This is a genomic window from Geodermatophilus sp. SYSU D00696, from assembly GCF_054050235.1.
The window spans coordinates 1-55,201 of sequence record NZ_JBJGYY010000028.1; the positions used below are offsets into that span (position 1 = coordinate 1).

The 55,201-nt window shown below is 73.9% G+C and carries 58 protein-coding genes and 1 pseudogene (1 of these 59 cut by a window edge); 33 read left to right on the forward strand and 26 right to left on the reverse strand.

Annotation, left to right across the window (positions count from 1 at the left end; genetic code table 11):
* The first annotated feature begins 531 nt into the window (after positions 1–531).
* Complete coding sequence (locus ACI79O_RS16970) at positions 532–768, forward strand: ATPase, T2SS/T4P/T4SS family (protein ID WP_456914713.1); 237 nt, start codon at positions 532–534, stop codon at positions 766–768.
* Positions 769–854: 86 nt separating this feature from the next.
* On the opposite strand, the gene ACI79O_RS16975 is transcribed toward ACI79O_RS16970, so the two are convergent.
* Positions 855–1,169 carry a hypothetical protein gene (locus ACI79O_RS16975; protein WP_456914714.1) on the reverse strand — a complete coding sequence of 105 codons (315 nt, stop codon included), beginning with the start codon at positions 1,167–1,169 and terminating at the stop codon, positions 855–857.
* A gap of 907 nt (positions 1,170–2,076) precedes the next feature.
* Here ACI79O_RS16975 and ACI79O_RS16980 point away from each other — a divergent pair.
* Together ACI79O_RS16980 and ACI79O_RS16985 are read left to right on the forward strand one after the other, a co-directional pair.
* Complete coding sequence (locus ACI79O_RS16980) at positions 2,077–2,358, forward strand: ATPase, T2SS/T4P/T4SS family (protein WP_456914715.1); 282 nt, start codon at positions 2,077–2,079, stop codon at positions 2,356–2,358.
* A 36-nt stretch (positions 2,359–2,394) separates the two neighbouring features.
* The gene (locus ACI79O_RS16985; protein ID WP_456914716.1) at positions 2,395–3,135 is read left to right on the forward strand and encodes a DUF4145 domain-containing protein; all 741 of its coding nucleotides are present in this window, start codon (positions 2,395–2,397) and stop codon (positions 3,133–3,135) included.
* Between the two features lie 102 nt (positions 3,136–3,237).
* On the opposite strand, the gene ACI79O_RS16990 is transcribed toward ACI79O_RS16985, so the two are convergent.
* The 10 genes and pseudogenes from ACI79O_RS16990 to ACI79O_RS17035 all read right to left on the reverse strand — a co-directional run bounded on the left by ACI79O_RS16990 (position 3,238) and on the right by ACI79O_RS17035 (position 12,346).
* Positions 3,238–3,519 (reverse strand): hypothetical protein, encoded by a 282-nt coding sequence (locus ACI79O_RS16990; protein ID WP_456914717.1) that lies wholly within the window; start codon positions 3,517–3,519, stop codon positions 3,238–3,240.
* 429 nt (positions 3,520–3,948) lie between these two features.
* Positions 3,949–4,218 carry a hypothetical protein gene (locus tag ACI79O_RS16995; RefSeq protein ID WP_456914718.1) on the reverse strand — a complete coding sequence of 90 codons (270 nt, stop codon included), beginning with the start codon at positions 4,216–4,218 and terminating at the stop codon, positions 3,949–3,951.
* 153 nt (positions 4,219–4,371) lie between these two features.
* Positions 4,372–4,668: a hypothetical protein gene (locus ACI79O_RS17000; protein ID WP_456914719.1), complete on the reverse strand. Its 297-nt coding sequence runs from the start codon at positions 4,666–4,668 to the stop codon at positions 4,372–4,374.
* 124 nt (positions 4,669–4,792) lie between these two features.
* Positions 4,793–5,779 carry a hypothetical protein gene (locus ACI79O_RS17005; RefSeq protein ID WP_456914720.1) on the reverse strand — a complete coding sequence of 329 codons (987 nt, stop codon included), beginning with the start codon at positions 5,777–5,779 and terminating at the stop codon, positions 4,793–4,795.
* Positions 5,780–5,878: 99 nt separating this feature from the next.
* Positions 5,879–6,520 carry a hypothetical protein gene (locus ACI79O_RS17010; protein WP_456914721.1) on the reverse strand — a complete coding sequence of 214 codons (642 nt, stop codon included), beginning with the start codon at positions 6,518–6,520 and terminating at the stop codon, positions 5,879–5,881.
* 59 nt (positions 6,521–6,579) lie between these two features.
* Complete coding sequence (locus ACI79O_RS17015) at positions 6,580–7,416, reverse strand: hypothetical protein (RefSeq protein WP_456914722.1); 837 nt, start codon at positions 7,414–7,416, stop codon at positions 6,580–6,582.
* Positions 7,417–7,552: 136 nt separating this feature from the next.
* Positions 7,553–7,885 carry a hypothetical protein gene (locus ACI79O_RS17020; protein ID WP_456914723.1) on the reverse strand — a complete coding sequence of 111 codons (333 nt, stop codon included), beginning with the start codon at positions 7,883–7,885 and terminating at the stop codon, positions 7,553–7,555.
* A 1,171-nt stretch (positions 7,886–9,056) separates the two neighbouring features.
* A pseudogene (locus ACI79O_RS17025) lies at positions 9,057–9,943 on the reverse strand (IS5 family transposase).
* Positions 9,944–10,071: 128 nt separating this feature from the next.
* Entirely contained in the window at positions 10,072–10,722 is a 651-nt protein-coding gene (locus ACI79O_RS17030) for a hypothetical protein (RefSeq protein WP_456914724.1), read from the reverse strand.
* Positions 10,723–11,266: 544 nt separating this feature from the next.
* Positions 11,267–12,346 carry a hypothetical protein gene (locus ACI79O_RS17035; RefSeq protein WP_456914725.1) on the reverse strand — a complete coding sequence of 360 codons (1,080 nt, stop codon included), beginning with the start codon at positions 12,344–12,346 and terminating at the stop codon, positions 11,267–11,269.
* A gap of 512 nt (positions 12,347–12,858) precedes the next feature.
* Here ACI79O_RS17035 and ACI79O_RS17040 point away from each other — a divergent pair.
* Complete coding sequence (locus ACI79O_RS17040; RefSeq protein WP_456914726.1) at positions 12,859–13,092, forward strand: hypothetical protein; 234 nt, start codon at positions 12,859–12,861, stop codon at positions 13,090–13,092.
* Positions 13,093–13,124: 32 nt separating this feature from the next.
* Here ACI79O_RS17040 and ACI79O_RS17045 read toward each other — a convergent pair whose 3' ends face one another.
* Positions 13,125–14,621 carry an AAA family ATPase gene (locus ACI79O_RS17045; RefSeq protein ID WP_456914727.1) on the reverse strand — a complete coding sequence of 499 codons (1,497 nt, stop codon included), beginning with the start codon at positions 14,619–14,621 and terminating at the stop codon, positions 13,125–13,127.
* Positions 14,622–14,822: 201 nt separating this feature from the next.
* On the opposite strand from ACI79O_RS17045, the gene ACI79O_RS17050 reads away from it, so the two are divergent.
* Positions 14,823–15,245, forward strand: coding sequence for a hypothetical protein (locus ACI79O_RS17050; RefSeq protein WP_456914728.1), 423 nt, complete (start codon positions 14,823–14,825; stop codon positions 15,243–15,245).
* Between the two features lie 65 nt (positions 15,246–15,310).
* Entirely contained in the window at positions 15,311–16,204 is an 894-nt protein-coding gene (locus ACI79O_RS17055; RefSeq protein ID WP_456914729.1) for an alpha/beta fold hydrolase, read from the forward strand.
* Positions 16,205–16,252: 48 nt separating this feature from the next.
* On the opposite strand, the gene ACI79O_RS17060 is transcribed toward ACI79O_RS17055, so the two are convergent.
* Entirely contained in the window at positions 16,253–17,023 is a 771-nt protein-coding gene (locus tag ACI79O_RS17060; protein WP_456890562.1) for an SDR family NAD(P)-dependent oxidoreductase, read from the reverse strand.
* A 107-nt stretch (positions 17,024–17,130) separates the two neighbouring features.
* Here ACI79O_RS17060 and ACI79O_RS17065 point away from each other — a divergent pair, with 107 nt between their 5' ends.
* The 4 genes from ACI79O_RS17065 (at position 17,131) to ACI79O_RS17080 (ending at position 20,073) form a co-directional block, all read left to right on the forward strand.
* Positions 17,131–17,559: a hypothetical protein gene (locus ACI79O_RS17065; protein ID WP_456914730.1), complete on the forward strand. Its 429-nt coding sequence runs from the start codon at positions 17,131–17,133 to the stop codon at positions 17,557–17,559.
* Positions 17,480–18,589, forward strand: coding sequence for an alpha/beta fold hydrolase (locus tag ACI79O_RS17070; RefSeq protein ID WP_456890560.1), 1,110 nt, complete (start codon positions 17,480–17,482; stop codon positions 18,587–18,589). Before ACI79O_RS17065 ends, ACI79O_RS17070 begins: the two co-directional genes overlap by 80 nt.
* Positions 18,586–19,134, forward strand: coding sequence for an N-acetyltransferase family protein (locus tag ACI79O_RS17075; RefSeq protein ID WP_456914731.1), 549 nt, complete (start codon positions 18,586–18,588; stop codon positions 19,132–19,134). The genes ACI79O_RS17070 and ACI79O_RS17075 overlap by 4 nt, the downstream gene beginning before the upstream one ends.
* 225 nt (positions 19,135–19,359) lie before the next feature.
* Positions 19,360–20,073, forward strand: a complete 714-nt coding sequence (locus ACI79O_RS17080) for an alpha/beta fold hydrolase (RefSeq protein ID WP_456890558.1) — start codon at positions 19,360–19,362, stop codon at positions 20,071–20,073.
* A gap of 4 nt (positions 20,074–20,077) precedes the next feature.
* Here ACI79O_RS17080 and ACI79O_RS17085 read toward each other — a convergent pair whose 3' ends face one another.
* Positions 20,078–21,715: an ABC-F family ATP-binding cassette domain-containing protein gene (locus ACI79O_RS17085; RefSeq protein ID WP_456914732.1), complete on the reverse strand. Its 1,638-nt coding sequence runs from the start codon at positions 21,713–21,715 to the stop codon at positions 20,078–20,080.
* Between the two features lie 100 nt (positions 21,716–21,815).
* On the reverse strand, positions 21,816–22,865 hold the full coding sequence (locus ACI79O_RS17090) for an adenylate/guanylate cyclase domain-containing protein (RefSeq protein WP_456890556.1): 1,050 nt from the start codon (positions 22,863–22,865) through the stop codon (positions 21,816–21,818).
* A 274-nt stretch (positions 22,866–23,139) separates the two neighbouring features.
* On the opposite strand from ACI79O_RS17090, the gene ACI79O_RS17095 reads away from it, so the two are divergent.
* The 8 genes from ACI79O_RS17095 (at position 23,140) to ACI79O_RS17130 (ending at position 33,669) form a co-directional block, all read left to right on the forward strand.
* On the forward strand, positions 23,140–24,126 hold the full coding sequence (locus ACI79O_RS17095) for an ABC transporter ATP-binding protein (RefSeq protein WP_456890555.1): 987 nt from the start codon (positions 23,140–23,142) through the stop codon (positions 24,124–24,126).
* A complete protein-coding gene (locus ACI79O_RS17100) occupies positions 24,123–24,890 on the forward strand; it encodes an ABC transporter permease (protein WP_456890554.1) in 768 nt (255 codons plus the stop codon). The genes ACI79O_RS17095 and ACI79O_RS17100 overlap by 4 nt, the downstream gene beginning before the upstream one ends.
* A gap of 45 nt (positions 24,891–24,935) precedes the next feature.
* Positions 24,936–25,745, forward strand: a complete 810-nt coding sequence (locus ACI79O_RS17105; RefSeq protein ID WP_456914733.1) for an ankyrin repeat domain-containing protein — start codon at positions 24,936–24,938, stop codon at positions 25,743–25,745.
* A gap of 181 nt (positions 25,746–25,926) precedes the next feature.
* Complete coding sequence (locus ACI79O_RS17110; RefSeq protein ID WP_456914734.1) at positions 25,927–29,745, forward strand: multifunctional oxoglutarate decarboxylase/oxoglutarate dehydrogenase thiamine pyrophosphate-binding subunit/dihydrolipoyllysine-residue succinyltransferase subunit; 3,819 nt, start codon at positions 25,927–25,929, stop codon at positions 29,743–29,745.
* A gap of 16 nt (positions 29,746–29,761) precedes the next feature.
* The gene (locus tag ACI79O_RS17115; protein ID WP_456914735.1) at positions 29,762–29,953 is read left to right on the forward strand and encodes a DUF6104 family protein; all 192 of its coding nucleotides are present in this window, start codon (positions 29,762–29,764) and stop codon (positions 29,951–29,953) included.
* Between the two features lie 83 nt (positions 29,954–30,036).
* Positions 30,037–30,834, forward strand: a complete 798-nt coding sequence (locus tag ACI79O_RS17120; RefSeq protein ID WP_456914736.1) for a metal-dependent hydrolase — start codon at positions 30,037–30,039, stop codon at positions 30,832–30,834.
* A 43-nt stretch (positions 30,835–30,877) separates the two neighbouring features.
* Positions 30,878–32,218, forward strand: coding sequence for an MFS transporter (locus tag ACI79O_RS17125; protein ID WP_456914737.1), 1,341 nt, complete (start codon positions 30,878–30,880; stop codon positions 32,216–32,218).
* On the forward strand, positions 32,215–33,669 hold the full coding sequence (locus ACI79O_RS17130) for a pyridoxal phosphate-dependent decarboxylase family protein (RefSeq protein ID WP_456914738.1): 1,455 nt from the start codon (positions 32,215–32,217) through the stop codon (positions 33,667–33,669). Before ACI79O_RS17125 ends, ACI79O_RS17130 begins: the two co-directional genes overlap by 4 nt.
* Here the strand turns inward: ACI79O_RS17130 and ACI79O_RS17135 are convergent.
* Positions 33,659–34,852 (reverse strand): NAD(P)-dependent malic enzyme, encoded by a 1,194-nt coding sequence (locus ACI79O_RS17135; RefSeq protein ID WP_456892920.1) that lies wholly within the window; start codon positions 34,850–34,852, stop codon positions 33,659–33,661. The two genes, ACI79O_RS17130 and ACI79O_RS17135, sit on opposite strands and share 11 nt — an antisense overlap.
* Positions 34,853–34,938: 86 nt before the next feature.
* Between ACI79O_RS17135 and ACI79O_RS17140 the strand changes: the two genes are divergently transcribed.
* Positions 34,939–35,544, forward strand: coding sequence for a dTDP-4-dehydrorhamnose 3,5-epimerase family protein (locus ACI79O_RS17140; RefSeq protein ID WP_456914739.1), 606 nt, complete (start codon positions 34,939–34,941; stop codon positions 35,542–35,544).
* On the opposite strand, the gene ACI79O_RS17145 is transcribed toward ACI79O_RS17140, so the two are convergent.
* Positions 35,541–35,909 (reverse strand): S26 family signal peptidase, encoded by a 369-nt coding sequence (locus ACI79O_RS17145; RefSeq protein ID WP_456914740.1) that lies wholly within the window; start codon positions 35,907–35,909, stop codon positions 35,541–35,543. The genes ACI79O_RS17140 and ACI79O_RS17145 overlap by 4 nt on opposite strands.
* Positions 35,910–35,960: 51 nt before the next feature.
* Here ACI79O_RS17145 and sodN point away from each other — a divergent pair, with 51 nt between their 5' ends.
* The 6 genes from sodN (at position 35,961) to ACI79O_RS17175 (ending at position 39,791) form a co-directional block, all read left to right on the forward strand.
* Positions 35,961–36,365, forward strand: a complete 405-nt coding sequence (gene sodN / locus ACI79O_RS17150) for a superoxide dismutase, Ni (RefSeq protein WP_456876506.1) — start codon at positions 35,961–35,963, stop codon at positions 36,363–36,365.
* A gap of 122 nt (positions 36,366–36,487) precedes the next feature.
* Positions 36,488–36,901: a VOC family protein gene (locus tag ACI79O_RS17155; protein WP_456914741.1), complete on the forward strand. Its 414-nt coding sequence runs from the start codon at positions 36,488–36,490 to the stop codon at positions 36,899–36,901.
* Positions 36,902–36,967: 66 nt separating this feature from the next.
* Positions 36,968–37,657 carry a phosphatidylserine decarboxylase gene (locus ACI79O_RS17160; protein ID WP_456892914.1) on the forward strand — a complete coding sequence of 230 codons (690 nt, stop codon included), beginning with the start codon at positions 36,968–36,970 and terminating at the stop codon, positions 37,655–37,657.
* Positions 37,658–37,665: 8 nt separating this feature from the next.
* A complete protein-coding gene (pssA, locus tag ACI79O_RS17165; RefSeq protein WP_456876502.1) occupies positions 37,666–38,493 on the forward strand; it encodes a CDP-diacylglycerol--serine O-phosphatidyltransferase in 828 nt (275 codons plus the stop codon).
* Complete coding sequence (locus ACI79O_RS17170; RefSeq protein WP_456914742.1) at positions 38,490–38,975, forward strand: N-acetyltransferase family protein; 486 nt, start codon at positions 38,490–38,492, stop codon at positions 38,973–38,975. The genes pssA and ACI79O_RS17170 overlap by 4 nt, the downstream gene beginning before the upstream one ends.
* 33 nt (positions 38,976–39,008) lie before the next feature.
* Positions 39,009–39,791, forward strand: coding sequence for an HAD-IIA family hydrolase (locus ACI79O_RS17175; RefSeq protein WP_456876499.1), 783 nt, complete (start codon positions 39,009–39,011; stop codon positions 39,789–39,791).
* A gap of 87 nt (positions 39,792–39,878) precedes the next feature.
* Here the strand turns inward: ACI79O_RS17175 and ACI79O_RS17180 are convergent, their stop codons facing one another.
* Positions 39,879–40,352: a hypothetical protein gene (locus ACI79O_RS17180; protein WP_456914743.1), complete on the reverse strand. Its 474-nt coding sequence runs from the start codon at positions 40,350–40,352 to the stop codon at positions 39,879–39,881.
* An 82-nt stretch (positions 40,353–40,434) separates the two neighbouring features.
* Between ACI79O_RS17180 and ACI79O_RS17185 the strand changes: the two genes are divergently transcribed.
* The gene (locus ACI79O_RS17185) at positions 40,435–41,457 is read left to right on the forward strand and encodes a diacylglycerol/lipid kinase family protein (protein ID WP_456914744.1); all 1,023 of its coding nucleotides are present in this window, start codon (positions 40,435–40,437) and stop codon (positions 41,455–41,457) included.
* A gap of 300 nt (positions 41,458–41,757) precedes the next feature.
* Positions 41,758–42,006, forward strand: a complete 249-nt coding sequence (locus ACI79O_RS17190; protein ID WP_456876495.1) for a WhiB family transcriptional regulator — start codon at positions 41,758–41,760, stop codon at positions 42,004–42,006.
* A 129-nt stretch (positions 42,007–42,135) separates the two neighbouring features.
* Here ACI79O_RS17190 and ACI79O_RS17195 read toward each other — a convergent pair whose 3' ends face one another.
* Entirely contained in the window at positions 42,136–43,635 is a 1,500-nt protein-coding gene (locus tag ACI79O_RS17195) for a sensor histidine kinase (protein WP_456892906.1), read from the reverse strand.
* A gap of 45 nt (positions 43,636–43,680) precedes the next feature.
* Here ACI79O_RS17195 and ACI79O_RS17200 point away from each other — a divergent pair, with 45 nt between their 5' ends.
* Positions 43,681–44,202 (forward strand): GNAT family N-acetyltransferase, encoded by a 522-nt coding sequence (locus ACI79O_RS17200; protein ID WP_456892904.1) that lies wholly within the window; start codon positions 43,681–43,683, stop codon positions 44,200–44,202.
* Here ACI79O_RS17200 and ACI79O_RS17205 read toward each other — a convergent pair.
* Complete coding sequence (locus ACI79O_RS17205; RefSeq protein ID WP_456914745.1) at positions 44,184–45,785, reverse strand: WS/DGAT/MGAT family O-acyltransferase; 1,602 nt, start codon at positions 45,783–45,785, stop codon at positions 44,184–44,186. The genes ACI79O_RS17200 and ACI79O_RS17205 overlap by 19 nt on opposite strands.
* Positions 45,786–45,961: 176 nt before the next feature.
* On the opposite strand from ACI79O_RS17205, the gene ACI79O_RS17210 reads away from it, so the two are divergent.
* A complete protein-coding gene (locus tag ACI79O_RS17210) occupies positions 45,962–46,756 on the forward strand; it encodes an esterase/lipase family protein (RefSeq protein WP_456892900.1) in 795 nt (264 codons plus the stop codon).
* A gap of 15 nt (positions 46,757–46,771) precedes the next feature.
* Here ACI79O_RS17210 and ACI79O_RS17215 read toward each other — a convergent pair whose 3' ends face one another.
* Positions 46,772–46,996 carry a biotin/lipoyl-binding carrier protein gene (locus ACI79O_RS17215; RefSeq protein WP_456876484.1) on the reverse strand — a complete coding sequence of 75 codons (225 nt, stop codon included), beginning with the start codon at positions 46,994–46,996 and terminating at the stop codon, positions 46,772–46,774.
* A 79-nt stretch (positions 46,997–47,075) separates the two neighbouring features.
* Positions 47,076–48,125 (reverse strand): biotin carboxylase N-terminal domain-containing protein, encoded by a 1,050-nt coding sequence (locus ACI79O_RS17220; protein ID WP_456914746.1) that lies wholly within the window; start codon positions 48,123–48,125, stop codon positions 47,076–47,078.
* A gap of 182 nt (positions 48,126–48,307) precedes the next feature.
* Between ACI79O_RS17220 and ACI79O_RS17225 the strand changes: the two genes are divergently transcribed.
* Complete coding sequence (locus ACI79O_RS17225) at positions 48,308–48,382, forward strand: 50S ribosomal protein bL37 (protein ID WP_014377707.1); 75 nt, start codon at positions 48,308–48,310, stop codon at positions 48,380–48,382.
* 62 nt (positions 48,383–48,444) lie between these two features.
* On the opposite strand, the gene rsrA is transcribed toward ACI79O_RS17225, so the two are convergent.
* Entirely contained in the window at positions 48,445–48,768 is a 324-nt protein-coding gene (rsrA, locus tag ACI79O_RS17230) for a mycothiol system anti-sigma-R factor (RefSeq protein ID WP_456892896.1), read from the reverse strand.
* Complete coding sequence (locus tag ACI79O_RS17235; protein WP_456892892.1) at positions 48,765–49,481, reverse strand: sigma-70 family RNA polymerase sigma factor; 717 nt, start codon at positions 49,479–49,481, stop codon at positions 48,765–48,767. Before ACI79O_RS17235 ends, rsrA begins: the two co-directional genes overlap by 4 nt.
* A gap of 218 nt (positions 49,482–49,699) precedes the next feature.
* Between ACI79O_RS17235 and ybaK the strand changes: the two genes are divergently transcribed.
* A complete protein-coding gene (gene ybaK / locus ACI79O_RS17240; protein WP_456914747.1) occupies positions 49,700–50,173 on the forward strand; it encodes a Cys-tRNA(Pro) deacylase in 474 nt (157 codons plus the stop codon).
* On the opposite strand, the gene ACI79O_RS17245 is transcribed toward ybaK, so the two are convergent.
* Positions 50,170–51,651, reverse strand: coding sequence for a fused MFS/spermidine synthase (locus tag ACI79O_RS17245; RefSeq protein ID WP_456914748.1), 1,482 nt, complete (start codon positions 51,649–51,651; stop codon positions 50,170–50,172). The two genes, ybaK and ACI79O_RS17245, sit on opposite strands and share 4 nt — an antisense overlap.
* 95 nt (positions 51,652–51,746) lie before the next feature.
* Positions 51,747–52,493 carry an SOS response-associated peptidase gene (locus tag ACI79O_RS17250; protein ID WP_456914749.1) on the reverse strand — a complete coding sequence of 249 codons (747 nt, stop codon included), beginning with the start codon at positions 52,491–52,493 and terminating at the stop codon, positions 51,747–51,749.
* Between the two features lie 145 nt (positions 52,494–52,638).
* Between ACI79O_RS17250 and ACI79O_RS17255 the strand changes: the two genes are divergently transcribed.
* Positions 52,639–54,102: an NAD-dependent succinate-semialdehyde dehydrogenase gene (locus tag ACI79O_RS17255; RefSeq protein WP_456914750.1), complete on the forward strand. Its 1,464-nt coding sequence runs from the start codon at positions 52,639–52,641 to the stop codon at positions 54,100–54,102.
* Between the two features lie 40 nt (positions 54,103–54,142).
* A protein-coding gene (gene aroA, locus ACI79O_RS17260; protein ID WP_456914751.1) for a 3-phosphoshikimate 1-carboxyvinyltransferase crosses the window boundary here: on the forward strand, positions 54,143–55,201 show its 5' portion. Its footprint extends 249 nt past the window's final position; 1,059 of the gene's 1,308 nt are visible here — the first part of the coding sequence; its start codon is at positions 54,143–54,145; its stop codon lies off the right edge, out of view.

Consider the following 55,201-nt stretch of genomic DNA (forward strand, 5'->3'; position numbering starts at 1 on the left):
AGCGCCCACAGCGCGTCACTGATCAGCCGCGGCGGTGGGGAAGACACCGGCGACGACATGGCCGGCAGCCTGCGCCGATGCCAGGTCGTCAACTAGAGCCCGACGACCTACTTCCGCAACGTCTTCTAAGAGGGACACACCTCATGCATTCGGCGTCCCGGAACTCGTTGTGACGGGTTACCGGAGGCCCGTCGGCAGCGTGCAGGGCAGAGGGACCGGCCACCGGCCCGAGGACCGAGCCTGGCTATCCGCACGCGAGCGCCAACGGCGTCAGCAGGCCGAACGCGCCCCGTCCGGGGGACCAGGCCACGGGCAGTTAGCGGCGATCGGGACGGAACGCACCGCCGAGCCGCCGACCCGATGTGTGGGTGGTGGGCGGACCTCCCAAGCAGGCTGAAGGCCGATCCCCACGTGGTGCTTGGCCACCTGCCGGCACTATGTCTGAGAGCAAACCCGAGCCGCCGCCTACGGCGGCTCGGCGGTCGAGGTCGTCGAGCGACGCGTCAAGGTCCCGACATCACCCGCCGGCACATGGCGGTCAACATCCGCAAGTTCGTGCTGCAGGCGCACTCCCTCGACGTGCTGGTGGCCACCGGCACGCTCACCGTCCAGGCCGCCCGGTTCCTCGAGGCCGCCGTCGCCTCGGGGCTGAACGTGCTGGTCTCCGGCGGCACCCAGGCGGGCAAGACGACGTTGCTCAACTGCCTGGTGGCCGCGGTCCCGGCGCGCGAGCGGGTGATCACCTGCGAGGAGGTCTTCGAGCTGTGAAAGATCCCGCCGGACCCTGAACGTGAGGGCGGAGGGGCAGGAAGCGCGTCCGTTCCGCTTCCTGCCCCTCCGCCCTACTTGTTCGGCTACGGGCGGCGGTACCCCCAACGCAGGAGTGCGCCGCCAGCCGCGCTGGTCGATCCCCATACGGCGAGGACCACCAGGCGCACCTCGCTCGACGGCTCGATCAGGATGGCCGTCAGGCACAGGATGCTGGTGAACACGAGGTAGGAGAGGGCCACCTTGACCCTCCACCTCTCGATCACGATCTGGTCGGTGTGGACCACCCGCAGCTGGGCGTAACCCGGCGCCATGGGCTCGTCCTCCATGAACGGGATGTCGTTCAGGCCCGCTTCCGACTGGTCCTGCCGCTGGACCTTGTCACCCGGAGTGGTGGGCATTTCTTCTCCATTTCGGTGGTGCGGAGACGTAGTCCCCGCAGTCGGGGCTAGTTCAACATGCGCACCGTGTCGCACCGCTGCGTGCGACGAATTGACGTCAGATCGGCCTCAATGCGCATTTAGGTATTCACCTCCCTTCCTCAACTCAACCGGGAGGCAGTGCACGGTTGGGTCCGCTATTCCCCACAAATCCGCGCATCGAGCAATTACGGCCACGGGGTTAACCGGACTCATTAGGTGAGTCCAAATTACCGATTGAGCCCCTCCCCAGGTGTGATCCGTTGCGGACGACTGCTCGACAGTTGCCGATTCGATCGCTGGGCTGGTTGCTCGTACACCTGCGCAGTCAGGCTGCGCTTCCCCGAGACAAGGCCCTGCCGCATCCCAACTAGAGGAATGTGTTGCGGCGACTGCGGGTTGCATGGATACCGCGAACCCGGCGAACGCCGTTGCCATAAATAGCGCGCATATGGCGTAACGGCGTGCGCTCCTTCGCAGATTCAACATCGAACTCCCTTCTTCGTGCAGGGTTAGAGGAAGCGGACCTCAACGAGACTGTTGTCCGCGTTCTTCACAGCCATCGATGCACCCCGCTGCTGCGTCTCGTCCACGTAGCGGAATACGGAAACGGCGCGACGTACCGCTTCCGTGACTGACACTCCTTCCCGATCTGCATATCCCTTGAGGGTGTCCGCGACCTCTGAATTGACGTTCAGGGACAGCCGGACCTGCTCATTGCTTTTGTTGTTCTGAGCAGCATTCCCAGTCGTCTTGTGGACATTTGAGCCATTGCGTGGCATCTGCTTGTCACCTCCCTTCGTGTACCGGTGTGCCACCTCGGCGGGGTGGCTTGCTCTCCAGGTGACGAGTGGAGCTTACGCCCGGGACCACCAGGACGACACATGCGATGCGTAAAAACTACGCATCCTGGGGGGCGGTCGCTGCGGCCGACGTCCTGTGTAGTGAGCAGGTCTTCGAGTTGCGGGTGCCGCTGCCCGACGTGGTGGCGATGCAGACCCGCCAGCCCAACCTCGAGGGTGCGGGGGAGATCCCGCTGCGCCGGCTGGTCAAGGAGGCGCTGCGGATGCGGCCCTCGCGGATCGTGGTCGGCGAGGTGCGGCAGGAGGAGTGCCTGGACCTGCTCATCGCGCTCAACAGCGGTCTACCGGAGATGACTGAAGCGCGGTAGACGGATGAGTTCCGCCCGACTGGGACACTGGGTCGCATGCCGGAGGAGTCGAACCCAGACACGCTGCCGACGCCAAGGGACCCCACCGGCCCGTGTCCGTGGTGCGGCCGAATCTCCAACTTCGATGTCTCGGGCGGAGCCAGCCTGGCGGGTCGGCCTGGTCCGTATCCCGTCGGCTGGATCGACACGCACGCGCTGTCCACGCTGAAGTGCTCCGGCTGCAAGCGGACTGCGGCCGTCATCACCGACGAGACAGGTAGGGGCATTCACTGGTATCCGGCTCCCGGCATGGGCCTCCTGGACCGGCAGGTCAACAAGGGCGTGGCGTCGGCCTACGACGAGGGCATGCGCTGCCTCGGCATCGGTGCCAACCGGGCGGCGGCGGTCATGTTCCGGTCGGCGTTGAGCCTCTTCGTCAAGGACAAGGGCAGCGAGGCGGCCAAGAAAGAGCGCCATCTCAAGAACGCGCTCAAGCACATGAAGGCTGACAACTCCCTGCACCCCTCCCTGTCGGAGTGGGCGGATCACTTGAACCAGTTGGGCAACGAAGGAGCGCATCCCGAGGACTACGACGACGTGACGGCCAAGGAGGCCGAGGAACTGGGCAAGTTCGTGCGTCACCTCATCCATGCTGAGTACGAGTTGCCCGCGCAACTCCGCCGCGCGCGTGGGTTGCTCAAGGACGAGCCAGAGGACAACGGCGGGGCGGCCGAAGAATCCGGCTCAGGCGGCCTTCCTTCCGCATCCGACCTGCTAGGTCGGCCGGGGATCTGGTAGTCCGCTCTACAGACGACTCTCGGCGTGTCGTGGGGGTCCTGGGATCGCTGGTCGCGCTGGGCTCCGGGGAGAGCGACACGCCGCCCATGCCCTCCGGGGGCGTCACCTTCCGGCCATAGCGTCGAAGCCGTGACACAACGGGAAGACCAGCCGGTAGCGGACGAGATCGCGGGATGGATGCGGAACGCCGGATGGAGAGGTGACGTCGCCAGCGGGGCCGTGTCCGGCCTCGTCGTTGCCCTCCTGACAGACCCGGGGCCGATCGTCTTCTCCGTCGTCGGCGTCCTCGTCGTCACCCTCGTCGGCTTCTGGGCCGTTCAGGTACGTCGAGGCCAAGGCCCAGGGCGGCACCGCCGCCTGCGGAGTGACATGGACCGACGCCATGCCCGGTGGCGACGCGGCCGGGCGGTACTCCTTGGCGTCCTGATCGCGTGGGTCGTCTACTTCGGCAGCGTCTTCGGTGCATCAGTGACGTCGTAATGGAGAGCCAACGCGGCTCCGCTGGCTGGGTGATGAAGGCGGAGCCGGTCCCCGTCGAGGTGGCCCGGGACGGCGGCTGGCACCGGGGCCTCCTCTACGGGTGGCGGCTGGACTCGGAACGCGCATGGGTCGCTCACGTCCACTACTCGATGCCGACCGAGTGGGGCCGAGGCCACTTTGTGGACGCCGTCGAGGCCGACCGTATCCGCCGCAAGGTCGTGTAACGCGAGAAGGCCCTCGACCTCCACGAGGGAGGCCGAGGGCCTTGAGGATCGTGCGGATGGGCCAGCGCGAGGGCGGTCCGAGGGCTCCTCAGAGGGCCGCTAGCGACGCCTACGTCCCGGATGGGTCCAGCGAGGTCCAGAGGGCGACGTCGGGAAGTGGGACGTCGGTGTTCACCTCGGGGTCCGCCTCACGGCGGTCGGGGCGCTGGAACCAGTCCGCCATGATCCGGAAGATGCCTCCCGTCACCCGATCCCTCTCGGCCGGGCTGATGCCGGGGTCCATGTAGAAGGCGCGGACGGTTTCTAAGAGATCCTGCGCGCGGTCATCACTGCCGAGATCGGCAGGGACATCGTCAGAGGCCCGGATCGCGGCCTTCATGAGGGCGACCTCGGAGATGGGAAGGACTCTTGCGAGGGCGGCGATTTGGTCACCGGAAGTGCGCCGCGGGCCGTCCTTGGGCCTGACGAGGTAGTGGACGGGCGGCTCAACTCTTGGAGGGCGTCCCGCACGAGGGCGGCGAAGGCGTCCAGTTCAGTCCTCCTTGGGCCGTGTTCGGTACTTCTCCATCGCGTTCGCAACAACCTCGTCGATGACGCCGGAGTCGTAGGCGTGAACGGCGGCACCTCGCCACGGTTCCTCGGCGGGGAGTCCGTCCGGCGTAGTCGCGTGAGGGCGGCCGATGGCGTCGATGAAGGTCCGGACTCGGATGCCGCGTTGCCGGGCGGCCCGGCGGATCTCCACGCGGACCATCTCGGCGTCCGCATCCGCTCGGCCGATCCACCGGCCGAGTTGGCCTAGGGCCTGGAGGGCGGCCTCTACATCATCCACCGGGTCATCGTGGCTGATGGGTGCCGGTTAGAGACTGAGTAGCCGTCGGACGTGCCAGGGTGGGAGACCGGCGTTGCCGAGCGCGACAGGCAGACCGCGCCAGTACCTCGGGGGAAGGCTCTCGTCATAGCCCCATGGCCTGGAGAGCCTGGGTCACGGCAGCGACAACGCCTTGACCGATGACACTGCCGGTGCCAGAGACGGCGACATCCTTGGCGCTCTCCAGCGCCCGGCGGACAACGCCCGGCTCCACGACAGGCTGGTCGGTGACCTGACGCAACTCGGCGACGGCCGCCTCCGCCTGCGCGGTCTGCTCCTCGTCCAGGCCCAGCGCGCCGAGGCGGACGAGGGCCTCGAGTTGGTCCGCCACGGCCGCCACCTGGCGACGGTTGTCCTCGGTCATGGTCACGGTGACCGTCTGCACGGTGCCGGGGCTATTCGCCGCGATGGCCGCGCCGGGCGAGCCGGTCACGTTGAAGTAGTTGTTCACGGTGGAGGCGTCGCTGGGTGCGGTGGGCATGTTGGCAGCGGCGGGGGAGAAGTCATTGACGGACCGGCCGGACTCCAGGACCCGCTCGCCGCGCGTCGTGATGCTCGGCCGTGCCAAGCCGCCGCCGAAGGTGGCCGTTCCCTTGATGTAGCCCTCATCCATGAGCCACCGGGCCGCCGTGTTGATCTCGTCGGAGGTGAACTCGTGTCCGTAGTAGGTGCCGTAGTCACTGGCATAGAAGTCGTTGAACTGCGGGTGGGGGTCGCCGTGCAACGTGCGGTCGTGCAGCCAGGACAAGAAGGCGTCACGGGCGGCCTTGCGCCGGCCGAGGAGGTCGCCGCGCGCAGTCCTCAACTTCTCGATGAGGCCGAGCCCAGCCGGGCGGACGAAGCAGGACCAGCCGCGATAACCCAGGGGCGTGTTGAGGCCGATCAGCCCGTCCTCCCGCAGGAACCTAAGGCTCCCTGCGATGGCCTCTGCATCCTCGGGTTCCTGGTCATTGAACAGGGGGGCGAGGTCCACGAGGACACCCATCGGTCCACCGTTGTCGGCGATCCAGTCCAGGAGTCGGAGCCGGAACAGGACGGAGGGGGAGAGGTTGTAGCCGCGTGCGAGATCCACAGCGCCAACGGTAGGTCGAGGTACTGACACCTCGTGGCGACGCGCTTGCGCATCGTGGAGTTGTCGTTGGTCGTCGGTCCTGTCCTCGGCGCGCACGGCTCAGTCGGCGGCGTACTCCTCCAGGACCGCAAGAACGTCTCGGCCAAGGGGAGTGATCCGGTGGACGAAAATCTCCAGGCCAGACTCGGTCTCCGCCAGCCCTCGGGCGGCAAGCGCAGAGAGGCAGAGCATCGTGAGCCGGGGAGCGAGATCCGACTCCTCGCGCACCAACTCTGACGTCCAGATGAGCGACGTCCCAGACATCCTTGGCGGCTGCCGCGTCAGGAGAAGCAGGATGCGCGCGTGGTGCTCGGTGAGGTCGGCCAAGGCTGTGAGAACCACCTCCGCCTCATCGGCGGTACCCGGGTCGGCCGCCGCGTGGCCAAGGGCGGCCCCCATCGCGCGGAGGGTGCCGTCGTGGCCGTTCATGCCAGCGGCGTGGAGAACGCGGGTGACGAGGGAGAGGAGTTGAGAGTTGTCACCAATCCGCTCACCGATCTCTTCCCGAGTCATCCCGGAGACACGCTCGGCGGCCGTAAGGGCCACCGAGCGGCGGCGTTCGGTCTCCTCGCGGACGCGTCGGACCACGCGCTCGGTGAGCACGCCGACGCCGGGGATAGGAAGGAAGAGGCCAACTCCGGCGGCCAGGACATCCCCGCCGATCTGATCCACGAGGTCTCGACGGTCCTGCTGCTCAGCCACGTCGTGACGGTAGTTCGGGTAGGGGTTGGAGCGGTCTCGGCTGCGATCCGACACGATTGCTAGGGCAGGTCACTAGTTGCAGGCGTTTGGTCGTCGGTTACCGACGCCTCGGCGAGGTGGTACCGCGCTGAGTAGCCGCCCGCGCGGTGCCACGTCACGACGGCGTGGCAGTTGCGGCAGCGCACGGCGCACTTGGCGACCTCGGCCGCCAGTCGCTCTGGCCGCGCTGGCGCGTAAACCAGCGCAGAGACGTTGGCGGCCTTGTCGTCACCGATGTGATCAAACTCCAAGACACGCGGGTCGGTGGCGTTGTAGGGGCATGACCCTTCATGAGTGCCGACGCAGGGGTGGGCCTTCTTGTAATCCCAGACCCACCGACGGTTCCGTTCGCGTCGCACTTCGACTGACCAGACGGCCTTGTAGCCCGGTCCTTGCTCAGCGAGAAGGGCTCGGTCCTCCGCGCGGGATATATCACGGAAGGCGTCCAAGGCTTCCTTGTTGCGCTCGTAGTACCCGGCGTGTTGTGCATTTCGGCACACCTGGCATTTCCGGTGGTAGCCATCCTTGGAATTGCCGGTGGAGCGGCCGAACTCAGCCAGGGACTTCTCCTCCTGGCATCCGGTGCAGACCTGGCATGTGACCGACTCTTCCTCGGCCGATAACCAAAGGGACTCCGTCAACGCCCGGCGGAACGCCTTCCGGCACTCATCATCGCAGAAGTGTGCGTTCGGGTGGCGGCCCGAGAGATCCGCTGAACACGCCTTACAGACCTTGGCTCGGGTCCCGTGTCGCCGGGCGTAGTAGTTGTTGCACCGCTGGGAGCAGAACGCTGCGTGGGTCCGCTTCTCAGAGATGTCCTCGTTGCACCAGTGGCAACGGCGCCTACGGGCGGGCATGCGGCCGACCGTAGGTCCGCCCGCCGACAGGTTCGTCACGCTGGGCTAGGGCGGCGGGCGCCGCCGGAACGTAGGGGAGCCTGTGACGTTGACCGGAACTCGAGGGTGGAGCCGGACAGGTCGGCGAAGGTCGGAGTCAGGCCGGGCTGGCCATGCGACGGCGGGCCTCGGCCCGTCCACGTTCGGCGGCGGTGGAGGGGACATCCTCGGTGCTGGCGAAATTGCTCGTTTCGGTGGCCGCTCCGGTCATGGGGCCGCCCGTGACCTTCGGGTAGCGGCGGCGGGCCTCGGCCCGAACCTCCTCAGCGGCCGAGGCGACATCAGGCTCGTCATCATCACCGGCCGCATGTCCATAGGTCTCCTGGGCGGCCTTGGCCTCCGCGAGGACGGCGGCCAGCCGCTCAGCCTCGGCACGCAGGTGGACGAGGGTCGCCTCGGCGGCGGCGATCTGATCGGCGGTGGTGGTCACGAGGTCTCCTCGGTCGCGGGGGTTCGCTGAAAGGCGGCGGGGGTCCGCCGGAAACGGTCCCGGGCGGACGTCCTGGCCGGGCGGTCGGGACCGCCATGCATTGGGACCAGGACGGCCCGGTCACCGCGTGCCGGGGTCGCGGAGGGCCAGGACCAGCGGTTGCGGGCGGCCCCGGCGACGGTGAGGCCAAGGTTGTCGGCCTGGCGGGCCTTGAGGCCGCCGAGGGCGGCGTTGGAGTAACCGCCAGCGGCGAAGGCCACCGCGGTCCGGACGTGGACGGCGGCGTCGTGGACGAGGCCGAAGCGTTCTCAGAGGGAAGAAGCTGGACGGGTCCAGAGGTCGGACCAGGCGGTGGTCTCCTCCGGGCTCGGCGTGCCAAGGGGCCATGCCGGAGGGGTCTCTGGGGGCTGGGTCATCGGGGTCCAGCCACCGGAGGCCCCGGCGGCGGCGGACCGGAAGGAGGTCGGGTCGGGGGCTGGGCCGGATCGGGAGTGTCCGCCGGAGGGCATCAGAACATCCTTTCGGTTCGAGTGATCGCGACCCCACTGTCCGAACGGCGCGGGGCTCTAATCTAGGGAGATGGAGGACGCGCCGGACGACGCTTCGGGATTTATCGATCTAGCGAGCTTGCTTGTCTCGTTTGTCTCGCTTGCGGTGGCTATTGTCGCTTTGATACTGGCCTACAGGGCATGGAGGCGACCGTTTCCTGCTGACCCCACGCGCGTCCCTAGTTGGGGTTTTCCTCCGAATGAGGATCGACGTGTGATTCGCGGACCCGCGGACGCCCTGGACTTGCTGCAGTTCCTAGAAGACAACGCCGGACGCAAAGTGCGCATTCGGATCACGCTTGACCCGGCGTATTTCGACGCGGGAATTGGAACCTGGCTTGAGCCAGACAACGGAGGATTTACGGTCCCTGTGGACCGGAGCCACTCGCATATGTCCTTGATTGAATTGGCTCGCATCACCCAAAACCCGCCGACATGGGCTCAATTCACGATTCAGGGAGGCCGCTCCAGCCCTGACAGGATGGGAATGGTTCAGATGCACGGAATCTGGCAACTGAACGGCTACTTCGCTTGTCTCGGGTTTGTAGGTGTATGGACGGGAACAAAGAGCTACAACGTCTTCCCGTTGACTCCGGTCGAAGCTGTGACCTAGGGCGCGTCTTCTAATCCCGTAGCCAGATGAGGATCGAGGCGAGGACCAGCGCGCCGTGGAAGACGGTGGCGTGCTTGTCGTAGCGGGGTGGCGATGCCGCGCCAGGACTTGAGCCGGTTGAAGGCCCGCTCGATGACGTTGCGGCGCCGGTAGGCGGTGCGGTCGTAGCCGACCGGACGCCCGCCTCGTGAACCGCGATTGCGGCGGTGGCCGGCCTGGTCGGCCGGCTCAGGGATCACCGCGGTGATCCCTCGGCGGCGCAGGTCGGCGCGGTGGCCGCGGGCGGGGTAGGCCTTGTCGGCGATCACAGCATCCGGACGGGTGCGCGGTCGACCCGGCCCCAGCCGGGGCACCCGGACGGCGGCCAGCAGTGGGCCGAGCATCGGCGAGTCGCCGCCCTGCCCGGGGCCGACCAGCACGGCCAGCGGTCGGCCGCGGCCGTCGACGGCCAGGTGGGTCTTGGTCGACAGCCCGCCGCGGGAGCGGCCCAGGCCGTGGTCAGCCGGCTCGGCGTTGCCGCTGGTCGGCGTCGTCCCCCACACGGCCGCCTGACCGGGCGGCGGTGGCGCCGTGCTGATGCACCCGGCTGATGGAGGAGTCCACGCTCACCGTCCAGTCCAGCTCGCCGGCGGCATCGGCCTGAGCCTGCAGCGCCGTCAGGATCCGGTCCCAGGTGCCGTCGAGGCTGAACCGGTGGTGTCGCTTCCACGCCGTCTGCCAGTGCCCAAACTCCTCGGGCAGATCCCGCCACGCACACCCGGTGCGATAACGGAAGACGATCCCCTCGAGCACCTGACGGTGATCTCGGAACGGCCGTCCGCGCGCCCCATTCGAGCTGGGCAGCAACGGTTCCAGCCGAGCCCAGGCTTCGTCAGACAGCACTCCTGACCGCGCCATCTACGAACAATCGACCCTCACCGCAGGACCGTTTGGGAGACACGCCCTAGCTGGCTGGCTCCAGCACCCCGTTGATTGCTGTCCGCGGATGACGGCCGAGTGGCTGTGCACCGGTCGCTGGCCAGCCTTCACCTTGTCGGCGTCGGATGCGCGAGCAGGAAGCGCTGGGCCGCGCGGATATCCCGGCGCAGGAACGGCCACACGATGGCCAGGAGCACGCCGTAGCCGACGGCGATCACCGCCCGCCACGTCGCCGGGTCGGCGATCCACTGCCCGATGAACAGCACCTCCAGGCCCGAGTTGGCCACCACGCTGGTGCGCGACACCAGCAAGTACTCAGCCAGCAGCCGCGCCAGCGGCAACCGGTCAGGCGCGATCGATCGCCGCCCACGGACCGCGGCGGCCAGCTCCTTGCGCTGCCCAGCGGTGAGCACGGCCAGTGGGCTGTTCCAGGCGCGCACCCGGCGGGTGCTCCGCACCGCGGCGACCACGCCGGTCAGCTGGAGCACCAGCCCGGCGCTCGCGACGCTGAAGCCGGCGATCTGCTGCCAGCGCGGCACCGCCGACACCGGCGAAGAGACGCCGCCCAGCAGCACCGTCACGATGACGATGACGGCGACCGAAGCCAGGAGCAGCGCCAGCAGTGTCCAGATCCGCCGCCGGCGCCAGCGCCGCAGCCGCTGCTCCCCCGCCTCGGTGGGCAGGCGGTCGAGCAGCGCAAGGGCCTGCGCCCAGCGCTGCTCGTCCTCGCTCACCTCACCAGCACTTGCCGTCGTCACGTCGCTAGCTTCGCCGCCGTGAGCGCTCCCCATGGGACGCCCTGCCAGCGTCCCACCGGTCAGGTGAGGACGACGGTCCGCGATGGACGGTCGAGGCGGAGTGCGTCCTGGACAGCCCGAACGGCGACCCAGTCAGCAAGCCGAGCCGTTGACTCACCGCACCTCCGCCACCGAGCAGCGAGTGGTGGAGCACGCCAACCGCCTGCCGGGATCAGGCAACCGCCTGCGCCACCGTCAGCGCCCGGACGGTGTTCGTCCTCGGTCTCGAGCGTCCGTGGTCGACCGGCGGACAGTCCGCAGGGAGTCCGCAGGAGGTCCGCAGAACGTCCGTCTGGGCCCCTCAAGGGCCACCACCTACCAACGGCATTCCTGCTGCTCAGATCGTTAATAGCCGGAGAAGAGCGAGGTCAGCGGAGCTCCCCGATGGCCCTCCGGAGGCGGGTGCGCAGGTTCGAATCCTGCCGGGGGCACACCGGGTCGGAGGCCCCGCAGCGAGTCGCTGCGGGGCCTCCGTCGTGTCCGCGGCGCGGTGCCGCCGGACGGGTCAGGCCAGGAAGGACTCCCAGCCGCCGGCCGGGGCCGTGCCCACCGGCAGGGTCCGCAACCGGTCGAGGACGGCGGGGTCCTGCGCGTCCAGCCAGGCCACCAGTTGACGGAAGGACACCAGCCGCACCTCGGGCCGGCCGGCGATGGCCCGCAGGGTGTCCTCCACGGCGTCCATGTAGATCCCGCCGTTCCACTGCTCGAAGTGGTTGCCGACGAAGAACGGCGCGCGGTTGGTCGTGTACGCGCGCTCGAACCCGGCCAGGTAGGCGTCCCGGGCCTGCTGCCGCCAGGCGTCGTACATCGCCGGGTCACCGGACACGTCGCCCCGGGACTGCCGGTACATGAAGTTGTAGTCCATGGCGAGCGCGCCGCCGCTCGAGCCCGGATCGCTGCTCGGGAAGGGCACCGACGGCAGCGGGAAGTCCCAGAGACCGAGCTTCCTCCCGGGCCAGACCTGCTGCCCGCCGGGTGAGCTGGCGTCGTACCTCCACCCCAGCGCGGCAGCGGCCGGGAGCAGTCCGTCCTGGCCCTCGAGGCACGGGGTACGGCCCCCGATCAGCTCGACGTCGTAGTCGAAGGGGAGCGGCGGCAGGTCGCTGCGGCCGGTGGTGGTCTTCCAGGTCTGCACGAACCGCTTGGCCTGGGTGATCTCGCTGGTCCAGTCCTCCGGGGACCACGACCGGACGCCGGTCTCACCGCAGAAGTGGCCGTTGAAGTGGGTACCGATCTCGTGCCCGTCCAGCCAGGCGAGGCGGACCTCGGCCATGGTGTCGAGCACCTCCTGGGTCGACAGGAACCCGATGTCGGAGGAGCCGACCGGGTGCCGCGGCGGGGCGTACTGCATCCGGTGGTCGACCGGCAGCGCGTACAGCCCGGTGAGGAAGAAGGTCATCGAGGCGTGGATCTCCTGCGCCAGCCGCCGGAACCGGGGGAACTGACCCGTGGACAGGTTGGCCGCGCCGTCCCAGGAGAAGACGACGAACTGGGGCGGACGCTCGCCGGGCAGCAGCCGCCGCGGGACGGGCTGGTGGGGCTGCGGTCCGGTGTCGGCCGTCGACCCGTCGCCGATCAGCCGCACCGCGGGGACCGGAGCCGGCGGGGGTCCGGCAGGCGGTGGAGCCGGGGTGGTGGCGGGCGCGGGCGCGCTCTCCGTCGCCGTCGTGAAGGACCGCACTCCGGCACCGCAGCCGGTGGCGGCGAGCACGGAGGCCCCCGCCCAGCTCAGCAGTGCCCGTCGGCTCACTGCCCGCACGAGTCGTCACCGGTGATGCCCACGAGGTCCCCCACCATGTTGGCCCCCGTGCCCGCGCCACCCCGGTCGCGGTGGCCCGACGGACGGTAACGGCCCCGGGGAGGATCCGGAACTGGTCCGTGCGCCCCGGGACGACGACGCGCCGGAGCCTGGATCAGCGGCAGCGGTCGTCGGTCCCGGACCACGACGCACGAGGCCGCGCCGGCCGCCCGGAGACGGGCACCGACGGGACCCTCCTCGTCCCGGCGGAGCGCTCGCCTCGAGTCGACGGGCCGGCGGCCGATGACGACGGGTGCGCGGTGACCACCGCGGACGTCGTCCATCCCGGGAGGACCGCGATGCCCCGCCCCGACCCCCGCCAGGATCCCTGGCACGCCCCCGACCCGAGCTTCCTCGGCGAGGAGTCCCAGGGCGGGACGGGCAACCACGCCGGACCCGAACTCGCTCTCGCGCGGCTGCTGCGCTGGTTCCTCGGCCGCACGGACGGCCGGGACACCCGCGAGGCGATCGAGACCCGGGCCCGCGAGGCCCGGCTCAAGGCCGAGCGCAGGGCCGCCAGGCGGTCCCGCTGACCCCGTGCCGCCTCGACCGCCCTCGGGCGAGGTCAGTGCGGGCGGTAGGGGACGTACGAGCCCGTCACCACCACCGCGGGCGCCGGGCCGGGCACGCCGTAGCCGTCACCGTCGACGTCGCCGTCCGCGACCTCCGGCCCGCCGCCCACGCCGAGCAGCGTGCGGGTGACCTGCTGGGTGGAGTCGAGCAGGTCGTCGAGCGCGCGGTCGACGTGCGCGGCGGTGACCTCGGCCACCGGGTCCTGCTCGTGCAGCGCCTCCAGGACCGCGCGGCGCAAGAGCTCCTTGAGGAACGAGGCGGTCACGCCCTCGGTGCGCTCGACGGCGCGCGCCACGTCGTCCTCCGCCAGCCGCAGCGGCACGTCGCGGCCGTACAGCTCCAGCAGCCGGCGGCGGGCCGCGGCGTCCGGGAGGTCGACGTCCACCGCGACGTCGATGCGGCCGGGCCGGGCGGCCAGCGCCGGCTCGAGCAGGTCGGCCCGGTTGGTGGTCAGGACGAACAGCAGGTCGGCGTCGGGAGCCGCGCCGTCCATGGCGTCGAGCAGGTCGAAGAGCACGGGGCTGCCGCCGGGGCCGAAGGACCGGTCCATGGCGACGAGGTCGACGTCCTCGAGCACCACCACGGCCGGCTGCAGGTCGCGGGCCAGCTCGGTGACCGAGCCGACCACGCCGAGCGAGCGGCCGGTGAGCAGCAGCCGGGTGTAGTCGTCCATCCGGCCGAGCAGGTAGCGCACGGTGTGCGTCTTGCCGGTGCCCGGCGGCCCGTAGAGCAGCAGGCCGCGCTTGAGGTGCTGGCCGGCGGCCCGCAGGCCCGCGCGGTGCCCGGCGACGCCCAGGGAGTGCCGCTCGACCCGGCCGAGGACGGCGGCGGGCAGCACGACGTCGTCGCGCTGCAGGTCCGGCGGGTCGAGGAAGGTCAGCACGACCTGGCCCATCGGCCCGGGAGTGACCTCGACCAGCCGGCCGCGGTACACGTTCAGCTCCCGGCGCAGCCGGTCGAGCTCGGCGAGCACACCCTGCGCCCGCTGCACCGGCAGCCCGGCGACCTCGACGCGCAGCGTCGGCTGCTCGTGCTCCCTGGGCCCCTGCACCAGCAGCACGTAGCGGCCGGCGTCGTCGCTGACCAGCACCAGGGCCAGCCGCAGGCAGGCGAGGGTGGTGCCCGGACCGTTCGGCAGGTCGACCACCGAGGGGGCGCTCAGCCGGACCGGCGGCAGCCCCTCGCCGGTCATCAGCTGCTGCAGGTCGATCCCCATGAAGTGCGGCGGGAGCACGATGCCGCGCACCTCCACGGTGCGTCCGTCGGCCGCGGCCCAGGCGTCGAGTGCGGTCTGCAGGTTGACGTGCTCGAAGGCCGCCAGCTCCCGCGCGACCACCGACTCCTGCAGACCGGCCGGTCCGAGCGTCTCCTGCACGAGCGCGACGACCTCGTTGCCCGCTCCCTGGCCCGGGACGTGCAGCCACTCGAGCAGCGACCGCAGCCCGGCGGCGAACTCCCTGGCCTCGGTCTCGGATGCCTCGCTCGCCACAGCGCCACCTGCTCCCGGTCGGTCGGACGTAGCGGCGCAGCGTAGCCATCACCGCACTCGCCCGCGGCTCCGCGGCCGGGGGTCCCTGGTCGCCCGGCGCCCGCAAGGGGACGATCCTGGGCGGACTCACCCGGGCCGATCGAGGAGGCCGTCCTGAGCCAGCAGCACGCAGTCGAGCGCCGCCATCCCCCGACCGCGCTCATGAGCCTGGTCAACCCCGTCGTGCGGCGCCTCGTGCGCCGCGGCCGGGCCGGCGGCCAGCTGCTCGTCCTCCACCTCACCGGTCGGCGCACCGGCCGGCGTTACGACGTCCCGGCCGGCTACCACCTCGTGGACGGCGTCCCGACCGTCTTCACCAACAGCGGCTGGCGCCACAACTGCGCGGGGGGCGCCGAGATCGAGGTGACCTTCCGCGGGCGGCGTCGTCCGGCCCACGCGGAGCTCGTGATCGATCCGGCAACGGTGGCCGCCGTCTACCGGCGGCTCATCGAGGAGATGGGCTGGCGGGCCGCGCAGCGCCGGATGGGCATCCGGATCACCGTGGGCCGTACGCCGACGCTCGAGGAGCTGCAGGACGCGATCAGCCGGTCCGGCCTGTCCCTGATCCGGCTCCAGCTGCGCTGACGTCCGCGGCTCACGTCCCGCCCTCCGGGAGGGCCCGCGGACGGCGCCCGGTTAGCGTGCGTGCCATGGAGCACACCGGGGTGCAGACCACCCGCGCCGGCGACGTCGAGCTGGCCTACGAGACCTTCGGCTCACCCGAGGACACACCGCTGCTGCTGGTCATGGGCCTGGCCACGCAGATGATCGGCTGGCCCGACGACTTCTGCCGGATGCTGGCCGACCGAGGCCTGTACGTCGTCCGCTTCGACAACCGCGACATCGGGCTGTCCACCCACCTGGACGCCGCCGGCGCGCCCGACGTGCTCGCCGTCATGGGCGGGGACCACTCGCGCGTCGCCTACCGCCTGGGCGACATGGCCGAGGACACCGCCGCGCTCCTCGACGCCCTCGGGCTGGACAGCGCGCACGTCGTCGGCGCCTCGATGGGCGGGATGATCGCCCAGTCCCTGGCCATCCGGCACCCGGACCGGGTGCGCAGCCTGACCTCGATCATGTCGACGACCGGCGACCCCGCGGTCGGCGCACCGGCTGAGGCCGCGCTCGGCGTGCTGCTCGCTCCGCCGGCGACCGACCGGGAGAGCGCCGTGCAGCGCGCGGTCGACACCTACCGCGTCATCGGCTCCCCCGGCTTTGAGTTCGACGAGTCCGGGCTGCGGGAGCGGGCCGGGCTGTCGTTCGACCGGGCGTACAACCCGGCGGGGGTGGCCCGCCAGCTCGCCGCGATCCTGGCCAGCCCCGACCGCACCGCCGACCTCGCGCGGGTCGCCGTCCCCACCCTCGTGGTGCACGGCGCCGAGGACGCGCTGGTGAACGTGTCCGGCGGCCGGGCGACGGCGGCGGCGATCCCCGGCGCCGAGCTGCTGGTGGTCGAGGGCATGGGCCACGACCTGCCGCGCGAGGTGTGGCCGCAGCTGGTCGACCGGATCGCCGCGCTGGTCGACCGGGTCGAGCGGGGCTGAGCCGCACCCGGGGCCCCGCCGCGACGGCGGGGCCCCGGGATGCCGGGCTCAGCTGGTGAGCATCCCGCCCTCCACCGGGATCGTCGTCCCGGTGACGTAGCCGCCGGCGTCGCTGACGAGGAAGACCAGGGCCGCGGCCAGCTCCATCGGGTCGCCGGCGCGGCCGGCGAGGACCCGGCCCATCTGCTGGTCGAGGTAGCCCTCCGGGTACTGGTCGGTCATCTCCGAGGCGAAGAAGCCCGGCGCCAGCGCGTTGACCCGGATGCCCTTGCGGCCGGTCCACTGCTGGGCGAGGTCGCGCGTCAGGCCGATCAGCCCGGCCTTGCTGGCGGCGTAGGCGGCCTGCGGCAGTCCCGCGGTGGTCAGCCCGAGGACGCTGGAGATGTTCACGATGGAGCTGCCCGGCTTCATCACCCGGCCGCAGGCCTGCGCCATCCAGTAGCAGCCGTTGAGGTTCACGTCGATGACCGCGCGGAACTCCTCGGGCTTCTCCCGGGTGGCCGGCGCGGCGGTGCCGATGCCGGCGTTGTTGACCAGCACGTCGACCCGGCCGAACTCCGCCATGGTGGCGTCGACCAGCGCCTGGCAGTCCTCCACCTCCGCCACGTCGGTGCGCACGGTGATCGCCCGCCGGCCCGCCGCCTCGACCGCCTCCTTCGTGGCGGCCATCCGGTCCTCGCGCCGGGCGCCGAGCGCGACGTCGGCACCGGCCTGGGCCAACGCCCGGGCGAACACCACGCCCAGCCCCGACGAGGCCCCCGTCACGATCGCCACCCGGCCGTCGAGCCGGAACATGTCCAGGATCGTCCTGTCCGCCACGCCGCTCTCCCCTCTCGCTGCTGCTCCCGTCCCCGGGACGGTAGCCGGGGGTGTGGTAGGCCACCCGGCGGGCGGGTAGGGCACCCGCGGACGAGAGGAGGCCGGTCATGACACCAGCCGGGACCTCGGGCGGCCAGCCGGGGCCGCCCCTGTGGCGGCAGGCGTTCGACGCCGCCGAGCGCCGGGTGACCCCGCACGCGGAGAGCCTCGTGCGCACGCCCGGCTTCGCCACCGGCGTGACCCTGCTGCGGCGGGCGCAGAACCTGGCCCGGGGCACCGCGCGTGGCCTGTCCGCCCGCGCCTGGCACCTGGTCAACCTGCCCGCCGGCAGCGACCTCGCCCGGCTGCGGGCCCAGATCGGCGCCCTCGACCGCGAGGTGCGGCGACTGACCGTGCAGCTGGAGACCCAGCGGCGGGCCACCGCCGCGATCCCCGACCCGATCCAGGAGGGACCCGATGGCCACGGTGCCGAGTCCGCAGGCGGTCCTCGACCGCGTCCGGCGCGACGTCGAGCGCAACGCCCTCCGCGCGCGTAACGGCATCAAGCTCGTCACCGGCGTCGACCGCCCCGGTGTCGGGCTGACGCCCAAGGACGTCGTCTGGGAGCGCGGCCGCACCCAGCTGTGGCACTACCGCAGCGACCGGGTGCGGTACTCGCCGCCGCTGCTGGTCGTCTTCAGCCTGGTCAGCCGTAGCTACATCCTCGACCTCACGCCGGGCAACTCGTTCATCGAGCAACTGCTCGACGCCGGCTTCGACGTGTACATGGTCGACTGGGGCGAGCCCGACGAGCGCGACGCGCAGAACCGGCTCGAGGACTACGTCGACGACTACATCCCCGCGGCCGTCGACCGGGTGCTGGAGATCTCCGGCGCCGACGAGGTCAACCTCTTCGGCTACTGCTTCGGCGGCGACCTCTCGCTGCTCTACGCCGCCCACCACCCCGACGCCCCGGTGCGCAGCCTGACGGTGCTCGCCACCCCGGTGGACTTCACCGAGATGGGCCCGATGGCCGACGTCTTCCGCGGCGGGCTGGAGGTCGACGACGTCGTCGACGAGAACGGCAACGTGCCGCCGCGGGTCGTCGTCCAGGGCTTCAAGACCCTCACCCCGACCGCCGAGGTCACCCGCTACGTGACCCTGTGGGAGCGGCTCTGGAGCGACGAGTACGTGTCGGCCTACCAGGCGATGACCGGCTGGTCCGACGACCACATCCCGTTCCCCGGCGCGGCCGCGCGGGAGACGGTGCAGATGCTCGTGCGGGACAACGGCATGGTCACCGACCGGCTGACCGTGGGCGGGGACCGGGTGCACCTGTCCGACATCCGGCTGCCGTTCCTCACGGTCCGCGCCGACCGCGACCACATCGTCCCGCCGGCGGCCACCGCGCCCTTGATCGACCTGGTGGGCTCCGAGGACAAGCACGAGCTGCGGCTGGCCGCCGGCCACATGGGCCTGGTGGTCGGCCGGACGGCGGCGAAGACCACGGTGCCGGAGATCATCGGCTTCCTGCGCACGCGCAGCGAGGAGAGCGCGCCCGCCCGGGCGGCCGGGCAGGAGGGATGAGCGTGGACGTCGTCGACCTGCGCCCCGAGCACGCCGACGCGCTGCTGCGCTTCTTCCGGGACCTGCCCGAGGGCGACCTGACCTTCATCGAGGAGGAGGTCACCGACCCCGCCGTCGTCCGGTCGTGGGCGAACGGCTCCGGCGGCGGGCGGCGCTTCGTCGCCGTCGACGGGGACGAGGTCGCGGGCTACGTCGCCGTGCGCCCGCTGCCGGGCTGGTCGGCGCACGTCGGCGAGGTGCGACTGGTCGTCTCCCCCACCCGGCGCGGCTCCGGCCTGGGCCGGCGGCTGGCCCGGCAGGCCCTGGTGACGGCGGTCGGCGACGGGCTGGCCAAGCTGGTCGTGGAGGTGGTCGCCGAGCAGGGTGCGGCGCTCGCCCTGTTCACCGACCTGGGGTTCACCGGCGAGGCGCTGCTGCGCGACCACGTCCGCGACCGCGAGGGGAACCTGCGCGACCTGATGGTGCTCGCCCACCACGTCGACGAGACCTGGGCCGGCATGGCCACCGTCGGCCTCGACGAGGCGCTCGGCCAGAACCTGAGCTGAGTCCGGTCCCGTCTCCCGGCCTCCCTGCAGGGGCCCGCCACGAACCCGCGAGCGGTGGGGGGCAGGGAGGTCCTCCGACTCAGCTGAGGAGCCCGCCGGCTGTCGGAGGGGGCCGGGACTCCCGGCGGTCAGGACCCGCGAGCACGGGGTCGCGCCACGCCCGGCCTGCGACCGCCCGCGCCCGGACGACCCCCGGTGCCGGAGGGACCGGCGGACCCTCCGGGGATGGCTTCCTTCCTCCTCGTGCACGGTGCCTGGGGCGGCGGCTGGGTGTGGGACGACGTCGCCCGCCACCTGAGGGACCTCGGCCACCGGGTGACCGTGGTCGACCAGCTGCCCAGCGCCGGCACCGATCCGCGGACGCTGGGTGACCTGCGCGCCGACGCCGACCGCGTCCGGCAGGCCCTCGACGGGATCGACGAGCCGGTGGTGCTGGTCGGGCACTCCTACGGCGGCATGGTCATCACCGAGCTGGCCGACGACCCCCGGGTACGCCACAGCGTCTACGTCGCCGCCTTCTGGCCCCAGCGTGGCCAGTCGCTGCTGGACCTCGCGGGCGGGGACGCGCTCCCGGCGTGGGTCGAGCCGCGCGACGACGGCTCGCTGGCCGTGACCCGCGACGTCGACACCGTCCGCGAGGCGCTGTGCGCCGACCTGTCCAGCGAGCAGGCGGCAGCGTTCCGCGACCGGCTCGTCCTGCAGTCGGTCGCGGCGTTCACGGCGCCGAGCACCGCTCCGGAACGCGGTCATCCGACGACCTACGTGGTGTGCGCCCAGGAGTCCGACAACTGCATCCCGGTCCCGGCGCAGGAGGCGATGGGCGCGCAGGCCGGGCGGCTGGTGCGGCTGCCCTCGGCGCACATGGCGGCGCTGTCGGTCCCCGGCGAGCTGGCCCGGGTCCTCGCCGGCGTCGCCGAACCGGCCGGCGTGGGCTCCTGAGGGCTCAGACCTCCGTGACCCGGCCGGCGTCGACGGCGAACCGCCGGGTCACCGCCACCGCCTCGAGCATGCGGCGGTCGTGGGTGACCAGCAGCAGGGTGCCGGGGTAGGCGGCCAGCGCCGACTCCAGCTGCTCGATGGCCGGCAGGTCCAGGTGGTTGGTCGGCTCGTCGAGCACCAGCACGTTGACCCCGCGCGCCTGCAGCAGGGCCAGCGCGGCGCGGGTGCGCTCCCCCGGCGACAGCGTGGTGGCCGGGCGGGTCACGTGCTCGGCGGTGAGGCCGAACTTCGCCAGCAGGGTGCGCACGTCGGCGGTGGGCCAGTCGGGCACCTCGGCGCCGAAAGCCTCCAGCAGCAGCCGCTCGCCGACGAAGAGCCCGCGCGCCTGGTCGACCTCGCCCAGCCGCACCGCCGGCCCGAGGGAGGCGCTGCCCGACGCGAGCGGCACCCGGCCCAGCAGCGCGCCGAGCAGGGTCGTCTTGCCCGAGCCGTTCGGTCCGGTGATCGCCACCCGGTCGCCCCAGTCGACCTGCAGACCCACCGGCCCGAGGGTGAAGTCCCCCCGGTGGACGACGGCGTCGCGCAGCGTGGCGACGACGGCCCCGGCGCGCGGTGCCGCGGCGATGCTCATCCGCAGCTCCCACTCCTTGCGGGGCTCCTCGACGACCTCCAGCCGCTCGATCCGCCGCTCGGTCTGCTTGGCCTTGGCCCCCTGCTTCTCGGCCGTGGCCCGGTTGTGGGCCTTGATGAACTTGTCGGGGTCCTTCTGCTTCTTGACCGCGTCCCGCACGCCCTTGGCCAGCCAGTTGCGCTGCATGCGCGCCCGCGCCTCGAGCTCGGCCTTCGTCCCGGCGTACTCCTCGTACTCCTCGCGCGCGTGCCGGCGGGCGACCTCGCGCTCGACGAGGTAGCTCTCGTAGCCGCCGTCGTGCACCCGCACCAGCTGCTGGGCCAGGTCGAGCTCGACCACCCGGGTGACGGTGCGGGCGAGGAACTCGCGGTCGTGGCTGACCACCACGATGCCGGCGCGGTTGCCGCCGACGAACCGCTCGAGCTGGTCGAGCCCGGCCAGGTCCAGGTCGTTGGTGGGCTCGTCGAGCAGCAGCAGGTCGTAGCGGGACAGCAGCAGCGCGGCCAGCCCGACCCGGGCCGCCTGCCCGCCGGAGAGCCCGGGCATCGGAGCGTCGGGCGCGACACCCGGCGCCACCTCGGCCAGCACCTGCTCGAGGCGCTCGTCGAGGTCGGCGCCGCCCAGGGCCAGCCAGCGCTCGAGCGCCTCGCCGTAGGCGTCGTCGGCGCCGGGACGGCCGTCGGCGAGGTCGGCGGTGGCGGCGTCGAGAGCGGCCTGGGCGGCGGCGACGCCGGTGCGGCGGGCGAGCGCGGCGGCCACCGTCTCGCCTTCGCGGCGGTCCCGCTCCTGCGGCAGGTGCCCGACGGTCGCCGTGGGCGGGCTGAGGGTGACCGCGCCGGACTCGGCCGGCAGCTCACCGGCCAGCGTGCGCAGCAGCGTGGACTTGCCGGCGCCGTTGACGCCGACCAGCCCGACGACGTCGCCGGGGGCGACGACGAGGTCGAGGCCGGAGAACAGGACGCGCGCGCCGTGGCCGGCGGCCAGGTCGCGCGCGACGAGGGTGGCGCTCATGGGGGTGCTCCCGGGAGGACGGTCGGATCGAGGACGCCGTCGGCAGCGGCGCTGCCGGTTCCGGGAGTCACAGCACGCGCCCACGGTAGCGCGGGCGGGGTCAGCCGTCGTGCGGGTTCCCCTCGCACGGGGCCGCGTCGGGCTCCCCCGCCGCCTGCCGGCTGACCCGCCAAGGCTGCACCGACTCGTAGCCGCGCACCGCCACCGGCTCCATGGGCCGCACCCGGTACTGCGGCAGGCCGCGCACGTGCCCGGCGAGCACCCGGTCGACCAGCAACGCCCCGGCCGGAGCGATCGACGTGAGCCGGCTGGCGAGGTTGACCACCGGCGAGTAGACGTCGCCCAGGCGGGTGAGCACCGCCCCGTAGGCGGCGCCCACGCGCAGCGGCGGGCGGTCCCCGGCGTCCCAGGCGGTGGGCAGCCGCAGCCCGATCTCGACCGCGTCGACGGCGGAGGCGGCGGTGAAGAGGACCCCGTCGCCGACGGTCTTGACCACCCGGCCGCGCGAGCGGGCGATCACCTCGGTTGCCGTCGCCTCGAAGGCCTCGACCATCGCGCCGAGCTCGCGGCCGCCCATGCCGCGCGAGCGGGACGTGTAGCCGACCAGGTCGGCGAAGCCCACGGCCAGCTCACGCCGGTCCCCCGGCGTCTCGGAGGACAGCGCCCGGTCGACGTTCGCGGCGAGGTGGCGCCGCCACACGTAGTCCTGGGTGCGGCTCAGCAGCGGGATCAGCGCCTCGGCGGTGGCCACGACGTCGACCGGCGTCCCGGGGGCCTGCTCCCGGGCCCGGCGGACGAGCGCGTCGGCGAGCAGGTCGGTCTGCCAGTCGGCCAGCCGGGACAGCGCCTGGCCGGTGGCGCGGGCGATGGACGCCTCGCTGCCGCGGTCGACGAAGCCGGAGTCGATCAGCTCCGACACCGTGGCCAGGGCCCCGACGTCGGCGAGGGTGAAGGCGGGGTCGTCGTCGGCGACGTCGGGGAAGCCCAGCGCCCGCCACAGCCGCTGGGTGCGCTCGGGGGGCATGCCGGCCGCCGCGGCGACCTCGAGCCGGGTCAGCCGGCGCGGGCCACCGAGCAGCAGCCGCTCCAGCGCCTCCCGGACGTCGGGATCGGGCGGGATCGGCTCGGGGTCGGGTCCGGCGGGGTGCACGGCGACCTGCCCCGGCTCAGCCCGTCGTCCGGCCGGCGGGGGCGCCGGAGACCGTTCCCGCCCGACAGCCGCTCACGGCAGCGCACTGTAGTGACCGGACGGCGGGCGCGTGTGCCCGTGGTCACGAGCGCGGCGAACGGCGGGTGGACGCCGGGTGGCCGGCGGGCGTCGGGCGGCACGCCGGAGGCCGCGGGCCTCGGTCGGCGGCGGGCGGTGCGCTTGGATGACGGGGCACGGGGGTGCGGACGGCGGCAGGGCGCGACGAGGAGGACCGATGGCCAGCGGCACCACCGCAGGACCCCGACCCGTGCGGATCGAGGTGTCCGGCCTGACCAAGACCTTCGGCACGGTGCGCGCCGTCTCCGACCTCGGGTTCACCGTGGAGCCCGGCTCGGTCACCGGCTTCCTCGGCCCCAACGGCGCGGGCAAGACGACGACGCTGCGGATGGTCCTCGGCCTGATCACCCCCGACACCGGCACCGCCACCTTCGACGGCGTCCCCTACGCGGCGCTGCGCGAGCCGGTGCGCACCGTGGGCGCGGTCCTCGAGACCGCCTTCCACCCGGCCCGCTCCGGCCGCGACCACCTGCGCGTCTACTGCCGCGCCGCCGGGATCCCGGTCGCCCGCGCCGACGAGGTCCTCGAGCGGGTGGGGCTCGCGACGGCGGGACGGCGCCGGGCGGGCGGCTACTCGCTGGGCATGCGGCAGCGGCTGGCGCTGGCCACCGCGCTGCTCGGCGACCCGCCCGTGCTGGTGCTCGACGAGCCGGCCAACGGCCTGGACCCCGAGGGGATCCTCTGGCTGCGCGGCTTCCTGCGGCACCTCGCCCACGACGAGGGCCGCACCGTCCTGGTGTCGAGCCACCTGCTCGCCGAGATGGAGCAGACCGCCGACCGCGTCGTCATCGTCGGCGCCGGCCGGCTGGTGCGGCAGGGCTCGATCGCCGAGCTGCGCTCGGGCGCCCAGGGCGCGGGGACCGTGCTCGCGCGCAGCCCGGAGGCCGACCGGCTGGCCGCGGTGCTCGCCGCCGAGGGGCTGGCGGCCACCCGCAGCGACGACGGCCTGGTCACCGTCGAGGGCGCGACCCCGGCCGAGGTCGGCGCGCGGGCCTTCGCCGCGCGGGTGGAGCTGCACGAGCTGCGCGCCGAGACCACCGGCCTCGAGGACCTCTACTTCCGGCTCACCGCCGGCCAGGAGCAGTTCGCGGCCGGCTCCCCCGCCGGGCCCGCGCAGTACACGACCGAGGGAGCGGCCCGATGAGCGCGCTCGTCCGCGCCGAGTGGACCAAGCTGGTCACCACCCGCGTCTGGATCGGCCTGGTCATCGGCGCGTGCGTGATGGCCGGCGGGTTCGCCGCGCTGTTCACCGGCCTGGCCGGCGCCGAGCCGGACGGCGGTCAGCCGGGCCTGCCGCCGGTGGGGACGCCGCAGTACGAGGAGGTCGTGTTCTCCGTCGCGGCCAACGCCAGCGTCTTCCTGCTCATCCTCGGGATCATCGGGATGACCCAGGAGTACCGGCACCGGACGGCGACGCCGACCTTCCTCACCACCCCGCGCCGCGGCCGCGTCGTCGCCGCCAAGCTGCTGGCCTACGCCGCCGCGGCGGTGCCGGTCGCGCTGCTGGTGCTCGCCGTCGTCGTCGTCGTCGTGCTGCTCTACGCCGGCGCGCGCGGGGCGGCGCCGTCGCTGGACGGGGACAACCTGCGCACGCTGGGCACCGCGGGCCTGGTGCTGGTCGTGTTCGCCGTGATCGGCGTCGGCGTGGGCGCGCTGCTGCGCAACCAGGTCGGCGCCATCGTCGGCTCGCTGGTGTACCTCTACGTCGTCGAGCCGATCATCTCCTCGATCGGCGCGATCCAGGGCGCCTACAAGTGGCTGCCCGGCGGCGCGGTGCAGGCCGTCACGTCGGACTTCCAGGCGCCCGAGCTGCTCGACCCGTGGCAGGGCGGCCTGCTGCTGCTCGGCTACGGCCTGGTCGCGGCGCTGCTGGGCACCCTGCTGGCCGTCCGCCGCGACGTCGTCTGAGCCCCGGCCGGCGCGCACCCCACACCGAGGACGAGGGACCCCTGCATGACCACCCGCATGACGGTGCAGCGACTCGCACGCCTGGTGCAGACCGGCGACGTCGAGGCCGTGCGCGCCGCCCTCATCGACGCGCCGCGGCTGCTCGCCGGGACCGTGGAGCAGGCCGGCGAGAGCGGCTGGACGCCGCTGCACCTGGCCGTGGCCGCCGGCCGCGAGGACGTCGTCCGCGAGCTCGCCGCGGCCGGCGCCGACCTCGGGGCGCGCACCGAGTCCGGCCGCACGCCGCTGCACGTCGCCGTCGAGCACGCCTCCGGGCTGGTGCCGGTCCTCGGCGAGCTCGGCGCCCCGGTCGACGCCCCCGCCGCCGCCTACCTCGACGACGTCGGCCGGCTGGCCGGCGAGCTCGACGGTGGCGCGCCGCTCACCGACCCGGGCACCGGGCTGGACCTGCTCACCGTGGCCGCGGCCGGTGGGGCGGCCGGCACCCTGCGGCTGCTGCTCGACCGCGGGGCCGACCCCGACGGCGGGGCGCTGGCCGCGGCCGCGGCGGTGCGCCGGCCCGACCTGGTGCGCGTGCTGCTCGACGCCGGCGCCCGCGTCGACCGCCGCGACCCCGACACCGGCCGCACGCCGCTGCACGAGGCCGTGGCCGCCGGACCGGGCGGCGACGCGCCCGAAGTCGTGCGCCTCCTGCTGGCCGCCGGGGCCGACGTCGACGCGACCACCTCCGACGGCGCGAGCGCCCTCGACATCGGCCGGGTCGCCGCCGCCCGCCACCGACGCGACGACGCAGGTCAGGCCGGTGCCCGCGACGCGCTCGTCGACCTGCTCGTGGCCGCCGGCGCCCGCAGCTGAGCCCGCGCGCGAGGATCCCCCGGGCAGGCCCGGCGCGCGAGCCGGACGGCAGGTCGGGCGGGACCGACCGGCGTAGAGTCAACGCCCGGTCCAGAGACGTCCACCGACGACGAAGAAGGCACTCGACCCCGTGTCACGCGACAACTCATCCCGGCCGTCCTCCACCGGTACCTCCTCGGCGGTGGCGGGCTTCGGCACCAACGAGTGGCTGGTCGAGGAGATGTACCAGCAGTTCCTCGCCGACCCGTCCAGCGTGGACCAGGCGTGGCACGAGTTCTTCGCCGACTACCGGCCGGGCAGCCCGGTCGCGGCGAGCGACGACCGTGAGCAGGCGCCCGCCTCGGCCGAGGCCGTGGCGCCCGCGAGCCCGTCGCCGAAGCCGGCCCCGGCCCCCGCGCCGGCCGCGGGCAACGGCGCCGAGCCCGCCGCGCGCCCGGCCGCCGCCGACGCCGCCGCCTCCGCCCCCGCGGCGGCCGCCCCGGCAGCGCCCGCCCCGGCACCGGCCGCCACCCGGTCGACCCCGGTGCCCGAGCGCACCGAGGACACCGTCGTCGACCGCGCCGCCGACCGCGCCGAGCAGAAGGCGAAGGCCGCCCCGGCCCCGGCCGCGCCGCAGCCGGCGAAGGCCCCCGCCGGCGACGGGCCGAAGCGGACGCCGCTGCGCGGTGCCGCCGCCAGCGTCGTCAAGAACATGAACGCCTCGCTCACCGTGCCCACGGCGACGAGCGTGCGCGCGGTGCCGGCCAAGCTGCTGGCCGACAACCGCATCGTCGTCAACAACCACCTCAAGCGCTCGCGCGGCGGCAAGGTCTCCTTCACCCACCTGATCGGCTACGCGCTGGTCCGGGCGCTGGACGACTTCCCGAACATGAACGCCGCCTTCGCCGAGGTCGACGGCAAGCCGACCCTCGTGCAGCCCGAGCACGTCAACTTCGGCCTGGCCATCGACCTGCCCAAGGCCGACGGCTCCCGCTCGCTGGTCGTCGCCTCGATCAAGGCCGCCGAGGAGATGGACTTCGCACAGTTCTGGGGCGCCTACGAGGACGTCATCCGCCGGGCCCGCGCCGGCAAGCTGACCCTCGAGGACTTCTCGGGCACCACGATCAGCCTGACCAACCCGGGCACGATCGGCACCGTCCACTCGGTGCCGCGGCTGACCGCCGGCCAGGGCGCGATCATCGGCGTCGGTGCCATGGAGTACCCGGCCGAGTTCCAGGGGATGAGCCCCGAGGCGCTGACCGAGCTCGGCGTCTCGAAGATCATCACGCTGACCTCGACCTACGACCACCGGATCATCCAGGGCGCCGAGTCCGGCGACTTCCTGCGCCGCCTGCACCAGCTGCTGCTGGGCGAGGACGGCTTCTACGACGAGGTCTTCCGGTCGCTGCGCATCCCCTACGAGCCGGTGCGCTGGATGCCCGACGTGCGGGTCAGCCGCGAGGGGCAGATCGACAAGGAAGCCCGGGTCATCGAGGTCATCGAGTCCTACCGGCGCAACGGCCACCTCATGGCCGACACCGACCCGCTCGAGTTCAAGGTCCGCAGCCACCCCGACCTCGACATCCTCCAGCACGGCCTGACGCTGTGGGACCTCGACCGGACCTTCCCCGTCGGCGGCTTCGCCGGCGAGAAGGTGATGCCGCTGCGCGACATCCTCGGCGTGCTGCGCAACTCCTACTGCCGCACCGTCGGCGTGGAGTACATGCACATCACCGACCCCGAGGAGCGCGAGTGGCTCCAGCAGCGCATCGAGGTCAAGCACGAGCAGCCCGACCGGGAGAAGCAGAAGCACATCCTCGGCCGGCTCAACGCCGCTGAGGCCTTCGAGACCTTCCTGCAGACCAAGTACGTCGGCCAGAAGCGGTTCAGCCTCGAGGGCGGCGAATCCGTCATCCCGCTGCTCGACGAGGTGCTCATCGCCGGCACCGACCACGGCCTCGACGAGGTCGCGATCGGCATGGCCCACCGCGGCCGGCTCAACGTGCTGGCCAACGTGCTCGGCAAGAGCTACGCCAAGATCTTCGGCGAGTTCGAGGGCAACATCGACCCCGGCACCGTCCAGGGCTCCGGCGACGTCAAGTACCACCTCGGCGCCGAGGGCACCTTCGAGAACCCGTTCACGCCGGGTGCGGAGATCGCCGTCTCGCTGGCCAGCAACCCCTCGCACCTGGAGACGGTCAACCCCGTCCTCGAGGGCGTCGTCCGCGCCAAGCAGGACATGATCGACAAGGGCGAGCAGGGCTTCACCGTCCTGCCGGTGCTGCTGCACGGCGACGCCGCGTTCGCCGGCCAAGGCGTGGTCCAGGAGACGCTGAACCTGTCGCAGCTGCGCGGCTACCGCACCGGCGGCACCGTGCACGTCGTCATCAACAACCAGGTCGGCTTCACCACCAGCCCGGCGGCGTCGCGCTCGAGCCTGTACTCCACCGACGTCGCGCGGATGGTCAACGCGCCGGTCTTCCACGTCAACGGCGACGACCCCGAGGCGTGCGTCCGCATGGCCCGGCTCGCCGTCGAGTACCGGCAGGCGTTCAAGAAGGACGTCGTCATCGACCTCGTCTGCTACCGCCGCCGCGGGCACAACGAGGGCGACGACCCGTCGATGACCCAGCCGCTGATGTACGAGATCATCGACCGCAAGCGCTCGGTCCGGAAGCTCTACACCGAGGCGCTCATCGGCCGCGGCGACATCACCCTCGCCGAGGCCGAGGAGGCCCTGAAGGACTACCGCGACCAGCTGGAGCGGGCCTTCGCCGAGACGCACGACGCGAGCGAGACCCCCAAGCCGCAGCCGGTCATGGACCAGCCCGGCGAGCAGGGGACGGCCGTCGCCACCGCCATCACCCCCGAGGTGATGAAGGCGATCGGCGACGCGCACGTGTCCCTGCCCGCCGAGTTCACCGTGCACCCCAAGCTCAAGCGGATGCTCGAGCGGCGCGCGGCGATGGTGAGCGAGGGCGGCATCGACTGGGCGATGGGCGAGCTGCTCGCCTACGGGTCGCTGCTGATGCAGGGCATCCCGGTGCGGCTGGCCGGCCAGGACTCCCGCCGGGGCACGTTCGTACAGCGGCACGCGGTCCTCATCGACCGGGAGACCGCCGCCGAGTACACCCCGCTGGCCCACCTGTCCGAGGACCAGGCGAAGTTCTTCGTCTACGACTCGCTGCTGTCCGAGTACGCCGCCCTGGGCTTCGAGTACGGCTACTCGGTGGCCAACCCGAGGGCGCTGGTGCTCTGGGAGGCGCAGTTCGGCGACTTCATCAACGGCGCGCAGATGGTCATCGACGAGTACATCAGCTCCGGCGAGGCCAAGTGGGGCCAGCGCTCGGGCGTGGTGCTGCTGCTGCCGCACGGCCTCGAGGGCCAGGGCCCCGACCACTCCAGCGGCCGCATCGAGCGCTTCCTGCAGGTCTCGGCGGAGAACAACATCACCGTCGCCAACTGCACGACGCCGGGCAACTACTTCCACCTGCTGCGCCGTCAGGCGCTCTCCGACGTGCACCGGCCGCTGGTCGTGTTCACGCCGAAGTCGCTGTTGCGGGCCAAGGCGGCGGTCAGCCCGGTCGCGGACTTCACCGACGAGGGCTTCCGCCCGGTGCTCGGTGACCCGGGCGTCGGCGGCGAGCCGCTCGACGACGCCGCGGTGCGCCGGGTGCTGCTGTGCAGCGGCAAGGTCGCCTACGACCTCCTGGCGCAGCGCGAGGCCGAGGGCCGCGCCGACACCGCGGTCGTCCGCGTCGAGCAGCTGTACCCGCTGCCCGGCGAGCAGGTCCGGCAGGCCCTCGACCGGTACCCGAACGCGACCGACCTGGTCTGGGTGCAGGAGGAGCCGGCGAACATGGGCGCCTGGTCGTTCATGGCGCTCAACCTGCCCGATCACCTCGGCGGCCGGACCCTGCGCCGGGTCAGCCGCCGGGCCTCGGCCAGCCCCGCCGTCGGCTCGGCGAAGGTGCACGAGGTCGAGCAGAAGGAGCTCGTCGCCCAGGCGTTCGCCGACTGACCGGGTACTCCACGACGTGTACTTCACCGACAGGGGCCTGGAGGAGCTGGCCAACCGGCGGGGCGGGGAGCAGGTGACCCTCGCCTGGCTGGCCGACCAGCTGCAGGCCTTCGTGGACCAGCACCCGGACTTCGAGGTGCCGATCGAGCGACTGGCGACCTGGTTGGCGCGCGGCGGCACCGACGACGTCGACGACCTCGACGACTGACGGCGCCTGCCCGCGCGATGATCAGGTGACCTGATCGTGGCGCGTCCTCCCTCACGTCCCACCGCGAGGGAGGACGCGCTGCGGTGAGGGAGGACGCCGGTCACCTGGTGATCGCGCCGGTGCGCCTCCGCCACCTGCGGGCCGCCGGACGGGACGCTGCGCACGTGCTCGGTCACTCCCACGCGCTCTCCGGTCTGGCCGCCGGTGCGGCGACCCTCCCCTGGGCCCCGGTCGACGGCACCGTCGCCCAGGTGGCGTGGGTGGCCGCCGTCGGTGGGTTCGCCATGCTGCCCGACCTGGACCACAGCGGGTCGACGGTCTCGGACATGTGGGGCCCCGTGACCGACGTGCCGTCGGGCGCCATCGGCCGGCTCGCCGGCGGGCACCGCTGGGGCACGCACGACGCGCTGCTGGCGCCCGTGGCCTTCGGCGCCGTCGCGCTGGCCGCCGCGAACCTGTACTGGTCCAGCCTGGTGGTCATCGCGCTGGCGATCGGGCTGGCGCTGCGCGCGCTGCACTTCGTCATCCCCGGCCGGGCGGAGAACACCGTCGTCGGGAACCTGCTGCTGTCCTTCGGCGGCGCGTGGCTGCTGCTCGAGCACATGCCCCAGCCCCTGTGGCTGCCCTGGGCGGTCGCCCTGGGGGTGCTCACCCACGTCGTCGGCGACCTGATCACCAAGCAGGGCGTGCCGCTGCCGCTGGTCTGGCTGCTCAAGCGCAAGCGCGTCGCGCTCACCCCCATGCGCACGGGAACGACTCTGGAGAAGGCGGTGCTGGCGCCGGCCTTCCTGCTCGTCGCCGTGTGGTTCCTCTACGACAACACCGCCGCCCGCGACGTCGTCGACCCCTACCTGCAGGGGCTGCTCAGCCTCGGCGGCTGAGACCGCGCGGGGCCCCGCCGACCAGCCGCTACGGTCCCCCGCTGTGACCGCCGTCCCGCCCCGACTCGGCCGGGGCACCCACGTCGGCTACGCCCTGGGCTCCATCGGCACCGCGGCCTTCGGCACCGTCCCCGGCCTGCTGCTGCTCTACTACCTGACCGACGTGCTCGGGGTCGCCGCGGGGCTGGCCGGGCTGGTCGTCTTCGCGCCCAAGGCGTGGGACGTGCTGCTCAACCCGTGGATCGGCAGCCGCTCCGACCGGACGAGGAGCCGCTGGGGGCCGCGCCGGCCGTGGATGCTCGCCGGCGGGTTGGCGCTGCCGCCGCTGTTCGTCCTCGTCTTCGCCGGACCGGGCGCCCCGCCGGCGCTGGCCGCCACGTGGGTCGCGGTCACCTTCCTGCTGGCCGCCACCGCCTACGGCTGCTTCCAGGTGCCCTACGTCGCCCAGCCGGCCGAGATCACCGACGACCCCGGCGAGCGCGCGACGCTCATGTCCTGGCGGGTGGCGGCGCTGGCGCTGGGCATCCTGCTCGCCGGTGCGGGCGCCCCCGCGGTGGTCGACGCGTTCGGCGGCGGGCGCGCCGGGCACCTGGCGATGGCGGTCTTCGTGGCGGTGCTGCTCGCGGGCGGGATGCTCGGCGCGGTCGCCGGCACCCGCAACGCGCCCACGCTCACCCGCACCACCAGCGAGGGCCGGCTCCGCGCGACCCTGGCGCTGACCTGGCGGTCCCGGCCGTTCCGGGTGCTGCTCACCGGCTTCGTCGTCCAGGCGCTCGGCATCGGCGTCATGCTCGCCGGCGTCCCGTACTACTCCGAGCAGGTGCTCGGCGACCCCGCGGCCGGCTCGCTGCTGTTCGGGGCGCTCGTGGGCCCGGCGATCCTCGTCATGCCGCTGTGGCTGCGGGTGAGCCGGCGGCTGGGCAAGCGCACCGGGCTGCTGGCGTCCTCCGCCCTGTTCGGCTGCGCGGCGGCCGCGCTGGCGCTGGTCGGCACCGGCGGCACGGGTCTCGCCGTCGCCCTCGTGGTGCTCGTCGGCGTCGGCTACGCCGGCATGCAGATGTTCCCGCTGGCGATGCTGCCCGACGTCGTCGCCGCCGACGAGGCCGCCTCCGGGCAGCGGCGGGCCGGGGTGTTCACCGGCGTCTGGACGGCGGCCGAGACCCTCGGCCTCGCGGTCGGCCCCGGCCTGCTCGGGCTGCTGCTCGCCGCGTCCAGGTACGCCTCCTCCGCCGGCGGGGACGCCGCCCAGTCCGCCGGCGCGGTGCTGGCCGTGCGGCTCGGCTTCTCCGTCGTCCCGGCGCTGTTCGTGCTGGTCAGCCTGCCGGTGCTGGCCCGCTACCGGCTCGACCCCGTCCCCACCCGACCCGAGGAGGTCCCGGCGTGACGCCGCAGGAGGTGCTGGCCGAGCTCACCGCGCTGCAGGCCGGCGACGTCCCCACCCACGGGGGCTCGACGATGGCCTACGTCTACGACTCCGGCCGCGCCGGCCTCGAGGACCTCGCCGCCGCGGCCCAGGCGGCGTTCCAGTGGACCAACGCGCTCGACCCGACCGCCTTCCCCAGCGTGGCCCGCATCGAGGACGACCTGGTGGGCGCGGCGGCCGACCTGCTCGGCGGCGGCCCGGCGACCGTCGGCACGGTCACCAGCGGCGGCACGGAGAGCTGCCTGCTGGCGGTACTGGCCGCCCGCGAGCGGTGGCGGGCGCGGGGCGGCACCGGCCGTCCCCGGCTGCTGCTGCCGGTCACCGCGCACGCGGCCTTCCGCAAGGCCGCGCACCTGTTCGACCTGGCGGTCGTCGACGTCGCCGTCGACCCGGTCAGCTGCCGCGCGCTGCCCTCGGCCGTGGCCGGTGCGCTCGACGCCCGGACCGCGCTGGTTGTCGTCAGCGCGCCGTCCTACCCGCACGGGGTGCTCGACCCGGTCGGCGAGGTGGCCGCCCTGGCCGCCGCCGCGGGGGTCCCCTGCCACGTCGACGCGTGCATCGGCGGCTGGGTGCTGCCCTTCCTCGACGACGTCCCCGAGCCCTTCGACCTGTCGGTGCCCGGGGTGACCTCGCTGTCGGTGGACCTGCACAAGTACGGCTACGCGCCCAAGGGCGTCTCGGTGCTCCTCACCGCGGAGCCGGAGCTGCGCCAGGCGCACTGGTTCAGCACCGCGGGCTGGCCGGGCTACCCCGTGGTCAACCCCACCCTGGCCGGCACCCGCCCCGCGGGGCCGATGGCCGCCGCCTGGGCTGTGCACCGGTGGCTGGGCCGCGACGGGTACGCCGAGCTCGCCCGCGCCACCCGGGCGGCCACGGTCGCGCTGGCCGAGGGAGCGGCGGCGGTCCCCGGGCTGCGGGTGGTCGGGACGCCGGTGGCCACGCTGGTCGCGCTCGCGCAGGACGGCCCGGACGGCGTCGACGTGCTCAACCTCGCCGACGAGGCCGCCGTCCGTGGCTGGCTGCTGCAGCCCCAGCCGCCGTTCGCCCAGCCCGGCGGCGCGGACCTGCCGGCCACGCTGCACCTGACGGTCGCCGGCGCCACGGCGGGACGGGTGGACGCGCTGCTCGCCGACCTCGCCGACGCCGCCCGCGCCGCCGCCGCGCTGCCCCGCCCGGTCGCCGACCCCGGGCTGGTCGCCGCCGCGGCGACGATCGACCCCGCCACGCTGACCGTCGCCGAGGTCGACGCGCTGCTCGAGCTGGCCGGCGTCGGCGGCGGCCGGCTCCCCGAGCGGATGGCACCGGTGCACGCCCTGGTGGCCGCGCTCTCCCGTCCGGTGGCCGAGCGGCTCCTGGCCGGGCTCCTCGACCTGGTCTACCGGCCGCGCCGGGAGGCACGCGCTAACGGGTGATCCGCTGGTCCCGCGCGCAGGCGGCCACGGCCTCGGCCACCGCGGGCGCCACCCGCCGGTCCAGTGGGCTGGGCACGACGTGGCCAGGAGCCAGGTCCTCCCCGACGACGGCGGCGACGGCCCCGGCCGCCGCGAGCTTCATCTCCTCCGTGATCGCGCGGGCGCCGGCGTCGATGGCGCCGCGGAACACCCCGGGGAAGGCCAGCACGTTGTTGATCTGGTTGGGCAGGTCGCTGCGCCCGGTGGCCACCACCGCGGCGTACCGCGCGGCCATCTCCGGGTCGACCTCGGGCGTCGGGTTGGCCAGCGAGAACACGATCCCGCCCGGCGCCATCGACGCGATGGCCGCCTCGGGCACCGTGCCGCCGGACAGCCCCAGGTAGACGTCGGCGCCCTCGAGCGCACCGGTCATCGTGCCCGCGAAGCCGGCGCGGTTGGTGTGCTCGGCGAGCTCCCGCTTGACCGGGGTGAGGTCCTCGCGGCCGCGGTGCAGCACGCCGCGGGAGTCGGCCACCGCGATGTCCCCCACCCCCGCCTCGAGCAGGATCCGGGTGCAGGCGACCCCCGCGGCCCCGGCGCCGGCCACGACCACCCGCAGGTCACCGAGCGCGCGGCCGGTGACCGTCGCGGCGTTGCGCAGGGCGGCCAGGACGACGATCGCCGTGCCGTGCTGGTCGTCGTGCATGACCGGGACGTCGAGCCGCTCGCGCAGCCGGTCCTCGATCTCGAAGCACCGCGGCGCGCTGATGTCCTCGAGGTTGATCCCGCCGAAGGACGGCGCGATCGCGGCCACGGTCTCCACGATCGCGTCGACGTCGGTGGTCGACAGCACGACCGGCACCGCGGACAGCCCGGCGAACTCGCTGAACAGGCAGGCCTTGCCCTCCATGACCGGCAGCGCCGCGGCCGGTCCGATGTCGCCCAGGCCGAGGACGGCGGTGCCGTCGGAGACGACGGCCACCACGCGCGGCGCCCAGGTGAAGCGGCGGGCCAGGGCCGGCTCGGCGGCGATGGCGCTGGAGACCCGGGCGACCCCGGGGGTGTAGGTGAGCGCGAGGTCCTCCCGCGAGGTGATGCCGCGCGTGGGCCGGACCGTCAGCTTGCCGCCCTCGTGGACCGCGAACGCCGGGTCGCCGGCGAATCGGTCGGCGGTCGTCCCCGGCTGACCGGTCTCTGCGCCCATGGCCCCAGCAGGGTAGTGCCGTGCGCTCCCCCGCCCCACCCCGTGGGGCGAGGCCGCGGGCCCGCCGCCTCGCTACCGTGCCGCCCGTGGAGATCCGAGAGCTCGCCGTGCCGGACAGCTACGTGCTCGACCTGGTGCCGCACGGCGACGACCGCGGCCGGTTCACCGAGTGGTACCGCGCCGACGTCCTCGCCTCGGCCACCGGGCGGTCGCTGCCGCTGGCGCAGGCCAACCACAGCGTGTCCGCCCTCGGCGTGCTCCGCGGCGTGCACTTCGCGCTGGTCCCGCCCGGGCAGGCGAAGTACGTCTACTGCCCGGCCGGGCGGGTCCTCGACGTCGTCGTCGACATCCGGGTCGGGTCGCCGACCTTCGGCGTCTCCGACGCGGTGCTGCTGGAGTCCGACCGGCCCCGCGCGGTGTTCCTCGCCGAGGGGCTGGGGCACGCGTTCGTCGCCCTCGAGGACGGGTCGTCGGTGACCTACCTGGTGTCCTCGGGCTACAGCCCCGGCCGCGAGTTCGGCATCTCCCCGTTCGACCCCGACCTCGGCCTGCCGTGGCCGGCCGGCGTGGAGTACCGGCTGTCGGACAAGGACCGGGCCGCGCCCACCCTCGCCCAGGCCCGGGAGCAGGGGATCCTGCCGACGATGGAGCAGTGCACGGCCCACTACGACCGGCAGCGCGCGGGCTCCTAGCCCGACGGCGGGGGTGGCGCCAGCCGGCCGGGCCGCGGCCGCAGCCGGGCGACGACGCGGCCGACGGCGACCGCCGGCCCGTAGGCGCGGCTGTCGTCGGCGACCAGCGGGTTGTCGCCGCGGACGTCGACGGCGCCGTCGCCGAGCAGCCGGTGCACCCGCTTGACCACCAGCAGGTCGGGCCGGGACGGGAAGCGGGCCAGGACGACGTCGCCGACCGCCACCTCCCCGCGCCGCGCCCGCCGCACCAGCAGCCGGTCGCCGTGCCGCACCGTCGGGGACATCGACGGGCCGCTCACCCGCGCCAGCACCCACGCCGACCGCAGCGGCGGGACGGCCCGCTCACCGGGACGGGGACTGATCACCGCGAGTAGGGTCCCAGACGACCCGATCGATCGACATACGGAGGAGAGGGCATGCTGTTCAGCCGCGTGTTCTCCGCCGTGGAGGCCAGCGCGCACTGCGACCTCCCGTGCGGCGTGTACGACCCTGCCCAGGCCCGCATCGAGGCGGAGTCGGTGAAGGCCATCCAGGAGAAGTACCAGGGCAGCGAGGACGAGGTCTTCCGGCAGCGCTGCGTGCTCATCAAGGAGCAGCGCTCCGACCTGGTGAAGCACCACCTGTGGGTGCTGTGGACCGACTACTTCAAGCCGCCGCACTTCGAGAAGTACCCGCAGCTGCACGAGCTGTTCAACAAGGCCACCAAGCAGGCCGGCGCGGCCGGCGGCAAGGGCAGCATGGACCCCGCCGAGGGCCAGAAGCTGCTCGACTACATCGCCGAGATCGACCGGATCTTCTGGGAGACCAAGGCCGCCGCATAGCGGAACGACCCCGACGGCCGGTGGGCTCCTCGCCCGCCGGCCGTCGGCGTCCCCGGGCACCGGTGAGATCCGGGGACGGCGCCGGTCACAGCCTGCGACACCCCGACCCGAGGAGACCCGCGATGGCCGTCCGGCTCAACCCCTACCTGCACTTCTCCGGCAACGCCCGCGAGGCGATGGACTTCTACCGCTCGATCCTCGGCGGCCACCTCGAGGTCATGACGTTCGGTGACATGGGCGGGGGCGGGGGTCAGTACCCCGACGACGGCGTCATGCACGCCTTCCTGCGTACTGACCACGGGCTCGAGCTCATGGCCTCCGACGGGCACGACCCCGACGCCGGTGGGCCGGACAAGGTGTCGCTCTCGCTGTCCGGCGACGACCTCGAGGTGCTCACCCGCTGGTTCGAGGCGCTGGCCGACGGCGGCGCGGTCGACGTCCCGCTGAAGAGGCAGATGTGGGGCGACACGTTCGGCCAGGTGACCGACCGGTTCGGCATCCGCTGGCTCGTGAACGTCGCGACGCCCGGCGTGTGAGCGACCCGCCGGGGGCCCCGGCGGGGCGGCGGGGCCGCCGCCGGGCCCCGGTACCGTCAGCCCTCGATGCGCATCGACCGGGCCGGGTGGCCCTTCATCACCGGACCCCTCGGCCCGGCCGCCGTGCTGGCCGCCGCGGGCGCGCGGACGGGTCGCCGCTGGGCGCGCGTCGCGGCCTGGCCGTTCCTGGCGCTGTCGGCCTACATGGTCCTGTTCTTCCGCGACCCCGACCGCCCCTGCGACCGCGAGGAGCCACCGGCCGACGTGGTCCTGTCCCCGGCCGACGGCATGGTGATGGTCGCCGGCGAGCCGCAGGAGGGCGTCGCCCCCGAGCCCGCCCCGCCGGGTGGCTGGCAGCAGGTCAGCGTGTTCCTCTCCGTCGTCGACGTGCACGTCAACCGCTCCCCCTACCGCGGCGAGGTCGTGCAGAGCTCCTACCGCAAGGGCAGCTTCCTGGCCGCCTACCGGGCCGAGTCCGCGCACCGCAACGAGCGCAGCGAGCTGTGGCTGCGCGAGGACCACCCGGAGGGCGAACGGACCGTCGTCTTCCGCCAGCTGGTCGGGGTGCTGGCGCGCCGCATCGTCACGCGCACCGGCGTCGGCCGGCGGCTGGCCACCGGGGAGCGGTTCGGCCTCATGAAGTTCGGCTCGCGGATGGACGTCTTCCTGCCCGCGGAGTGCACGATCACCGTGCGGAAGGGCCAGCGCGTGCGGGGCGGCGACACCGTCATCGGCCGCTGGCCCACCGCCGGCTGAGGGCCCCGGTGCCCAGCTCGGCCTCGGGCGAGGGGCGGCCCACGACCCGCCGCACGGCGACCGTGGAGTTCGTCCGCGGCTCGGTCCGCGGCAGCCGCCGCCGCGCCATGGCGACCCTGCCCAGCCTGTTCACGCTGGCCAACATGATGTGCGGCTTCGCCGCGATCCTGCTGTCGATCCGCGGGCAGTACACCCTCGCCGCCGTCCTCATCGGCCTGTCGGTGCTCTTCGACATCGCCGACGGCGCGGTCGCCCGCCTGGTCGGCGCGGTGAGCTCCTTCGGCCTGCAGTTCGACTCGCTGGCCGACCTGGTCTCCTTCGGCCTGGCCCCGGCCCTGCTCGCGTTCACCCTGTTCTCCGAGGGCCGGGACGAGTGGGACCCGCTGGGCTGGGTGGTCTGCTTCCTGTGGGTGGCGTGCGCGGCGATCCGGCTGGCCCGCTTCAACACCACCATCGACCCCACCGCGGACAAGCGGTACTTCACGGGCATGCCCAGCCCGGGCGCGGCCGGCGTCGTCCTGGCGTCGGTGTTCGCCTTCGGCGACCAGATGCAGGGCCGCGACCGGCTCTGGGTGCTGCTCATCGTCGCCGTCCCCGCGCTGCTCATGGTCAGCACCGTCCGGTTCCGCTCGTTCCGGTCGCTGGTCAGCCCCCGCAGCGGGCGCCCGTACGGACTGGTCCTCGCCGCCGTCGCCCTGGTCGTCGGGTTCGCCACCGTCCCGGTCGTCACCGGCTGCGTGCTCGCCTACGGGTACCTGCTCGCGCCGGTCCTGGTGCCGCTGCTCTCCCCCCTCGGCCGGCTGGTGCCGGCCCGCGTCCGGGAGGTGCTCACGTGACGATCCGCCGCATGGAGCCCGCCGACGTCCCGGCCGTCGTGGGCCTGGTGCGCGAGCTGGCCGAGTACGAGGAGTCCGCGCACGAGGTCCGGCTCACCGAGGAGCAGCTGCACGCCGCGCTGTTCGGGGAGTCGCCCGCGCTGTTCGGGCACGTCGCGCTCGGTCCCGACGGCGAGGTCGCCGGGATGGCGCTGTGGTTCCTGAACTTCTCCACCTGGCGCGGCACCCACGGCCTCTACCTGGAGGACCTCTACGTCCGGCCGCAGCACCGCGGAACGGGTCTGGGCCGGGAGCTGCTGCGGACGCTCGCGGCCACCTGCGTCGAGCGCGGCTACAGCCGGCTGGAGTGGTCGGTGCTCGACTGGAACACCCCGTCGATCGACTTCTACCGGGCCGCCGGCGCGCTCCCGCTGGACGGGTGGACGGTGTTCCGGCTGACCGACGACGCGCTCGCCGACTTCGCCGCCGACCGACGCGACTGACCGGGTCGTCACGGCGTGAGGCAGGCTGGGGGCGTGGGAACCGAGCGTGGCACGCCCGAGTGCTGGCTGACCGACATGGACGGCGTCCTGGTGCACGAGGGACAGGCCCTGCCGGGGGCCGCGGACTTCCTCGCCCGGCTGGTCGACGCGGAACGGCGTTTCCTCGTCCTGACCAACAACTCGATCTTCACCCCGCGTGACCTCGCCGCCCGGCTGGCGCGCTCGGGCCTGCACGTGCCCGAGGAGTCGATCTGGACCTCGGCGCTGGCGACGGCGGACTTCCTGTCCTCCCAGCTGCCCGGCGGCTCGGCGTACGTGATCGGCGAGGCGGGGTTGACGACGGCGCTGTACGAGGCCGGCTACACCCTGACCGACACCGATCCCGACTACGTCGTCCTGGGTGAGACGCGCACCTACTCCTTCGAGGCCATCACCCGGGCGATCCGGCTGATCGGCGCCGGGTCGCGGTTCATCGCCACCAACCCCGACGTGACCGGCCCCTCGCCCGAGGGCCCGCTGCCGGCCACCGGCTCGGTGGCTGCGATGATCACCGAGGCCACCGGCGCCAAGCCCTACTTCGTGGGCAAGCCCAACCCGATGATGTTCCGCAGCGCCATGAACCGGATCGAGGCCCACTCCGAGAGCACGGTGATGATCGGCGACCGCATGGACACCGACGTCGTCGCCGGCATCGAGGCGGGCCTGGAGACGATCCTGGTGCTCACCGGGTCGACCACGGCCGCCGACGTCGCCCGCTTCCCGTTCCGCCCCAGCCGGGTGCTCGACTCGATCGCCGACGTCGTCGACCTGGTGTGAGAAGGACCCCGTCCTCCCCACCCCTCGCACGCTCGGGGCGGGCCCCGGGACGGGGCCGCAAGCACCGCCGGAAGGGAGCGGATCCCCTCAGCGGTCGAGGAACGCCAGTCGCGCCTCGGGGGTGAACAGCAGGTACAGCCCGGCCAGGGCCAGGACGATGAGCGGGATGCCCAGCAGCGGCTGGCCGCCGGGGAACGCGGTGCTGTAGCCGAACAGGCCCAGCAGCAGCTGCAGCACGACGACCGGCCCGCGGGCCCAGCCCGCGAGCCGGCGCAGCCCGGCCGCGGCTGCGGCGAGCGCGACCCCGAAGATCGCGACGTAGACGACCTCGGCCAGCGCCCGGCCGACGCTGTCGGGCTCGCCGGTGAGGGTCAGCCAGAGCAGGGCCAGCGCCCCGGCCAGCAGCAGCCCGGCCTCGACGGCGGCCACCAGCGCCGCCCGGACGACCGACGGCGGCGCCGCGGGACCCGGCCGGCGCGGCGGGCGGAACGAGGGCTGCGCGGCGGCACCGAAGAGCCGCTCGGCCCTGGTCGGGCGGCGTGTGGCGTCCTCCTCCGTCACACCAGCGAGGCTACGCGTCAGCCGCCACGGCAGTCCCCGTCCGTGCCGGTTGGACGGTCCCCGTGCTGGTTAGCTCTCCGGCATGCGCGCGCTCGTGGTGGCCAACCCCGCGGCGACGACCACGACCGGCCGGGTGCGCGACGTGCTCGTGGGCGCGCTGGCCAGCGAGCTCAAGGTCGACCTCGCCGAGACCACGCACCGCGGCCACGGCCGCGAGCTGGGCCAGCAGGCGCTGGCCGACGGGTTCGACGTCGTCGTCGCGCTCGGGGGCGACGGCACGGTCAACGAGGTGGTCAACGGCCTGCTCACCGACGGGCCGGGCGCGCACGTGCCCACCCTCGCCGTCGTCCCGGGCGGCTCCACCAACGTCTTCTCCCGCGCGCTGGGCCGCTCCCGCGACCCGGTCGAGGCCACCGGCGAGATCCTCGACTCGCTGCGGTCGGGGCGGACGCGGCGGGTGTCCCTCGGCACCGCCAGCGCCACCGGGACCAGCACGGTCCCGGCCCGCGGCGTCGACCCGGCGACCGCGGTGGCGGCGGCCGAGGCGGGTGCGGCGGTCCACTCCGGGTGGAGCGAGCCGCGCTGGTTCGTCTTCGCCGCGGGCATGGGCTTCGACGCCGACGTCATCGCGCGGGTGGAGCGGCAGCGCGCCCGCGGCCGCCGCTCCACCGGGGCGCTCTACGTCCGCGAGGCCACCCGCGCCTTCGTGCTCGGCCGGGAGCGCCGGCGCCCGGCCATGACGCTGACCCTGCCCGACGAGCCCGACCTCGACGGGCTGTTCCTGTGCCTGGTGTCCAACGTGAGCCCCTGGACCTACCTGGGGTCGCGTCCGGTCAACCCCAGTCCCGAGGCCTCCTTCGACGCCGGCCTCGACGTGTTCGCGCTGGGCCGGATGGGCGTGCTGCGGATGCTGCACCACGCGCGGCAGGTGCTCGCCCGCCGTCCCGACGCCCGCGGCCGCGGGGTGCACCGCCGGCACGACCTCGACGACGTCGTCCTGACCGCCGCACGGCCGCAGGGCTGGCAGCTCGACGGCGACCACCTCGGCACCGCCACCGGGCTGCGGGTGCGCTCGGTGCCCGCGGCGCTGTCCGTCGTCTCCTAGCGGCCCGGAGAGCCCCTCACGCACGTCCGGGGTGCGGTGTCAACGACCACCGCACCGCCGAGTGGCGGCCCTAGCACGCCCGTGGTGAGGTTGCTCACGCGGGGTCAGACCACGACCGCCGCGCGCTTGACACGCCGTCCTCAGGTGAAAACATCGCGAGAGGAACGCAACCTGCCGGTAACAAGCGGCAGGCGGTCGCTGGAACGGGGCGCTGGGCAACCGGTGTCGCGCCCGCGCAGGCGGCCCGACGTCAGCGATCAGCAAGCCCAGAACGTCGTCGACACCGAGGAGTGCACGCACATGGACTGGCGCCACCGCGCCCTATGCCGGGACGAGGACCCGGAGCTGTTCTTCCCCATCGGGACGACCGGCCCCGCCCTCGTGCAAGTCGAGCAGGCGAAGGCCGTGTGCCGTCGTTGCTCCGTCATGGAGTCCTGCCTCGACTGGGCCCTGCGATCCGGCCAGGACTCGGGCGTCTGGGGCGGGCTCTCCGAGGACGAGCGGCGCGCTCTCAAGCGCCGCCAGTCCCGCACCCGCGTCCGCGCCTGATCGATCCCGCCAGACGCGCCGACGAGGCCGGTCACCCGCTCCGGGTGACCGGCCTCGTCGCTGTCACACGGTCGTCCCACCGGACGACACCGCGGCCACGCGCCCAGGAGGAGCTCGGAGCCCATCCGCCTACCGCCGCGGCCGGCCCGCGCCGGGGAGCTCCAGCACGACCTCGGTGCCCGGCCGGCCAGGCCCCGGCGGCTCCGCCGGGGTGGTGGCGTGCAGCGCGCCCCCGAGCTCGCTGGTGACCAGCGTCCGCACGATCTGCAGCCCGAGCCCGTCGCTCTGCGCCGGGTCGAAGTCCTCGGGCAGCCCCTGACCGTCGTCGCGGACCCGGACCACCAGGTCGTCGCCGTCCCGCTCGGCCACCAGCTCGATCGCGCCGGGCGGCCCGTCGGCCGGGAAGGCGTGCTCGGCGGCGTTCTGCAGCAGCTCGGTGACCGCCATGACCAGCGGGGTCGCGGTCACCGCCGGCAGCTCCCCGAAGCGCCCGACGCGGCGGGTGCACGCCGCCGGCCCGATGGACGTCAGGTCGCCGAGCATCGGCAGCACCTGGTCGAAGACGTCGTCGACGTCGACGACGTCCTCCCGGCTGCCGGCCAGCGTCTCGTGGACGACGGCGATCGAGGCCACCCGCCGCACCGACTCCTCCAGCGCCGCCCGCGCGGCCGGCTCGGTCATGCGCCGGGCCTGCAGCCGCAGCAGCGCGGCGACGGTCTGCAGGTTGTTCTTCACCCGGTGGTGGATCTCGCGGATCGTCGCGTCCTTGGTCAGCAGCGCCCGGTCGCGGCTGCGCAGGTCGGTGACGTCGCGGACCAGCACCAGCGCGCCCTCCTCGACACCCGGCGCCTGCAGCGGCAGGGCGCGCAGCAGCATCGTCGCGCTGCGGCCCTCGACGTCGGTGGGGTCGGGGAACCGCCCGGCCACCGCGGCGGCGACCGTCGCCGCGACCGCCTCGCCCGCCACCCGGTCGGCCGACGCCGCCCGGGTGACCTTGGCCAGGTCCGCGCCGACCAGGTCGCCGACCACCCCGAGCCGCCGGTAGGCCGACAGCGCGTTGGGGCTGGCATAGACGGCGCGGCCGGCGGCGTCCAGGCGCACCAGCCCGTCCCCGACGCGCGGGCTCATCTCGGCGTCGAGCAGCTTCTCCGGCGGGAACGTGCCGGCCGACACCATGAGGCAGAGGTCGGCGGCGATGTCGAGGTAGGTCAGCTCCAGCGTCGACGGCGACCGGGTGACGGCCAGGTTGGTGTCCTTGGCCAGCACCGCGACGACGACGCCGTCGTGCCGTACCGGGATGACCTCGCGGCGGCGCGGCGCGCCGCCCGACCAGTCCGGATCGCCCTCGGTCACCGGCCGGCCCTCCCGGTGCGCCAGCCGGAAGGGGTCGGCGTCGGGCCCGTCGACCTCGCTGCCGACCAGGTCCTCGGGCCGGCTGGTGGGCGCGGTCAGCGGGCGTACCTGGGCGACGCACCACCAGGCGCCGGTGCGCAGCGGCACCCACAGCGTCAGGTCGGCGAAGGCCAGGTCGGCCAGCAGCTGCCAGTCGGCCACCAGCCGCCGGGCGTGGTCGACCTGCGAGGGGGCGGTCGCCGACCCGCGGTGGAGGCGCTCGGAGAGGGTGCTCATGGTGCCCCCGAGCGTAGGAGCGGCCCGCGCCTAGGCTGGCGACCCGTGGCCCTGCCCTCCCCCGACCTGCCCTCGCCCGACCTGCCGCCGGTGCGCGTCGAGGACGCCGTCCCCGCCGACTGGCCACGGATCGCCGAGCTGACCGTCGCCGTCTACCGCGACGAGCGGCTGGCCTCCGCTGAGTACCTGGGCCAGCTGGCCGACGTCGAGGGCCGTGCCGCGCGGTCGCGGCTGGTCGTGGCGCGCGACGGCGCCCGGGTCGTCGGCGCGGTGGCGCTCGTGCTCGAGGGCGACTTCGGCGAGGTCACCGCCTCCGACGACGAGGCCGCCTTCCGGATGCTCGTCGTCGACCCCGCGGTGCGCGGGCGGGGCGTGGGCGAGGCGCTGGTGCGGGTGTGCCTGGACCGGGCCCGTGCGGCCGGCAAGCGGCGGATGGTGCTGTCCACCGACCCGCGGATGACCGCCGCCCACCGCCTCTACGCCCGGCTCGGCTTCACCCGGCTGCCCGAGCGGGACTGGAGCCCGCGCCCCGGCATCGACCTGCTGGTCTACGCACTGGAGCTCTGACCACCGGCGTCGGTCGCCGGCCGGCGACCGGTGCCCCGGGACCGGGACGGACGGCGGGGCGCGGGCTCCTCGGGCGCGGGCTCCGCCGGCTCGGCCTCCCGCGCCGGGACACCGGCCGCCGCGGCGAGGGTGTCGAGCTCGTCGAGGATGTCGCGCAGCAGCACGTCGACGTCCGGCAGCAGCTCGGCGCACGAGACGAGCCCCCAGTCGAGGCGGTCGAGGTAGCTCTGCACCGTGATGTTGAGGCCCTGTCCCTCGACGATCGTCGACACCGGGTAGTAGTGCTCGAGCCGCGCGCCCGCGGCGTACAGCGGCGTCCGCGGACCGGGCACGTTGGAGATCACCAGGTTGCCCGGCGTCAGCCGCGACCCCAGGCGCAGCCGCGCGCTCAGCCGCATGGCGCGGGCGAAGACGGCCGGGGGCGGGAACTCGGCGAAGTCGGTGAGCCGCTCGGCCGGCAGCGCCGAGAACAACTCCTTGCTGCTGGTCATCGCCTCGTGCACGCGCCGGACCCGCCGGACGGGGTCGGGCTCGTCGGTCGGCAGCACGGCCGAGAGCATCGACACCCGGTTGGTCCAGCGCTCGGTCTCCTCCCCGGTGCGCACCGAGACGGGCACGAGCGCCACGAGCGGCTCCGCGGGCAGCGCGCCGCGCCGGTCGAGGAAGGTCCGCAGGCCGCCGGCGCAGGCGGCCATGACGACGTCGTTGACGGTCGCGCCCAGCGCCGACTTCACCTGCTTGACCACGTCGAGCGAGGTCGACCGGATGGCGAGCTTGCGGTGGGGGGTGATCGGCCCGTTGAACGGCGTACGCGGCGGCCGGACGCTGGGCAGCGGCGGTGGCTGGTCGGGTTCCTCGGGCAGGGAGCGGCCGAGGTTGAACACCGTGCCGAGCGGCCCGCGCAGGCTGCGGCGGACGTCGTTGGCGGCTCGCACCAGCACGGGGTTGCGCGTCGCCCGGCCGACCTCGCGGGCGGTCCGGGCGGCGAGCAGCACCCCGCGCGCCGGCTTGCGGGCCAGGCCGAGCGCGCCCCGCGCGAGCATCTCCAGGTCGCCGGGTGGCCGCTCGGGCGTCCACGAGTCGGCCTCGGGCGGCACGGTGCCCTCCGGGGTGTCGTCGAGCATCAGCGTCATGAGCTCGACGCCGGAGGCCCCGTCGATGGTGGCGTGGTGGACGATCGTGAGGATCGCGAAGCGGTCGTCGGGCAGGCCCTCGATCACGTAGGACAGCCACAGCGGCTTGCGCCGGTCCAGCGGCCGGGAGACCAGCCGGCCGACCAGCGCCGCGAGCTGGTCGTCGGTGCCCGGCGGCGGGACGGCGGTGTGCCGGACGTGGAAGTCCAGGTCGAAGGCGGCGTCGGCCACCCAGTACGGGTGGTCCAGGCCCAGCGGCACCTCGGCCAGCCGCCGGCGCAGCGGCTCGAGCAGGGGCAGCCGCTGCTGCAGCTGCGCCCGCCACGCGTCGTAGGGCCGGTAGCCGGGGTCGTCGGGCCGGGTGTAGATCGACACGCTCGAGACGTGGCCGAACTGCGCGGACGTCTCGAGGTGCAGGAACGTCGCGTCCAGTCCCGACAACTGCTTCATGGCCCCTGCCCTCCCGAGTCGGCGGGACCCGCGACACGCATCCCAGCCGGACGGCTCCCCGTGGTGTGGGGAAGTGTGTCAGCCCTCACACTGCTCCTGCAGGCGGGTGGTTGCCCGCGCAGCACGCGACGGGGTCCGCACCGTGCCCGGTCGCCCAGGGGAGACGAGGACAGGCCATGCGCGCGACGGCGCCGTTGCACCGGACAGCCGCCGGGGAGGCTCCCCCGTGGATCGGGGCGTCGCCGGTCGCCGCGCTGCTCGCCGTCCAGCGGCCGTGGCGCGAGGCGGCGGCGCTGCTGCGCTCCCCCGTGTGGCGCGGCCGCGGCGTCCCGGACGGCGGCGGCCTGCCGGTCCTGCTGGTGCCCGGCTTCCTCGCCGGCGACCCGTCGCTGTCACTCCTGGAGAGCTGGCTGCGGGCCCGCGGTTACCGGACGTGCACCTCGCAGATCCGGGTCAACGTCGACTGCACCCGCAAGGCGGTCGAGCGCCTCGAGCGCCGCCTGGTCGAGCTCACCGACCGGGCCGGGCGACCCGCGGCGATCGTGGGCCAGAGCCGCGGCGGGCTGTTCGCCAAGCTCATGGCGGTGCGCCGGCCCGACCGGGTGAGCGGGATTATCACCCTGGGCAGCCCGAACGTCGACCACATGGCGATCAACCCGCTGGTCGCCGCCCAGGTGCGGCTGGTCGCCGCCCTCGGCACCGCCGGGGTGCCGGGCATGTTCGTCGACGACTGCCTGCGGGGGGCGTGTGCCGACGAGCTCGCCGTGGAGCTGGAGCGGCCGTTCCCGACGCAGGTGCCCTACGTCTCGGTCTACTCGCGCAGCGACTGGGTGGTCGACTGGCACGCGTGCGTCGACCCGGCCGCCGAGAACGTCCACGTCGACTCCAGCCACGTCGGCATGAGCGTCCACCCCGAGGTCTACGAACTCCTCGGTCGGCGGCTGCCCGGCCTGGCCCGACGGACGCCCTGAGCCGTCCGGCGCCGCTCAGGCGTCGGCGACGGTGGCGATCAGGTCGCCCTCCTGGAGCACCTCGCCCTCGACGACGTGCAGCTCCTGCACGACACCGGCGCGCTCGGTGAGGACCGGGATCTCCATCTTCATCGACTCGAGGACCACCAGCGTGTCCCCCGCGCCGACCTCGGCCCCGGGGGCGACGAGGACCTTCCAGACGCTGGACACCATCTCGGCGTGGATCTCCTCGACCACCACGCAGCACCCCTCTCGAGCCGGATGACCCATCCAAGCAGGCCGACCGCTGCCGGGCAGGGCACGCCGGGGAACGGCTGGGCTAGGCGCCGGGCTCGGGGTCGCCGGCGGCCAGCTGCTGGAGCACCGCACACACCTCCGGGCCGTCGTGCGGGACGCCGGTCTCGGGCAGGTCGGTCAGCGCGGCCGCGGCGGCGCGGGCGGCGGTGGCGGTGTCGGGCGCGCCGGCGCTGACGGTGGCCAGCAGGGCGTCGTACCAGGGGTCGAGCCGGTCGCCGGGGTCGTAGCCGCTGACCGCGACCACCTCGGTGCGGCCGGTGGTGCCGCGCAGCCGGCCGGCGCTGGGCAGCAGACCGGTGACCCGCCCCGCCTGCCCGGGCGCCAGCGTCGAGCGCAGCTGCACCGCGACGGCGGCCCGCGGCGGGTGCTCCTCGCGGGTGCGGCGGCGGGGGCCGCGCTCGCCGGCGGCCGCGGCCAGCGCGAGGTCGACGGCGTCGACGCCGTACGCCCGCTCGAGCACCGCCATGTCGAGGGAGAAGCCGGCGGCGACCTCACCGAGCTCGCCGTCCTCGTCGACGCCGACGGTGACCAGTCCGCGCCAGCCGACCTCGGCCAGCCGCTTGGCGCCGACGGGCATCTCGCCGGGCGGCTCCGGCGTCCAGGAGACGCGGGCGATGCCGGCCGCCCGGTCGCGCGCGACCGTCGTCGGGTAGTGCAGGCCCTCGTCGGTGACCAGCGCCAGCAGGCCGTGCTCGCTGGCCGGCTCGACGCCGTCGCCGCCGAGCCGCTCGAGCACCTCGGCCGGCGGCCCGACCCAGGTCAGGCCGGCCGCGGCCACCTCGGCGGCGAGCGCGGCGTTGCCCGCCAGTGCCGGGGGGACGGCGAGGACGGCACGGGCGCCGCTGCGGCGGGCGGCCTCGACGATCCGGTCGACGGCGAGGTAGGACTCCGCCGCGGGCGCCGGCCCGAGCAGCACGGCGTCGTCGGCCAGGCGGACGTGCCGCGCCGACCGCTCGGCCTCGGAGTAGACGGCGACCGCCTTGACACCGAGCCGCGAGCAGGCGGCGATCACCGCGCACGCGGCCGGCCCCCGCCCCGCCACGAGCACGCTCTCGATCCCGTGCTGGGCCACGCTCCCGGTCCTCCCCGTCCCACCGCGCCGGGTCACCGTCGTCCCGACCTGCCCATGGTGCCTGGCGCCTGTGACACCCGCGCCACCGGCCAGGGGGCCCTCCCCCGTCTGTGGGACCCTGGGGCGGACCGGTGGGCGTCGGACGACGCCCGGCACGCGACGACGAGGAGAGGAGGGCAGCGATGTCCAAGCGCGGACGCAAGCGTCGCTCCCGCAAGGGGAACAAGGCCAACCACGGCAAGCGCCCCAACGCCTAGGCACACACGACGGCGCCCCGCTCCCGGAGATCCGGGGCGGGGCGCCGTCGCGTGTGCGGTCCCTACTCGGACCAGTCGGTGCGGACCACCTCGGTGCGCACCTGCTCGACGCTCACGTGCGTGCCGTCCTCCTCGAAGGAGACGGTGGTGAGCTGCAGCTTGATCCGGTCGCGCAGGCCCAGCGGCGGCTTGTCCCCGCCGCAGCGGCGGCGCACCAGCGCCTTGAACTCCTGCTCGATGCCGAACTGCCGGAGGCACGACGAGCAGTCCTCGAGGTGCTCGGCGATGACGGCGCGGCGGGCGTCGTCGGTCTCGTGGTCGAGGAACTCGAAGACGTGCGACAGGACGTCGTCGCACGAGGACGCGTGCTCGTGCTCGGCGCTCACGACCGCCCCTCCTCACCGGTGCCGGCGCGGACGAAGCCGCGCTCCCGGGCGTAGTCGGCCAGCAGCTTCTGCAGGCCCCGCCGGCCGCGGTGCAGCCGGGACATCACCGTGCCGATGGGCGTGCCCATGATCTCGGCGATCTCCTTGTAGGCGAAGCCCTCGACGTCGGCGAGGTAGACCGCCAGGCGGAAGTCCTCGGGCAGCTGCTGCAGGGCCTCCTTGATGTCGGAGTCCGGCAGGTGGTCCAGCGCCTCGATCTCCGCCGAGCGCAGCCCGCTGGAGGTGTGCTCCTCCGCCGCGTAGAGCTGCCAGTCCTGCACCTGGTCGGTGGGGTACTGCTGCGGCTGCCGCTGCTTCTTGCGGTAGCTGTTGATGTAGGTGTTGGTCAGGATCCGGTACAGCCAGGCCTTGAGGTTGGTCCCCTCCGCGAACTGGTGGAACGCGGAGTAGGCCTTGACGAAGGTCTCCTGGACCAGGTCCTCGGCGTCGGCGGGGTTGCGGGTCATCCGCAGCGCCGCCGGGTAGAGCTGGTCGAGGAAGGGCAGCGCGTCGCGCTCGAAGCGCGCGTCGCGCTCGGCGCGGGTCTCGGCGACCTCGGTGCGGCTGCCGCCCTCGCGTGCCTCGGGCACCTCCACCGGCGCCCCGACCACCGGCTCGCGCGGGGTCCCGACCGGCTCGACGGCGGGGTTCCCGCCCGGGGTCTCCTCAGGCACCGACCGTCCTCTCTGCGGCACCCGGAGGCGGGTCACCACGTCGGTCGATCCTAGTCGCGCGGCGTCGGGCCGGCCCGGGGGCCGCCGGCGCGGGGCCCGCGTGCGGGCGCTGGAGACGGTGCTGCTCACGGTCCCTGCAACGGTGCCCCCGGTCGCGGTCATTCCCCGGCCGGGAAGTCGGCGGCGGGCACCGGGCGGGCTGGCTACGCTCCCCGGCCGTGGCGGCGACCCCCGCGGTGCGGGCCCTGGAGAAGGCCCGGGTGGTGCACACCCTGCACCCCTACGACCCCGGCCACGCGAGCGACCAGGGCCACGGGGAGGCCGCGGTGGCCGCGCTCGGCGCCGATCCGCGGCGCGTGTTCAAGACGCTGGTGACCCGCGTCGACGGCACGCTCACCGTCGCCGTCGTCCCGGTGAGCGGCACCCTCGACCTGAAGGCACTGGCGGCCGCGGCCGGCGGGCGGAGGGCGGCGATGGCCGACCCCGCCGACGCCGAGCGGACCACCGGCTACGTCGTCGGCGGGATCAGCCCGCTGGGCCAGCGCAGGGCACTGCCGACCGTCGTCGACGAGTCGGCGCTGGGGTTCCCCACGGTGCTGGTCAGCGCCGGCCGCCGGGGCCTGCAGGTGGAACTGTCGCCGGCCGACCTGGTGCGGCTCACCCGCGCCCGCACCGCGCCCATCGGCCGCTAGCTGTCCGGGACGCCGTAGGGGGTGAGCAGCTGGTCGACCGGCGCGGCGTCGTCGGTGAGCACCCGCGCGTCGCCGGCGAAGGCGGCCACCTCGGCGTCGGAGGCGACCTGCCACGCCGAGTCCTGGGCGCGCAGCGCCCCGACGAGGGCGGCCTCGTCCAGCGGCCGGTGCGAGGCGACGGCGACCAGGTTGCCGCCGTCCTCCCCCGCCAGCACCGGGGCCGGGGCCAGCAGCAGCACGTGCGGCCACACCCGCCGCATCGTGGCCAGCTCCGCGCGGACGAAGTCCAGCGGCGGGTGGTCGATGAGGTTGGCGACGTAGACGCCGTCGTCGGCGAGCGCGCGGTCGACCAGCTCCAGCGCCTCCACGGTGGTCAGCTGCCAGGGCACCGACAGCCCGCCGAAGGCGTCGCCGACGACGACGTCACGCTCCCCGGCCGGCTCGTCGGCCAGCCCGACCCGGGCGTCACCGACCCGCACCTGCAGGTCCGCCGACGTCTCCAGGCCCAGCTGCTCCCGGTCGATCGCGACGACGCCGGGGTCGACCTCCAGCACCCGGCTGGTCGTGCCGGGCCGCACCGCGGCGAGGTAGCGCGGCACGGTCAGCCCGCCGCCGCCCAGGTGCAGCGCCGACAGCGGTTCCCGGGGCGGGGCGAGGACGTCGGTGATAGCGGCGATCGCGCGGACGTACTCGAACTCCAGGTGGGTGGGGTCGGCGAGGTCGACGTAGCTGTGCCGCAGCGTGTCCAGCAGCAGCACCCGGCCGGTCTCCCGCTCGGGGTCGGCGACCACCCGCGCGCAGTGGTAGGAGGTCTCCGCCTCGCACGGCGTGGGCGCCACCGCGGCGAGCAGCGACCCGGCGACGGCGGCCAGCAGCAGCGCGGCCGGCAGCCGCCCCGCCCCGCCCGGCGAGCGGCGGCGCAGCAGCAGCCACACGGCGATCCCGGCGGCGACGGTGACCAGCCCGGTGCCCACGAGGATGCCGCTGCTCGGGAACACCGCGATGAGCAGGAAGCCGGTGACGAACGTGGCCGCGATCCCACCGAGCGTGCCGATGCCCGACAGCTTCCCGACCACCGACCCGGTCTCGGCCAGGCTGGCCAGCTGCAACTTGACCACCATCGGCGGCACCGCCGACAGCAGCGCGGCCGGCACCACGACCGCGACGGCGGCCAGCAGCAGCACGCTGCCGGCGTCGGCACCGGTGAACAGCGACCCGGTGAAGCGCACCAGCGGCAGGACGGCGACCACCAGCGCGCCGCCGGCCACCAGCAGCGGCGCGATCAGCTGCCGGGGGTCGCGGCGGTCGGCCGTGGCACCCCCGGCCCACGCGCCGACGGCGATCGCGGCCAGCGCGAACCCGATGATCGCGGTGTTGGTCTGCAGCGTGATGCCGACGTAGGGCGCGATGAGCCGCAGCCCCACGATCTCGAGCACCAACACCGCACCCGAGGCGAGGAAGGTGACCCCGGCGGCCACCCACCCGGGCAGCGCGGCGCCGGCGGGGTCGGGCGCGTCGGCGGACGGATCGGCCGGGTGGACGGCGGGCGCACGCTCGCTCAGGGCAGGGCTCCTCAGAAGAGCGCCGGCTGGTCGGCCGGGGCGCTGGTGCCCTCGACCCGGGTCAGCAGCTCGGCGCCGTTGTTGCGGACGTTGTTGACGGCGGTGCCGACCGGGCGCAGCTCCAGCGCCTCCACCAGCTCCTGCGGGGTCGGCTCGGCGAGCGCCTCCACGTCGTCGCGGGCCGGGTCGAGCCAGTCGGCCCACCGCTCGCGCGGCAGCACCAGCGGCATCCGGTCGTGGATCTCGGTGAGCGCGCCGACGGCGGGCGCGGTGACGACGGTGCACGTGTAGAGCCGGTCCTCGCCCTTGCCCCACACCTCGTAGAGGCCGGCCATGGCCAGCACCGACCCGTCGGCGGGGGTGATGAAGAAGGGCTGCTTGCCGGGCGAGTCCAGGCGCTTCTGCCACTCGTACCAGCCGTCGGCCGGCACCAGGCAGCGCCGGGAGCGGGCGGCCGAGCGGAACGCCGGCTTCTCGGTCAACGACTCGACCCGGGCGTTGAGCAGCCGGTTGCCCACCGAGACGTCCTTGGCCCAGGAGGGCACCAGGCCCCAGCGGACCGCGCGCAGCTCCCGGTGCGCCTCGCCGGTGGGGCTGCCCTCCGGGTCGCGCTCACGCTTGGTGCGGACCACGTAGACGTCCTTGGTCGGCGCGACGTTGAAGTCCGCCCGGAGCGGCTCCTGGCCCTCGGCGGGGACCGCCTCGAACTCGACCACGAGGTCCTCGGGACGGCGGCTGGCGGCGTAGCGACCACACACGGCTGGTCCTCCCGGCTGCTGTCGGGCCCGGACGGCGGGCCCGTCCCCGCCGACTCTAGGTGGGGGTGCCGACGGTGCGGCCGCCCCGGGCGGCCGCGGGGAGGCCGGGTGGAGCCCGCGACGGCGAGAGACGAGGATCACGTGCGTGACCGCGACCCAGAACCCACCGCACGAGCAGCCGAAGACCGCGAGCGAGTCCGCCGAGCGCCGGTACGCGACGGTCAACCCGTTCACCGGCGAGACGGAGAAGGAGTTCGACTTCACGCCCACCGAGGCCATCGACGGCATCATCGCGACGGCGCACGCCGCCTACCAGGAGTGGCGGGAGCGCCCGGTCGAGGAGCGCGCGGCCGTCGTCCGCCGGGCCGCCGAGCTCATGGACGAGCGCCGCGAGGACCTCGCGCAGCTCATCACCACCGAGATGGGCAAGCGGCACGACGAGGCCACCGGCGAGCTCTACCTCTGCTCGATGATCCTCAAGTACTACGCCGACAACGGCCCCTCGTTCCTCGAGCCCACGCCGATCCAGCCGCTCATGGGCAAGGGCGAGGCGGTCATCGAGACCCGGCCGGTCGGCGTCCTGCTCGCCATCGAGCCGTGGAACTACCCCTTCTACCAGGTGGTCCGCGTGGCCGGCCCGAACCTGGTGCTGGGCAACACCGTCATCCTCAAGCACGCCGAGATCACCCCGCAGTGCGCGGTGGCCATCGAGCAGCTGTTCACCGACGCCGGCGCCCCCGAGGGCGTCTTCACCAACACGTTCCTGCGCATCGCCGACGTCGAGCAGGTCATCGCCGACCCGCGGATCCAGGGCGTCACGCTGACCGGCAGCGAGCGGGCCGGCAGCGCCGTCGGCGCCCTGGCCGGCAAGCACCTGAAGAAGTCGGTGCTCGAGCTCGGCGGCAGCGACCCGTTCATCGTGCTCGACGCCGAGGACATGGCCGCCACCGTCAAGGCCGCGACGATGGGCCGGATGCAGAACACCGGCCAGGCCTGCACCGCCTCCAAGCGGCTGATCGTCACCGAGGAGCACTACGAGCCCTTCGTCGAGGGGCTCCGGCAGGCGTTCTCCACCTTCTCCCCCGGCGACCCGGCCGACCGGTCCACGTCGCTGGCCCCGCTGTCGAGCGAGCGGGCGGCCAAGGACCTGCACGCGCAGATCCAGGACGCCATCGACAAGGGCGCCACCGTCGTCGCCGGCGGCGGGCGGCCCGACCACGCCGGTGCGTTCGTCGAGGCGACGATCCTCACCGACGTCACCCCGGAGATGCGCGCCTACCGCGAGGAGCTGTTCGGCCCGGCGGCCGTCGTCTACAAGGTCAAGGACGCCGACGAGGCGGTCGCGTTGGCCAACGACACCGACTTCGGCCTGGGCGCCACCGTGATGAGCAGCGACGTCGACCGCGCCCGGGCGGTGGCCGACCGGCTCGAGGCGGGCATGGTGTGGATCAACCAGCCCACCGGCTCCTCTCCCGAGCTGCCCTTCGGCGGGATCAAGCGGTCCGGTTACGGCCGCGAGCTCTCCGAACTGGCGATGTTCGAGTTCGCCAACCGGCGGCTGGTCCGCACCGTGCCGGTGAAGAAGGCCGACCGCCCCGTCGGGGGCTGAGGGTGAGCGGCGTCGTCCGGACCGGGCAGGATGGTGCCCCGTGAGCCAGGTCTGGACGACGCCGCACCGCGGCACCCCGGTCGACGCCGTCGTCCCGCTGCCCGGCTCGAAGTCGATCACCGCGCGGGCGCTGGTGCTGGCCGCGCTCGCCGACGGGCCCAGCCGGGTCGTGCGGCCGCTGCGGGCCCGCGACACCGACCTGATGGCCGCCGGGCTGCGCGCGCTCGGCGTGCGGGTCGACGAGGAGGGCGGCGGTCCCGACCCGGACTGGATGGTCACCCCGGCGCAGCTGCGCGGCCCCGCGGAGGTCGACGCCGGGCTGGCCGGCACCGTGCTGCGGTTCCTCCCGCCGGTGGCCGCGCTGGCCACCGGGCCGGTCCGGCTCGACGGCGACCCGCGGCTGCGCGAGCGGCCCAACGCCGGGCTGATCGCCGGGCTGCGCGACCTCGGGGTGCGGGTCGACGACGGCGGCCGCGGCCGGGCACCGTTCACCGTGCACGGCACCGGGGCGGTGCGCGGCGGCGGCGTGACCGTCGACGCGGGTGAGTCCTCGCAGATCGTCTCGGGCCTGCTGCTGGCCGCGCCCCGGTTCACCGACGGGCTCGACCTCGCGCTGGCCGGTGGGGTGCCGTCGATGCCGCACGTGGAGATGACCGTCGTCGCGCTGCGCGAGCACGGCGTCGACGTCGTCGCCACCGACCGCGGGTGGCGGGTGGACCCCGGGCCCATCGCGGCGCGCGACCGCGTGGTCGAACCCGACCTGTCCAACGCCGCGCCGTTCCTCGCCGCCGCGCTGGTCACCGGCGGGCGGGTGACCGTGCCCGGCTGGCCGGCGGTCACCACCCAGCCCGGGGCGCAGCTGGACCGGCTGCTGGGCGCGATGGGCGCCGAGGTCGAGCGCACGCCCGAGGGGCTGCGGGTCACGGGCACCGGCCGGATCACGCCGCTGGTGGTCGACCTCGGCGACGTCGGTGAGCTGACCCCGGTGCTCGCGGCGCTGTGCGCGCTGGCCGACGGGCCCTCGCGGCTGACCGGCATCGGGCACCTGCGCGGTCACGAGACCGACCGCATCCAGGCCCTCGACGAGGTGCTCACCGCC

Bases quoted from the DNA above. Each gene is read 5' to 3' on its own strand.
- ACI79O_RS16970 (WP_456914713.1), top strand. From the start codon at position 532: ATGGCGGTCAACATCCGCAAGTTCGTGCTGCAGGCGCACTCCCTCGAC.
- ACI79O_RS16975 (WP_456914714.1), bottom strand. From the start codon at position 1,169: ATGCCCACCACTCCGGGTGACAAGGTCCAGCGGCAGGACCAGTCGGAA.
- ACI79O_RS16980 (WP_456914715.1), top strand. From the start codon at position 2,077: ATGCGTAAAAACTACGCATCCTGGGGGGCGGTCGCTGCGGCCGACGTC.
- ACI79O_RS16985 (WP_456914716.1), top strand. From the start codon at position 2,395: ATGCCGGAGGAGTCGAACCCAGACACGCTGCCGACGCCAAGGGACCCC.
- ACI79O_RS16990 (WP_456914717.1), bottom strand. From the start codon at position 3,519: ATGGCGTCGGTCCATGTCACTCCGCAGGCGGCGGTGCCGCCCTGGGCC.
- ACI79O_RS16995 (WP_456914718.1), bottom strand. From the start codon at position 4,218: ATGAAGGCCGCGATCCGGGCCTCTGACGATGTCCCTGCCGATCTCGGC.
- ACI79O_RS17015 (WP_456914722.1), bottom strand. From the start codon at position 7,416: ATGCCCGCCCGTAGGCGCCGTTGCCACTGGTGCAACGAGGACATCTCT.
- ACI79O_RS17040 (WP_456914726.1), top strand. From the start codon at position 12,859: ATGCCCCGCCCCGACCCCCGCCAGGATCCCTGGCACGCCCCCGACCCG.
- ACI79O_RS17050 (WP_456914728.1), top strand. From the start codon at position 14,823: ATGAGCCTGGTCAACCCCGTCGTGCGGCGCCTCGTGCGCCGCGGCCGG.
- ACI79O_RS17055 (WP_456914729.1), top strand. From the start codon at position 15,311: ATGGAGCACACCGGGGTGCAGACCACCCGCGCCGGCGACGTCGAGCTG.
- ACI79O_RS17065 (WP_456914730.1), top strand. From the start codon at position 17,131: ATGACACCAGCCGGGACCTCGGGCGGCCAGCCGGGGCCGCCCCTGTGG.
- ACI79O_RS17070 (WP_456890560.1), top strand. From the start codon at position 17,480: ATGGCCACGGTGCCGAGTCCGCAGGCGGTCCTCGACCGCGTCCGGCGC.
- ACI79O_RS17075 (WP_456914731.1), top strand. From the start codon at position 18,586: ATGAGCGTGGACGTCGTCGACCTGCGCCCCGAGCACGCCGACGCGCTG.
- ACI79O_RS17080 (WP_456890558.1), top strand. From the start codon at position 19,360: ATGGCTTCCTTCCTCCTCGTGCACGGTGCCTGGGGCGGCGGCTGGGTG.
- ACI79O_RS17085 (WP_456914732.1), bottom strand. From the start codon at position 21,715: ATGAGCGCCACCCTCGTCGCGCGCGACCTGGCCGCCGGCCACGGCGCG.
- ACI79O_RS17095 (WP_456890555.1), top strand. From the start codon at position 23,140: ATGGCCAGCGGCACCACCGCAGGACCCCGACCCGTGCGGATCGAGGTG.
- ACI79O_RS17100 (WP_456890554.1), top strand. From the start codon at position 24,123: ATGAGCGCGCTCGTCCGCGCCGAGTGGACCAAGCTGGTCACCACCCGC.
- ACI79O_RS17105 (WP_456914733.1), top strand. From the start codon at position 24,936: ATGACCACCCGCATGACGGTGCAGCGACTCGCACGCCTGGTGCAGACC.
- ACI79O_RS17135 (WP_456892920.1), bottom strand. From the start codon at position 34,852: ATGGGCGCAGAGACCGGTCAGCCGGGGACGACCGCCGACCGATTCGCC.
- sodN (WP_456876506.1), top strand. From the start codon at position 35,961: ATGCTGTTCAGCCGCGTGTTCTCCGCCGTGGAGGCCAGCGCGCACTGC.
- ACI79O_RS17155 (WP_456914741.1), top strand. From the start codon at position 36,488: ATGGCCGTCCGGCTCAACCCCTACCTGCACTTCTCCGGCAACGCCCGC.
- ACI79O_RS17160 (WP_456892914.1), top strand. From the start codon at position 36,968: ATGCGCATCGACCGGGCCGGGTGGCCCTTCATCACCGGACCCCTCGGC.
- ACI79O_RS17185 (WP_456914744.1), top strand. From the start codon at position 40,435: ATGCGCGCGCTCGTGGTGGCCAACCCCGCGGCGACGACCACGACCGGC.
- ACI79O_RS17190 (WP_456876495.1), top strand. From the start codon at position 41,758: ATGGACTGGCGCCACCGCGCCCTATGCCGGGACGAGGACCCGGAGCTG.
- ACI79O_RS17195 (WP_456892906.1), bottom strand. From the start codon at position 43,635: ATGAGCACCCTCTCCGAGCGCCTCCACCGCGGGTCGGCGACCGCCCCC.
- ACI79O_RS17205 (WP_456914745.1), bottom strand. From the start codon at position 45,785: ATGAAGCAGTTGTCGGGACTGGACGCGACGTTCCTGCACCTCGAGACG.
- ACI79O_RS17210 (WP_456892900.1), top strand. From the start codon at position 45,962: ATGCGCGCGACGGCGCCGTTGCACCGGACAGCCGCCGGGGAGGCTCCC.